Below are 54037 nucleotides of genomic sequence, written 5' to 3' on the forward strand. Positions count from 1 at the left end.
GCGCGACAGCGACTGACCGAGTCCGTCGAGACCGCGCTCGGGCTCGCCGGAGGCGTCGTCTGCGTCGACTTCGTGGATCTGGACGCCTCCGACCCGCAACGTGAGGTGCGGTTCTCGGAGCGGATGGCCTGCCCGCGGGCGCACGACATCGCCCTCGAGGCGCTGGAACCGCGGCTGTTCTCCTTCAACGCGCCGTGGGGTGCCTGCCCCGAGTGCACCGGCCTGGGCTCACGGATGGAGGTCGACCCCGAACTCGTCGTACCGGACGAGGAGAAGTCGCTGTCCGAGGGCGCCGTCGCGCCGTGGACGAACACCAGCGGCGCCGAGTACTTCACCCGGCTGCTCGAAGCGGTGGCCGCGGCGGCCGGGTTCAGCACCACCGCCCCCTGGCGCCAACTGCCCGCCGCCGCGAAGAAGGTGGTACTGCACGGGTTCCGGGAGCAGGTCCACATCACCTATCGGAACCGGTTCGGGCGCGAGCGTTCCCACCTGACCCGGTTCGAGGGCGTCCTCCCCCATGTCGCCCGCCGCTACGCGCAGGAGGACGCCTCCCGGGAGCGGTTCGCGGGCTATATGCGCGAGGTGCCCTGCCCGGCCTGCGGCGGCGCCCGGCTGAAACCGGCCGTGCTCGCCGTCACCGTGGCCGGACGCACCATCGCCGAGCTGACGGCACTGCCCATCGGTCAACTCGCCCGATGTGTGGAGAGCCTGGAGCTGGAGGGCTGGGAGCGGCGAGTCGCCGACGCCGTCGTCGCGGAGACCGGTGAGCGATTGCGGTTCCTTCTCGACGTCGGCCTGGACTATCTGTCGCTGGACCGGCCCGCCGCCAGTCTGTCCGGCGGCGAGGCGCAGCGGATCCGGCTGGCCACCCAGATCGGCGCCGGTCTGGTCGGTGTGCTGTACGTGCTGGACGAACCGAGCATCGGGCTGCACCAGCGCGACAACCGACGGCTCATCGAGACACTGCTGCGGCTGCGGGACCGCGGCAACACCGTGATCGTCGTCGAGCACGACGAGGAGACCGTGAAGGCCGCCGACTGGGTGGTGGACATCGGGCCGGGCGCGGGCGCGCACGGCGGACACGTGGTGCACTCGGGTACCGCGCGTGAACTCCTCGACCATCCGGCCTCCCTCACCGGCGCCTATCTGTCCGGCCGACGGCGGATACCGCTGCCCGCGGCACGCAGGCCCCGCACGGAGGGGCGCGCGATCACGGTGCACGACGCCGGCGCGCACAACCTGCGCGAGGTGTCGGTCTCCTTCCCGCTCGGGCAGTTCGTCGCCGTCACGGGTGTGTCCGGCTCGGGCAAGTCGACTCTGGTCAACGACATCCTCTACACGGCACTGGCCAAACGCCTGTACCACGCCCACAAGGTGCCCGGCCGCCATCGTGCGATCACCGGCGTGGAGGAGATCGACAAGGTGGTCCAGGTCGACCAGTCCCCGATCGGCCGCAGCCCCCGGTCGAACCCGGCGACGTACACAGGAGTCTTCGACCGGTTGCGGCAGTTGTTCGCACAGACCCCGGAGGCGAAGGTGCACGGCTACCAGCCGGGCCGGTTCTCCTTCAACCTCAAGGGCGGCCGCTGTGAGCACTGCTACGGCGACGGCACCCTCAGGGTCGAGATGAACTTCCTTCCTGACGTCTACGTGCCGTGTGAGGTGTGTCACGGAGCGCAGTACAACCGGGAGACCCTGGACGTACACTTCAAAGGCAGGTCCATAGCCGACGTACTGGGCATGACGATCGAGGACGGCCTGGATTTCTTCGCGGAACACGCGATCATCTCCCGGCACCTCAGGACGCTCCATGACGTGGGTCTGGGCCATGTGAAACTCGGCCAGCCCGCCACGACGCTCTCCGGCGGCGAGGCACAGCGCGTCAAGCTCGCCGCCGAACTGCAGAAACGCACCAAGGGAAGAACGCTCTACGTCCTCGACGAGCCGACCACCGGCCTGCATGCCGACGACGTCCGCCAACTGCTGGCCGTGCTCCACCGACTCGTCGACCAAGGCAACACGGTCGTCGTCATCGAGCACGACCTCGACGTGATCAAGACCGCCGACTGGATCATCGACATGGGTCCCGAAGGCGGCCACCGCGGCGGCACAGTGATCGCCGAGGGCACCCCCGAACAGGTGGCGGCCCAGCCTCGGTCCCACACCGGGCAGTTCCTCCGACCGCTTCTGGAGAGGAGTTGAGCGCCATGGAAACGGACACTCAGGCATGGGAACTGGAGTCGCCCCATCCCACCGCGTATGCGGACGAGGAAGACGACGCGCCCAGCCCCCGGCTCACCTCCGGCGGCGCCACGATCGATCAGGTGCGCGACTACCTCAAGCAGATCGCCCGGGTCTCCCTCCTCGACGCCGAGAAGGAGGTGGAGCTGGCGAAGCGGATCGAGGCGGGTCTGTTCGCCGAGCGAAGGCTGACGGAGGAGCCGCACCTCAGCCCGGAATTCCAACGCGAACTGGAGATTCTCGCCGCGGACGGACATGTGGCGAAGTCCCATCTCGTCGAGGCGAACCTGCGTCTGGTCGTCTCCATCGCCAAGCGGTACAGCAGACGGGGAATGCTGTTCCTGGATCTCATCCAGGAGGGAAACACGGGACTGATCCGCGCGGTGGAGAAATTCGACTACACCAAAGGGTTCAAGTTCTCGACCTATGCGACCTGGTGGATCCGGCAGGCGATTTCACGCGCCCTGGCCGACCAGAGCCGGACGATCCGCATTCCCGTCCACATGGTCGAGGTCATCAACCGCATGGCCAAGGTCCGCCGGGAAATACTCCAGGACACCGGGGCCGAACCCACACCGGAACAACTCGCCGACAAGCTGGACGTCCCTGTCGAGAAGATCACCGAGATAGAGGGCTACAGCAAGCAGCCCGTCTCACTCCACACCCCGCTCGGCGAGGACGGCGGCACGGAGCTCGGTGACATCCTGGAGGACAGCGAGACCATCTCCCCCGCGGACATGGTCACCTTCCTCCTCCTCAAGGACGCCATCCAGGCCGTCCTCGCGAACATGACCGCACGCGAGGCCGGGATCATCTCCCTGCGCTACGGCCTCATCGACGGGCAGGCCCGGACCCTGGAGGAGATTGGGCAGGTGTACGGGGTGACACGTGAGCGCATCCGTCAGATCGAGTCCAAGACGATGTCCAAACTGCGCCACCCCTCCCGCTCCCAGGCCCTACGGGACTACCTCGACGTCAGCTGATCCCCCCGCTCCTGCAGCGGGTGCGCAGGTTCGAATCCTGCCGGGGGCAGAGAGACGGTCGGCTCAGGAGGGGTTTCCTCCCGGGCCGACCCTTCGGCGGGTGTGTCAGGAGGGCGGGCATCCGAACCAGTTCACCTTGCCGTTGCCGGAGGTGTAGCCCATGCAGCTGATGGTTCTGTTGTGCAGGGTCTCGGTCCGGTCGACCCCTCCGTCCAGGGTGTCCCTCTTGTAGTGGGTCCGTACGAGGGTGTCGATCTCGATGGTGTACCAGCGTCTCTTGTTGTTCGGGATGTTGCAGTGGTGGCCGGTCAGGTTGCGGCTGGGCCCGGCGCTGCTCCACATGTCCTGTTCGGCGCGGTCGCAGTGCGCGCGACCGTAGGCGCCGGCGGTGCCGGCGCCGGTGCCGAGCAGGGCCGTCGCGCCCGTGATCACCGCCGCGGTAACGCCGAGCAGGCGCTTCAGAGTGGGGTTCATCGATTGGTCCTCCTGCCAGATGTGGTGACGGCTCGGAGTCGCCATGTCACCGCGGTGTGATGGTCGCATTTATCCGGTATGTCCGGCCTGTCGGCCGGGGGTGCAATCCCTCGACCCGGTGACGCGGGTGACGCCAATGCAGCAGGCGACGAGCCCTCGCGGCATGGAGACGGTGGCGGCCGGGGCCAGGACTTCGACACCCATGGACAGCCGAGTCTCGTAATGAGAGTTCACTTGCATGAAGAGAACAAACCCTCTAACTTCATGAGAGTCAACTCTCACCACGCGATGACAAGGACCTCCCCATGACCACCCCTGCCTCCACCCCCGCCTCCCGCACCATCGAGCTGACCGGCGGACTGTCCGTCCATGTCGAGGAGTACGGCGAGAACACCGAGGGCACCGGCGTGCTGATGCTGCACGGCGGTGCCGGCCCACGCACGGTGGCCGGCATCTCGTCCGCGCTGTCCGAGCACGTGTACGTCGTCACGCCGACCCACCCCGGCTTCGACGGCACTCCTCGCCCGGAGCGGTTCGACACCGTCGCCGACCTGGCCGTCGCGTATCTGGATCTGCTCGACGCCCTGGACCTGAAGGGCGTCATGGTGGTCGGCAACTCCATCGGCGGCTGGATCGCCGCCGAGATGGCCCTGCGTGACAATCACGGCCGGATCGGCGCGCTGACCCTGCTGAACGCCGTGGGCATCCACGCCCACATGAAGGAGAACCGGGTCGTCGACCCGCGCACCCTGGCCCCGGCCGAGGTGAGCCAGTTGTCCTTCGCCAACGCGCGGTTCCGCCCCGACTTCGCCTCGTTCAGCGAGGCGCAGCGGGCCGCGGCGGTCGCCAATCAGCAGACCCTCGCCGTGTACGGGGGCGAGGGGTTCACGTACGACCCGAAGCTGCGGGGCCGACTGCACCGGGTGACCGTGCCGGTGCTGGTCGTCTGGGGCGAGGAGGACGGCATAGCGCCCCTGAAGTACGGGCGCGGCTACGCCGACTCGTTCCCCGACGGGCACTTCGCCCCGATCCCCGACGCCGGGCACTTCCCGCAGATCGAGCAGCTGGGACGCACCCTCGGAGCGATCGGCGACTTCGTCAGCACGATCGTCAAGCCCGACACTTCGGCCTGACCGTCTCGTACCCCGGCCCGTCCCGCCCCCATGCTTTCCTGCCTGCCGCACGCCAAAGCTCCAGGCCCGGCGCGCGGCAGGCGCGGCTTCGCAGCCGAAACGGCGTTCGTCCTGTCCCTATGCCGCACCACTGATGTCGGCGGCGATGAAACGCCGGTGGAGCGGACTGAAACCTGTCTCGGGTGTACCGGCGATGCCGGCCTTCTGGATCGCGGGTGCGAGCCGTTCGGCGAAGAAGATCTCGAATGCCTGCTGGGATTCCCACACATCGGTCACGTGGAACCCCTGGTCATCGAACCAGGCCACGTGCACCTGGCCACCAGCCGCCGGGATCTCCTCCCAACCGACCACATCCCGCACCATGTCGTACTGCTCCGGCGTGACCCCTGCCCAATGCATCGACATCACCACAGCCATGCCCAGCCCCCTTGCTGCTCGTAGTGCCAAACGCGGTCCGCGGCCCGACATCCACTCGCTGCCGGTACCAGCACTGAAATCGTTCCACCCCGCGGGCCTTGCCGGACAGAGCGCGCGGAGGCGTACCGGCGCCTGCGGAAAGCCTCGTACGCTCGTCGGGCAGGAGGTCGTGGAACGTGCATCGTGTAACTGTCGGCGGGGCCAGAGGTGTTGCTTCCGAGCGCGTCTGTGAGCTTGTCGGCGCCGAAGGCGCTCCGCCGCGATGAGTTCTGGCCGGTGCGCGAGTCTCTTCTGGTGAGCGTTGCAGGACGTCTTACGACACTGCCCGGCACGAGACACCACGGAGGACACCATGACGACCACGCCGAGTGACCCGACCACCGCGCTGCCCGGCCGCCCGCCCGTCGTCGACCTGGCCACCTGGCAGGCCGCCCGTGACGAGCTGCTGGTCCGCGAGAAGGCCCATACCCGCGAGGGCGACGCCATCGCCGCGGCCCGCCGTCGGCTGCCGATGGTGGAGTTCGACGGGAAGGTCGAGGTCGTCGGACCCGACGGCGCGGTCCCGTTCCTGGACCTGTTCCAGGGCCGCGACGAGCTCGTCGTCTACAAGCACATGTGGCACGACGGCGCACCGTACCAGGGACAGTGCGAGGGCTGCACCACCACTGCCTGGCACCTGAAGGACGCCGTCTACCTCAACGCCCGCGGCGTCTCGTTCGCCGTCCTGACCACGGGCCGGTGGGACGAGGTGGCCTCCTACGTCGAGTTCATGGGCTACACCCAGCCCTGGTACTCGGTGCGTGACGTGGACGGGCCGGTCGGCGCCCCCATGGGCTACCTCACCTGCTTCCTGCGCGACGGCGACCGCGTGTTCCTCACCTACTCCACGACGGGCCGTGGCAACGAGCCGGTCAACGGATCCCTCGCCCTGTTCGACATGACGCCCTACGGCCGCGGCGAGGCGTGGGAGGACCACCCCGAGGGCCGGCCCGTGATCGGCGATGTCCGCGAGGGGCACCCGTCCGGGGCCCGCCAGGCCTGCTGGTACTGGCGCTCGGACGCGGACGGAAACGCCACCTGGGGCCCGACCAGCCGGCCCGTGCCGCAGTGGACCCGCCCCGGCGCGACCGCTGTGGAGACCCTCGGCCGGCACGGTCACCACCACTGACGCGACCTCCTCGGCGAGCAGGGCGTTGTCGAGGACCTCACGGAACCGGTCATGAGTGGGCTTCCGCACCCTGGTGACCGGGTCCGGCCGGTGCGCGATCAGGGTGATGGCGAGGAATTTCATGACGCCGCACGCTCGTGGCGCACGGTGTCCGGGTGGGCGAGGCCGAGGTGGTCGCGCAGGGTCGTGCCCTCGTACTCGGTGCGGTACACCCCGCGCTCCTGGAGCAGCGGGACCACGGTGTCGGCGAAGGTGTCGAGGCCGCCGGGCGTGATGTGCGGGACGAGGATGAAGCCGTCACTGGCGTCGGCCTGCACGAAGGAGTCGATGGTCTCGGCGACGGTGGCCGGGGAGCCGACGAAGGCCTGCCGGTTGCCGGTCTCGATGACCAGATCGCGGATGGACCACTTGTTGGCGGCCGCGAGCTCCCGCCACTCGCGGGCGGTGGCGAGCGGATCGCGGTACATCCGGACCTGGGCGCGGCCCCGTGCGATGGTGTGTTCGCCGAGGTCCGGGTCGATGTCGGGCAGGGGTCCTTCCGGGTCGTACGCGGACAGGTCGCGGTTCCAGACGAACTCCAGGTGCTTGATCGCGGTGGCGCCACTGACCTGCTGGCGGCGCACCTCGCGGGAGATCTCCTCCGCCTCGGCGTCCGTGTCGCCGAGGACGAAGGTCGCGGCGGGCAGGATGAGCAGCTCGTCGCGCTCACGGCCGTAGCGGGCGAGGCGTCCCTTGACGTCCGTGTAGAACGCCTGGCCATCCTTGAGGGTGGCGTACCGGCTGAAGATCGCGTCGGCGCTGGAGGCGGCGAACTCGCGCCCCTCGTCGGAGTCTCCCGCCTGGAAGATCACCGGGCGTCCCTGCGGGCTGCGCGGGACGTTGAACTGTCCCTGGATGTCGAAGTGTTGGCCCTGGTGCACAAAGGCTCCGGCCTTCGCGTCGCGCAGGAAGGTGCCGGTCTGCCGGTCGGCGACGATCTCGTCCCCGTGCCAGGAGTCGAAGAGCTCGTTCGCCGTGGTCAGGAACTCCTCGGCCCGGGAGTAGCGCTCCTCCTGCGGGAGGAAGCCGCCGCGGCGGAAGTTCTCGCCGGTGAAGGCGTCCCAGGAGGTCACCACGTTCCAGGCCGCGCGGCCGTCGGAGAGGTGGTCGAGGCTGGCGAACTGGCGGGCCACCTCGTAGGGCTCGTTGAAGGTGGAGTTGATGGTGCCGGTCAGGCCGAGGTGTTCGGTGACGGCGGCGAGCGCGGCGAGGATCGTGAAGGTGTCGGGGCGACCGACGACGTCCAAGTCGTAGACCTTGCCGCCCTGTTCGCGCAGTCGCAGCCCTTCGGCGAGGAACAGGAAGTCGAACTTGGCGCGCTCGGCGGTGCGCGCGAAGTGGGCGAAGGAGCTGAACTCGATGTGGCTGCCGGCCTCGGGGTCGCTCCACACGGTGGTGTTGTTGACGCCGGGGAAGTGCGCGGCGAGGTGGATCTGCTTGCGGGGCTTGTCCTGTGACGTGCTGCTCATGAGTGGGTCCCTCCGGCTCAGGCGGTGGCGGCGTAGCGGTTGGCGGGGCGGGAGAGGCCGAGCAGCCCGCGCAGGGTGTCGGACTCGTACGACTGCCGGAAGACGCCCCGGCGCTGGAGTTCGGGCACGAGGCCCCGGGTGACGGCGGGCAGGTCGTGGCCGAGTACGGCGGGCCGCAGCCGGAAGCCGGACAGCCCCGCCTCCGCCAGCTCCTGGAGCAGATCGGCCAGTTGGGCGGGCGTGCCGGTGAAGATCCGGGCATCGCTGGTGTACGGGTATCCGGCCAGGGCGTCGAGACGCTCGCGGCGGGCCGCAGCGACGCCCGGGTCGTCGTCCAGGAACACCACGAGGTCGCCGAAGAGGTGCAGGGGTTCGTCGGCGAGGCCGGCCGCCGTCCGCTCGGCGCGGATCTCGTCGACGATGGCACGGGCCTGGACGGCGTCGTGCGGGGTGACGTAACCGATGTCGGCGGCCCGGGCCACCAGCCGGTAGGGGACGGTCGCGTGGGCCAGGGCGCTGACGATCGGCTGGCCCTGCGGCGGGCGGGGGGTGATCGAGGGGCCCTTGACGCTGAAGTGCTTGCCCTCGAAGTCGATGTAGTGCAGTTTGTCGCGGTCGACGAAGCGTCCGGTGGCGACGTCCCGGATCTCCGCGTCGTCCTCCCAGCTGTCCCAGAGCCGGCGCACCGCTTCCACGTACTCCGCGGCCTCGTCGAAGAGGTCGGTCGTCAGCTCTCGCAGGGCCGGGCTGTCGAGGTCCTCGATGCGCAGCGGCGGGAGCGTACGGCGGCCGAAGTGCGCGGCTTCGTGCGCGCGGGCCGACACCTGCACCCGTAGGCCCGCACGGCCCGTGCTGACGTAGTCGAGGGTGGCGATCGCCTTGGAGATGTGGAAGGGCTCGGTGTGGGTGACGACGGCGGTCGGGACCAGTCCTATGTGGCTGGTCAGCGGGGCGACGCGGGCGGCGATCAGGACGGCGTCCAGGCGCCCGCGGACCTGGTCGGTGCGGCTGTCGGGCTCGGTGAGGTGCGAGGACTGGAGTCCGAGGGCGTCCTCGATGGTCACGAAGTCGAGGAGACCGCGCTCGGCCTCGGTGACCAGGTCCGTCCAGTACCCGGCGGTGAGCAGCTCACGGGGGCGGGCCACGGGCTCGCGCCAGGAGGCCGGGTGCCAGCCGGCGCCGTCGAGTGCGACGGCGAGGTGCAGATGGGGGGACGAGGGGGAGGAAACGGGCAGCGAAGATGATGCGGACACGGAGGGGGTGCCTTCCTGGTCGACCGTACGAGAGCGCGGCCCTCTACGCGCAGGGCGCGGCGGCGGGGTGACAGGTCAGGGACGACAGAGCGCGCCGGCCACGCGCTGGAGATCGATGTGCGGCCGGGAGTGCAGGTGCACACGGCGGCGCGGGACGAGCGCCATGACGCGGTGAGCGGACCCGACTCGCACGTCCCTCACCTCCGCCTCTGTGTTCCGGCGGGCCCGTGGCCGCGCCGGCATCGTGAATCCCTTCAACACAACGGTCCGCCTACGCCGTCTGTTCCTGCTGGGCGCCCGGAGGGCGTCGGGCCTCCGGGAAGCGGTCAGGAGTTGTCGAGCGGCAGGCCGGGCGGGTTGATCCGCGAGGTGCTGACGGCCTCGTTGGAGAGGTTCCAGGCGGCGAGCCACTTGGCGTACTGACCGTCCTTGATGAGGTGGTTGATCGCGTCGGCGACCGGCTTGGCCAGTCCGCTGTCCTTCTTCGCGGTGGCCGCGATCAGGCCCTGGAGGGTCGCGCCCGCGCCGGAGAACGTGCCCGCGTTGCGGGTCGGGCTGGGCGTCTTCGCTGTCTGGGTGACGTGGTACGAGATACCGGGGTTGGGTCCGAAGTAGGCGTCGATCTTCCCGCTGGACAGCGCCAGATAGACGCTGTTGTTGTCCTGGAAGTACTTGACGGTGAGCTTCTTGCCCTCCTTCGCGAGCTTCGCCCGCCACTCCAGCAGGAGCTTCTCCTGGTTGGTTCCGGCGCCCACGGAGACGGCCTTGCCGGCCAGGTTCTCGTAGTCGCCGGCAAAGTTCCAGGTGCTCTTCTTCAGCACCTCGAAGGCGAGGTTGTCCTGCCGGTAGGAGGCGAACTCGTACTTCTTCTTGCGTTCCTCGGTGTCCGTGACGTTCGTGAAGGCGACGTCGACCTTGCCGCTGTCGATGCCGACGAACAGGTTCTCCCAGGTCGAGTTCTTCACCTCCGCCTTCAGTCCGAGGACCGCGGCGACCAGTCGGCCGAGGTCGGGTTCGGCACCGGTGAGGGTCTTCTGGTCCTGGCCGACGTACGCCAGCGGCGGGAACCCGGCGGGCAGCGCGCCGACGCCGATGACCAGCTTGCCGCTCTTGGCGACGGACTTGGGCAGCTCGGCGCTGATGGACTTGACCTCGGACACCTTGAGGTCGGTCTGCCGCGCGGCGCCGTTGGACAGCGCGCCCACGGTGACGGTGCCGGCGGCCGCCCTGTCGGAGGTGGTGGCCGCGTCGCTCTCGCCTCCGCAGGCGGCGAGTCCGGCGGCGAGGGCGGTGACGGCGGTGGAGGCGGTGAGGCCGCGGAGGAGTCTGCTGCGGAGGGTGAGGGTGCGCATGGCTGTCCTTGTCCGATGCTCTTGAGTGAACCGTGAGGTGGGGAAGGCGCGGTGGGGGAAGGCGTGATGGGTGAAGGGGTGGTGCTGGTGGGTGAAGGGCTGGTGAGGGCGGGAAGTTCAGAGGACCTTGCTCAGGAAGTCCCTGGTCCGCGCGTGCGTCGGGTGGTCCAACACCGCGGTGGGTGAGCCCTGTTCGACGACGCGGCCCTCGTCGAGGAAGACGATCCGGTCGGCCACCTCGCGGGCGAAGCCGATCTCGTGGGTCACGATGACGAGCGTGGTGCCGCTGGTGGCCAGGTCCTTGATGACGGCGAGTACCTCGCCGACCAGCTCGGGGTCGAGGGCGGAGGTCGGCTCGTCGAAGAGGATGACTCCGGGCCGCAGCGCGAGAGCACGGGCGATGGCGACCCGCTGCTGCTGGCCGCCCGACAACTGGCGTGGATAGGCGTCGGCCTTGTCGCCCAGGCCGACACGGTCGAGGAGGGTGCGCGCGAGCTCCCTGGCCCCGGGCCGCTTCAGCCGTCGGGTCGCTACGGGCGCGGCCGCCACGTTGTCCAGCACCGTCAGATGCGGGAACAGATTGAAGTTCTGGAAGACGAACCCGATCCGGCCACGCTGGGCCAGGATCGCCCGCTCGGTCAGCTCCTTGAGCCGCTCGCCGTGCCGGCGTACGCCGATGAGCTCGCCGTTCAGGCTGACATGGCCGATCTCGGGCTTCTCCAGGTGGTTGATCACCCTGAGGAGGGTGGACTTGCCGGAGCCGGACGGGCCGAGGATCACGGTGACCTCTCCGGGCCGTACCGTCAACTCCACTCCGTTCAGCACGCGTTGGGTTCCGTACCACTTGTGCACATCGCGTACCTCGACGGCGGCCGGTCGGACCTCGAGCGTCTCGCCGGTCATATCGCCGCCTCCTTGCGGACCCGGGCCCGCAGATCACGCAGACCGGTGCGGACCTTCTGCAACGGGGTCGGCGGGAGGGAGCGCAGCGCGCCCCGCGAGTAGTACCGCTCGACGTAGAACTGGACGACGGACACGACGCTCGTGAGGATCAGGTACCAGGCGGTGGCGACCAGCAGCAGCGGCACGATGTCGCCGGGGTAGGTGGAGCCCATGCTCTGCACCGAGCCGAAGAGGTCGAGCAGCGAGACATAGAAGACCAGCGAGGTGCCCTTGATCAGGCCGATCAGCTGGTTGACGTAGTTCGGGGTGATGGAGCGCAGCGCCTGCGGGAACACGATCCTCGTGAACTGGTAGCCCTTGGGCAGACCGAGTGCGGAGGCCGCCTCGTGCTGGCCCTGGTCGACGGAGAGGATGCCGCCGCGGACCACTTCCGCCGCGTACGCCGCCTCGTTGAGGCTCAGTCCGACGACCGCGACGACCATGTCGGTGGCGAGCCGGGACTCGTCGAAGGTGAGGAGGGCGGGGCCGAAGGGGACGCCGAGGCTCAGCGTCTTGTAGAGCGCGCTGAAGTTGTAGAGGAAGAGCAGGACGACGATGAGCGGCACCGAGCGGAACAGCCAGATGTAGACCCAGCTCACCGCGCGCAGCACGGGGCTCCTGGAGAGTCGGGCCAGGGCCAGCAGAATGCCGCCGATCAGGCCCAGCACAGCGCTGTAGAGCGTCACTTCGAGGGTGATGAGCAGGCCGTCGAGGATCGTGGGACGCAGGAACCAGTACCCGAACCGGTCCCACTGGAAGAAGGGGTTGGTCGCCAGCCCGTGGACGATCTGGGCGACCACGACGAGCACGATCGCCGAGGCGATCCAGCGGCCGGGGTGGCGCAGGGGCAGCACGCGCTGTGCCGCGGCCGGGCGGGGCTCCGTCGTGCTCAACGGCACGGCGGAGCCCAGGGATTCACTCATGGAGGGCTCCAACGAACGCGGACACACCGCCGCCGGCCCGTACGACGGCGGTGCGCGCGGGGACAGACGGATGTCAGGGGGTACGGAGGGAGGAGAGGCTCACCGACAGCGCGCCGGCAGGGCGGCGGGCGAGGGAGGTCGAGCCGTGCGGACGTTCAACGCCGCGGAAGGCGGAAGCGGTCAGCCCTGACAGAGACAGCGGGCGCCGCGGGAGCTACAACACAGTGCGGTGGCGGGGCAGCCGTGGCGCCGCGAAGCGGTCGTCCCGTCAGCTGCGTACATCGCGTTCACCGTCACCATTCCGCCCCGCTGGGCCTCGAACGCACCGGAATCGATCCGGTCCGATGCGGCGTAAGTTAGGCACGGCCCCCAACGAATGTCAACGCGCCCTGGCCGGAACGACCACGTGGTGAGACCGCGCATATGCCTTCTTGACGGCTCCGCGGACCGCACCGAGACTGGCGGGGACGGTCACGATTGTCAGCGCCCGTCGTGCGGGTTTCTCCCGTTCGACGCGGTTATCGGCCCCGGCCCGCTGACAGGCAACCCTTCCACCGCGACGGGGTGCCCCGGGTGACGACCGGGTCCCGCCGGTGCGGCGGGGCAAGCGTGGTCTCGCCTCTCGCGAGCCCCGGACACGGGAGCGATGGGAATGGCCAGGAGGAACACGAACGGTCTGACCAGGCGCCTGCACATCGACCTGCAACGGGTCTCCAGCGCGTACTAGTCCAGGCGGTCCGTCCAGCGCGTACTGGTCCACGCGGTCCGTCCAGCGCGTACTGGTCCACGCGGTCCGTCCGGTCAGGCACGTCCCGCGAACCGGACCGGCCCGTACGTCAGCGCAGTCACTCCGTTCCGCCACCGCCGCCCAACGGGTCGCGGGGGCTTCGACGTTGCCTGGAGAGTCATGCCCAAGACAGTCTCGCTCGCCGCCCCTCGCCCCCACCGCATCCGCAGCCGCATCGGCGTCGGCCTGGCCGGCGGTTTCTACCCGGCGCCGCACCGCTATCAGCTGTACCTGGCCGAGGGCTGTCCGCGCTCGCTGCGCATCTCGATCACCTTGGAGCTGCTCGGTCTGCACGACTCGGTCGCCGCCACGCTGCTGACGCTTCCCGCCGAGACACCGGAGGCGTTCGCCGCACTGCGCGGCGCGTACGAGGCCACCTGGCACCACTACGACGGTCCGCTCACCGCGCCCGCGCTGTGCGACCGTTGGAGCGGACGGATCGTGAGCAACCACACGCCGGACATCCTGCGTGACCTCGCCGGACTGCCGGTCTGTCAGGGCGACGCCCGCCTCCCCCGGCTGAACCCACCGGCCCTCGTCGCGGACATCGACGCCTTGCGCGAACTCCTCGACCGGGACGTCACCCCCGCCGCGCCGCCGCTTGCGCGCACGACGGCACTCCAGTCGCTGGACCGTCAACTCGCCTCGCACGTATGCGCGTTGGGCGACGAGCTGACGGCCGCGGACGTCGACCTCTGGGTGGCCCTGACCCAACTCCGCCCGACGGAGTCCCTCTCCCCCTATGGACGGCTCCGGGACTACGTACGTCGGCTCGACGCCCACCCGGCCTTCCACGGCAAGGTGCGCTGAGCGCGTACGCCGGGGTCGTTGGGGCCGCAGGGCCCGGGCCCCGGCGCCGCGTCGGCTCAGCCCTTGGCGCGGGTGAAGACGAGCGTGCCGGTGACGGTCGTCAGGCCGCGGATCATGCCCATCTGGTTCCAGCCCATGTCGAACTGGTCGCGGTCCACGGTGAACTCCGCGGTGAGCGTGACGGTGTCGGCGCTCGCCCCGGTCACCCGTCCGGTGACGGGCTGCGGCCGGCTGATGCCGCGCACGGTCAGCTGCCCGTTGATCTCCACGGTGTCGTCCTGACCGAGGACGGCGTCGCGGACGGCGAAGGTGATCGTGGGGTGGCGGTCGGCGTCGAAGAGGTCGGCGGAGCGGAGGTGCGTGTCCCGCTTGGCGTTCTTCGTGTCCAGGGACGCGACATCCAGGGTGATGGTGCCGCGGGCGGTCCCGTCGGGCTGGACCTCGCCCTCTCCGGCGACTCCGGTGAAGGTGCCCTTCACGGTGACCATGCCCCACATCGTCTTGTGCTTGATGGCGACGGTGGTACGGGCGGGGTCGAGCTGCCACAGGCCGGTTTCGACAGCGACGGTCATGAGAGTTCTCCAGACGGTTACGGGCAGTGCACAGGGGTGCGCGACGCACGGGGCGCGCGGCACACGGGGACTGTGGGGACCATGCAGTCATCCAAATTTGGATGACTCCACGCTAGCCCGTTCTTCAAATTTGGACAACCGGTAGACTGTGACACTATGGCCGACCCTTCCGCCCCCGCTGACCTGCCCGAACGCGAGCCGTCGGGCGACGGTGAGCTGTTGCCCGCCCCGCTGCGGGCCTGGATGCGTCTCCTGGCGGCGGCCGGGGCGATCGAGCAGCAGCTGCGCACCCGTGTCAAAGACGCCCTCGACGTCTCGCACGACGAGTTCCTGGTGCTGTGCCTGCTGGCCGACCAGCCCGGATCCAGCCTGCGGATGACCCGGATCGCGGAACTGCTGGGCCGCCCCAAGACGCGGCTGACCTATCAGGTGGCGTGTCTGCAGCACGCGGGACTGATCACACGGCGCTCGGCGTGCGGCGACCGGCGCGGTATCGAGGTGGCCCTCACGGACAAGGCGCGTCGGCTGCTGCGCGAGTCCACGGGCCCGCTGGCCGACGCCGTCTCGCAGGCCATCGCACAGACGGCCTGCGCACAGCGCTACGAGGCCCTGCACGACTTGCTGCCACCCTCGCCGTGTCCCGGTACGGACTCCGGGCGGGTCGAGGGTGGTGATGCGGCCCCCGAGGGGCCGGGGAAGTAGCCCCTCAGGGGATGAACCGGCGGATCAGAACCCGGGGAAGACGCGTCGCAGGTCGTCCAGGGTGAGGGTGTCGCCCTTGAGGGTCACCTCGGCCGGGGTGTGGGTGGCGGCGTGGCGGCCGGTGACGAGCCGCAGCCACCACTCGGCCGGTGCGCTCAGGACGGCGTCGGGCTCGGCCGGCTCGTCGGTGAGCGCGATCGTCTCGACCAGGTCGAGCCCGAACGCGCGCCGGGGAGCGGTGGTGTGGACCGCGAGCCGAACCTGCCGCCCGTCGAGAGCCTCGACCTTGCCGAGGAAGCCGATGAGCAGTCCGGCCTGGTCGAGGAGAGGCTCGACCGCGGCGGGCGCCAAAACCGCCGTACGGTCGAAGGCCACCTCGACGTCCCAGGTGTGGTGGGTGAACTCGCTGAGCCGCAGGCCCGCCACCGTCGCGACGTCCACGGGCGCGGGCAGGAAGCCGAGGTCGACCCGGAGTTCGGCACGGGCCCGCGGGTCGAGAGCCTCGTACCCGCGCACCAGCGCCTCGTTGGCGGTCACGAAGCTCTCGGCGCGCTCGACCGGGGACATCGCGTCCCAGCGCGCCCACACCGACTTGTTGAAGTCGCCGTCCCTGGGCCCGGTGCCGTTCAGCGCGCCCTCCAGGGAGGCAAGGCCGATCTCCGCGCCGCTGCCCAGGTGGCTGAGGACCTGGGACACGTCCCACTCCGACGCCCCGGACGGCCGGGTGAGGTCGGCGGTGGCGAGCCCGTGCACCACGGCGGTCAGGTAGTCGTGTCCGCCGCGCAGGGCGTCGATGGTCCGGTCGGCACGGTCGTTCATGTCTCAACTCCGTCGAAGTGGCAGCGGTTTGTGTCGGTACGGAGGGTTCAAGGGTTCACACCGCGGTCTGGAAGGACCGCTTGGAGAAGCCCATCATGAAACCCTCGACAGTGGTGCGCACCGCCCGGTCGGCACTCGGGGCGGCGCCCAGCGTGACGAACAGCGGAATGTAGTGGTCGACCGTCGGATGGGCGTACGGCATTCCGGGCGCCCTGGTCCGGAAGGCCGCGAGTTCGTCTACGTCGCCGCGGGCGAGCGCGTCGGCGACCCAGGTGTCGAAGTCCGAGGACCAGCCCGGCACTTCGCCCTTCGTCAGCATCTCGCGGGTGAGGAAGGGCAGCCCGTGCGTCATGAAGCCCGAGCCGATCACGAGGACGCCCTCTTCCCGCAACGGGCCGAGCCGGGCGCCGAGTTCCAGAAGCCGGCCGGGGTCGTGGGTGGGCAGGCTGAGCTGGAGCACCGGGATGTCGCCCAAGGGGTACATGGCCATCAGCGGCACCCAGGCTCCGTGATCGAGGCCGCGGGAGGGGTGCTGGTGCAGCGACTCGCCGTCCGGCATGGTCCCGGCCACGCGGTGCGCGAGGGCGGTCGCGTCGGGGGTGTCGTACGTCATCGTGTAGTACCGCGGATGGAAGCCACCGAAGTCGTAGACGAGCGGGGTGTGCGCCGCCGGGGCGGACAGGCACAGCGGTGCCGCCTCCCAGTGTGCGGAGACGATCAGGACGCTCTTCGGCTTCGGCAGGGACTGGGCCCACTCGAACAGTTCCCGCAGCCATGGTCCGTCGTCGAACAGCGGGGGCGCGCCGTGACTCAGGTACAGAGCGGGAAGCGGTCCGTCGGCGGGCGTCCACGCGCGCTGGGACCGGGCTCGCGGCAGCGCGTCGACCAGGAACCGGTCGTACGCTCCGGCGGGCACCTCGGGATCAAGGAGGGAGTTCATGCCGGTCCTTACGTGAGTGAGGGCGCCCCGGCCTGCGGGTTCAGGTTATTAACTTGAACATTCAAGTTTGACTGTAGGTCACCCCCTCGGAGACGTCAACCAAACGGCCGCGGACACAGGCGCCGGAGGTCCGAAGAAGAACGCCGTACGCGATCGGAACTAGTCCGATCTCCGTATGCGGGATCGGACGCTGGTCGGACGCGATGGCCGACGGGCTTCACTAGATTCGGCCGGAGTCCACGGTCAGGTGCAGCTCAGCGGTGGACCGTCCGGAGTTCGGGCTGCCCGCCGAAGGAGTCCACCGCGTGTCGCACCATCCCTCCGTTCCCTCGCCGCACGACCGGATCACCGGCCCCCACCCCGCCCTGCTCCTGCTGCGCGGGTACACCGACGGCGACGCGCGGACGATCGCCTCGGCCCTGGACACCCTGGACGATTCCGCCCTCCACGATACGTACACCTATCTCTGTGCCGTCATGGACGTCACCCTGCGCCTCACCCTGACCGCCCGGCCCGCGGCCCGTGATGTGGGCCGGGCCGCCGAACAGGCGGCCACGGCAGCTCCCCCGCACTACGAGTTCGCCTTCGGGCAGGCGGTCCGGGCCTGGACGGCGGGCGACACGCAGGCCCTGACCCGCGCCGCCGACGCGGACCTCCCGGGGGCCGTACATCTGCTGGCCGTGATGACCGTGGCCCTGGGCATCTCCGTCCTCGACCACGACGGCCTGAACGCCCTGCTCAACTGCCTCCCGGAAGACCCGCGCTGATCGCGACCACCGCCTGACCGGCGCCCCCGGTCGGCGCCACCCGAACCACACGGTCCGCCCCACGGCGACCGTCCGCTCAACGGTGACCACCCCCGTGGCGCCGCGCCGACTCGTTCTCCTGGGCCATGCGCCGCAGCGCCATCAGCGCGGGTTCGAGCAGGACCGTGAGCAGCAGCGCACGCTCGGCCACTTCCAGCGGGTCGTCGATTCCGTCCAGTTGGTCGAGATCGAGCGTCGCGGTGCGTTCCGCCAGCCGGGCGTACGGCACGAGCGTGCCCCGGTCGAGCGGGACGCCCAGGCCGCGCAGCGAGCCCAGGGTCTCGGCCAGAGCCGCCCGCGCGGGCGCCGACTTGTGGATGTCCCAGCCCAACTCCTCTACGAGCGCGTCGACTTCGACCCGCGCAGTGGAGTCCTCCGCGGAATCCTCGGCGGGCCCGATCGAACCGAGGGTGAGACCGAGCAGGCGATGGGTGTCGCCGGTGTGCTCCGCCAGAGCCCCCAGAACCTCCCGGGCGGTGCCGACGGACAGCCCCCGGACACCGGTCAGCGCGCGGATCAGGCGCAGCCTGCGCAGATGGTTCCCGTCGTACTCGGCCTGGGTCGCCGACAGTTGCCGGCCGGCCGGGAGCAGCCCCTCGCGGAGGTAGTACTTGATCGTCGTGACGGAGACGCCACTGAGGCGGCTCAGGTCGGACATGCGCATCGGGACGGCTCCGCTCTGGTCATTGGATACCTCTACTGTCTAACATGGATAGCGGAGGTATCCAATGAGCGCTCCCCGGGTCTCCGTCCGTTGAGCGCGCCCCTGGGCCTCCGTCCGCCGTCCTGCCTCTGTGGAAGAAGGCGCCACCGTGCCCACGCTCCCCTGGACCACCGTCGACGTGCCCGCACCGGACTCCCGGGCGTTCGTCATGGCCTCGCGCTTCGAGGTCCGTTCCTTCCGTGACGTACCGCGTTTCTTCCTGCGGTCCCTGGCGGCGTGGAAGCAGGTGAAGGGCGCGCCCGGCGCGTACGGCGCCACGCTCGTCGCCCAGCCGCTCAAGCGCACCTTCTGGACGCTGTCGGCCTGGGAGGACAAGCGGGCCCTCTACACCTACGCGAAGACCGAACCGCACCGCTCGATCATGACCGGCCTGCGGTCCACGACGAGCGGCTCGGTCTTCACGTTCTGGGAGCTTCCGGCCTCGGAACTGCCCCTCGACTGGGCGGACGCCCGGCGACGGCTCGCCGAGCAGGAGCGCGCCGATGCCACCGGCGCGCACGGACCCTCCGGCGCCGGACCCGGCACCGGACCCGGTACCGCCTGACACTCCCCGCCCCTCCCCGCAGCTCCCCGCCCCTCCATTCCCGCCCCCTCCCCCGGACCAACTCCTCATCGCCCAAGGAGACATACCGTCATGACGCTGTCCGAGCAGAGCCCGGCCCTGGACGACCGTTCGGTCGCCCCGGCGCGCGAGCGACGAAGGGTGCCGCTGTGGCTCGCGATCGTCGCGTGCAGCGTGCCCATGTTCATGGTCGCGCTGGACAACCTCGTCGTCTCCACGGCGCTGCGCACCCTGGCCGTGGACCTGGAGGCGTCCACCCAGCAGCTCCAGTGGTTCGTCAACGCGTACGTGCTCAGCTTCGCCTGTCTGCTGATGACGGGCGCCGCCCTGGGCGACCGGTTCGGGCGCCGACGGGTCTTCGTGGTCGGCATCGTCGTCTTCACCGTGGCCTCCGCCGGCTGCGGACTGGCCGACAGCAGCGCCCAGTTGATCGGCTGTCGCGCCGTCCAGGGCTTCGGCGCCGCGGCCGTGATGCCGCTGTCGCTGACCCTGCTCTCCCAGGCCGTGCCGGAGCGGCTGCGCGGCCTCGCCCTCGGTCTGTGGTCGGGCATCAGCGGGCTGGCGGTGGCGATGGGCCCGGTGGTCGGCGGCGCGGTGGTCGACGGACTGGACTGGCGATGGATCTTCTGGATCAACGTGCCGGTGGGTGTCGTGGCCGTACCCCTCATCCTGCTCACCCTGCGCGAGAGCTCGCTTCCGGGCGTCCGCCTCGACCTGGTCGGGATGGTGCTGGCCGCCGCCGGACTGTGCGCCGTGGTGTGGGGCATCGTGCACGGCGACACGGACGGCTGGACGTCGGCGAAGGTGCTGGGGGCGTTCCTGGGGGGCGCGGTGCTGCTCGCCGTCTTCGTGGCCTGGGAGGCGCGGGCTCCCGAGCCGATGCTGCCGCTCTCGTTCTACCGGGTACGGGCCTTCACCCTGACCAACGTCGTCTCCGCGGCGATGTACTTCGGCGTCTTCGGTTCGCTGTTCCTGCTCGCCCAGTACCTCCAGCTCGTGCCGCAGCGCACGCCGTTCGAGGCCGGAGTGCGCACCCTGGCCTGGACCCTGATGCCCATGTTCGTCGCCCCCGTCGCCGGACTGCTCTCCGACCGGGTGGGCGGCGGCAGGCTGATGGCCCTCGGGCTCTTCCTCCAGGGCGTGGGTCTCGGCTGGATCAACGTGGTCGCGGACATCGACACCCCGTACTCCTCCCTCGTCACCCCGATGATCGTCGCCGGTGTCGGTATGGGCCTCGTGTTCGCCCCGACGGCCGCGGTCGTCCTCGGCTCGGTCAGCAAGGAGCACGCGGGCAAGGCCTCCGGCGCCAACACCACCGTCCGCGAGATCGGCGGCGCCCTCGGTATCGCGGTCCTCAGCTCGGTGTTCGTCGCCCGCGGCGGCATGGGCACGCCCCAGCGGTTCATCGACGGTCTGCACCCGGCGGTGTGGGTCGGCGTCGCGGTCGTCCTCGTGGGCGCGGTGTGCGCGCTGGGCATCCCGCGCGGGCCGCGAGCAAAGGGGGCCGGGGAGTAGACGCCGGTCCGCGGCGCTGAGCAAGAGGCGCGGTGCTCCGTGGCGTTCCGTGCGCGGCGCGTCGCTGACCGCCGCGCCGCCGCAGCCTCCATCCTGGCCTGGTGCGGGCGCCCGTACCCGCCCACGCAGGTCCCGCGCCGCACCCACCCACGGAGAGCCATGGCCGCCGACAGCACGCCCCCCGCCGACGACACCCGCGTCCGGGCAAGCGCCGCCGTGCTTCTGCGCCGGCCGAAGCTGTGGCTGGTGCCGACCGTGCTGTGCGGGCTGCTGGCGTTCCTGCTGTCCCTGCTCTACATGGGCGGCATCCTGAACCCGAACGGGGAACTGCACCACCTGCCCATCGGTATCGTCAACGCCGACCAGGGCAGACCGCTGACCGGGCAGACCACGAACCTCGGCACACAGGTCACCCGCTCCATCACCGCCGACACCTCCGGCAAGGCCGACTGGCAACCCCTCACCCGCGCCGAGGCCCGGGACAAGCTGGCCTCCGGCAGGATCTACGGCGCCCTGGTCGTCCCCGCCGACTTCACGACCACCACCGTCGCACTCACCACCGCGAACGCCACCACCCGGCCCACCCTGACGGTGCTCACCAACCCCGGCATGGGCAGTCTCGGCTCCTCCCTCGCGAGCCGGATCACCCAACAGGCGGCGCGGCAGGCCTCCCTGGCCGTCGGCATGCAGCTGATGGACTCCCCCGCCACCGCGAGGGCCGACGCCACCACCCGCCTCGTGCTCGCCGACCCCGTCGCCGTCACCACCCAGGTCGGCCACCCGATCGGCGACCACAGCGGTCTGGGACTGAGCGCGTTCTACTACACCCTGCTCCTCGTCCTCGCCGGGTTCCTCGGCGGCAACGTCATCAGCAACGGCGTCGACACCGCCCTCGGCTACGCCGACAACGAGATCGGCCCCTGGCACGCCCGCCGTCCCACCGTGCCCATCAGCCGCACCCAGACCCTGCTGCTGAAGATGGTCATGACCGCGGGGATCACCGTTCTGACCACCACACTGGTCCTGATCGCCACCGTCGGGATCCTCGGCATGGACGCCTCGCACCTGCCGCTGCTGTGGATCTACTCCTACTGCGCGTCACTGGCCGTCGGTCTGGGCGTGCAGGCCATCAACGCGGCCTTCGGGGGCATCGGCCAGCTCGTCTCCATGTTCGTGTTCATCGTTCTGGGCCTGCCCTCCTCCGGTTCCACCGTCCCCCTCGAAGCCGTCCCGGGCTTCTACCGTTTCCTGAGCCTCTTCGAACCCATGCGGCAACTCAGCGTCGGCGTCCGCGCCATCCTCTTCTTCGACGCCCGCGCCGACGCCGGTCTCACCCGCTCCTGGATCATGATCGCCGTCGGCGCCGCCGTCGCCCTCCTCTTCGGCCTCGCCATGACCCGCTACTACGACCGCAAGGGCCTGCACCGCCTCACGCCCCAGCCCTCCGGCTGATCGCGCGGGAGACGTCACGCGAGAGGGGAGTCCGCGCCCTGGGGGGCTGGTCCTCGTCAAGGCCCGGTCGTGGCGCTGGAGTCCCGCAGTCGCCGGACGGTTCCGCCCACCTTCGCGCGCAGCGGTTCGAGGACCTTCGGCTCCGCGCTGATCGCCCAGCGCGGGCCGACGAGACAGGTGCCGCCGTAGATCGCGGCGCTGTCCAGCCAGGTCACCTTGTAGCGCTCTTCGGGGAACGTCGTGATGAGGTAGTCGCCGGTCCCGGTGTGGCAGGCACCCTCGCGGAGTTCCGCCGCCTCGATGCGGATCGTGACCTAGCATCCGGTGAGGTTCGCGATCACCTCGACGTCCGCGGGCGCCGCCACCTCGACGGCGGCGGTCCTCTTCGACGCCTTGCGCTCGGCCGCCGCCTCCTCACCTCCGGCGTCGCAGCCCACGGCCAGGGGCAGCAGGGCCATGCTCCCGGCGACCGCGGCCCGGTGCGCGAGACGGGTGGGGGAAGGCGTTCGGCCGAGGCGTCCTTGCCGTCGCTGCTGAGGCACGTCGTCTCTTTCCTTCTCCGGTGCGGTTCACGCGTACTCGACCAGGGATACGAAGGGGCGCCGGGCCCTGTTCACGACGGGTCGCCAGAACGTGTGCGCCGGCGGCGCCTCCTTCACCGAGCCTCGCGCTGCTTCGGGATCAGTCGCGGCAGATCTCACCCCGCTGCCGGCGCGGGCAGGGCGTGATCGGTGCCAGCCACAGCGCGACGACGGCATCGGTCAGGCCGAGTGCGGTGTCGTGCCAACTGGACCGTGGTGTGGGGGTGTTGTCGGCGAGGGCGCGCTCACGCTCGGCGCACATGTGCACCATCAGCTCCCGCGCCATGTCACTGCGCTCGGCGTGCACCTCGACCGGCAGGCCGGAAAGGCACCGGTGCAGCCGTTCGAGGACCATCCGCATCGACGGGGAGCTGAGGGTCTCGTCGATCACGATCCGGCGCAGCGCCGGGTCGGTCATCACCTGCGCGGTGAAGCGGGCGTACCAGGAGGGCCGGCCGAGCTCGGCCAGATGTTCGGTGAGGGGGCGCACCAGGCAGGCCACCCAGTCGCGGATGTCGGCGCTCTCCTCGTCGATCTCGGCGAGCAGCCGCAGGCGCACCTGCTCGATCCGTACGAAGTGCTTGCGTACGATCGCCCGCACCAGATCGGCCTTGGTGCCGAAGTGATAGCCGACCGCGGCGTTGTTGCCCTGCCCCGCGGCCTCGCTGACCTGGCGGTTGGAGACCGCGTACACCCCTTGCTCGGCGTACAGCCGCTCCGCCGCGGTCAGGATCGACTCCCGCGTCGCACTGACCTGTTCGGCCCGTACAGTTCTGGCCGCCATGGCCGGTCACCACCTCACCGGGACTTCGCGCAGCCCTCCGACGACCAGTCCCTCGAGCCGTCGCAGTTCCTCGACCGGAACGGCCAGGTCGAGCGAGGGAAGCCTACGCAGCAGCACGTCGAGGACGGTCCCCAGCTCGGTTCGGGCGAGCGCCTGTCCCAGGCAGGAGTGCGGGCCGACGCCGAACGCCAGATGGGTGTTCGGGGTGCGGTCGAGGATCATCTCCCCGGCGTCCTCGAAGGCGGTCTCGTCCCGGTTCGCGGCGGCCATGCTGCACAGCACGGTGGTGCCCTTGGGCAGGACCGTTTCGCCGACCTCGGTTTCCTCGCCGATGTAACGCGGCATGCCGAGTCCCGGGTTGGCGTCCATGCGCAGCGCCTCCTCGACCGCGGGCCGCACCAACGAGGGGTCCGCGAGCAGCCGCTCCCAGTGCCGCCGGTCGGCCAGCAGCATGGCGACCATCTTCCCGATCATGTTCGCCGTGGTCTCGTGTCCGGCGACCAGCAGGCCCTGCCCGGTGTACACCAACTCGTGCTCGGTGAGCCGGTATCCGGTCGGGTCGGTGGCGGTGAGGAGGTCGCTGAGCAGGTCGTCGCCCGGGTGCGCCCGCTTGGCGGTGACATGGGCGGTCATGCAGGCGACGAACTCGGCCTGTGCCGCGTCGATCTCCGTCTGCCCGTACCTGGTGAGGTTGAGCAGGGTGTCCGACCAGTAGGAGAACCGGTCCCGGTCCTCGTCGGGGACGCCGAGCAGGTCGCAGATCACCCATACCGGCAGCGGAAAGGCCAAGTGGGCCTTCAGGTCGGCGGGTTGGCCGTGCTCCACCATGGTGTCGAGGAGCCGGTCGGCCATCGCCTCCATCCTCGGGCGCAGCGCGGCCATCCGCTTGGCGGTGAACCACTTGCTCACCATCCGCCGCCAGCGCCGGTGGGCATCGCCGGTCTGCGGCATGGCGTTGGACATCTCGTCGTTGAAGGCCCCGCCCGATTCGGTGGCGGAGATCCGGGCGGCGTCGTCGGCGTTCAGCAGGCGGCTGAAGCGGGGATCGGACAGCACCTGTCTGACGTCCGCGTAGCGGGTCAGCAGGGATGCCTCGTCGCCGCTGGGCAGGGTCACGCGCGCCACCGGGCACCGCTGTCTCAGTCCCGCCCATTCCTCGGGGGGTCCCAGCGGTGTCGCGCCGGGGATCGGGTAGGTCAACGCCGGCTCGTCGTCATGTACGTCCATCGCGGTCTCCTCCGTCTCCTCCGTGTCCTCAGTTTCAGCGGTCCCCTCCGATTCGGCCGTCTCCACACGATCAGGCAACCCGCTCAGTAATCTAAGTCAAGCAGCTGCCTTAAAATCTGGCCATCGCAGCACCCCGACGGAGGCTCCGCCATGCCCGAGGCCCTTGCTCACCCCTCCGACTCCGGGACGAGCGGTCCGCCACGGCCGGACACCGTCGTGGCGGTACTGGCCTTCGCCGGGATCGTCGTCTCGCTGATGCAGACCCTGGTGATCCCCCTGGTCCCGGAACTTCCCGGGTACCTGGGCGCCTCGGCCTCGGACACCACGTGGGCGATCACGGCCACCCTGCTCGCGGGCGCCGTCGCGACCCCGGTGGTGGGGCGTCTCGGTGACATGTACGGCAAGCGGCGGATGCTCCTGGCGAGCCTCGCCATGCTGGTGGCCGGATCCGCCGTGTGCGCGCTCAGCGACAGCCTGGCCCCGATGGTGGTCGGACGGACCCTGCAGGGCCTGTCGGCCGGTGTGATCGCGCTCGGGATCAGCATCATGCGCGACGAACTGCCGCCCGAGCGGCTCGGCGGGGCGACCGCGATGATGAGCGCCTCGCTGGGCATCGGTGCCGCGCTCGGTCTGCCCGCGGCCGCGTTCCTCGCCGACCACGCGGACTGGCACCTGCTGTTCTGGACCGCGGCGGGCTTCGGCGTGGTGGCGGCCGTACTCGTCGTGACGCTCGTACCGGAGTCCTCCCTGCGCACCGGCGGGCGCTTCGACCTGGTGGGCGCGGCCGGGCTGTCGGCCGCGCTGCTGTGCCTGCTGCTGGCGATCTCCAAGGGAGCCGACTGGGGCTGGGCGAGCGCCACGACCCTCGTCCTGTTCACGGTGGCCGTCGCCGTGCTGCTGGTGTGGGGCCGCTGGGAACTGCGTGCGGCACAGCCGCTGGTGGACCTGCGGACCACCGCGCGGCGTCAGGTGCTGTTCACCAATCTCGCCTCCGCCGTGTTCGGCTTCTCGATGTTCGCGATGGCCCTGGTGCTGCCGCAGCTCCTGCAACTGCCGAAGGCCACCGGCTACGGCCTCGGGCGGTCGATGATGGTCGTCGGCCTCGTCATGGCGCCCAACGGCCTGGTGATGATGGCCACGGCACCGCTGTCGGCGCGGATCTCCAGGACCAAGGGGCCCAAGGTCACGCTGATGCTCGGCGCCCTCGTGGTCGCCGCCGGCTACGGCGTCGGCGTCACGATGATGTCCGCCCTCTGGCAGCTCGTCCTCGTCTCCAGCATCATCGGGGCCGGCGTCGGGCTCGCCTACGGCGCGATGCCCTCGCTCGTCATGGGGGCCGTACCCGTCTCCGAGACCGCCGCGGCCAACAGCCTCAACACACTCATGCGGTCCATCGGCACGTCGGTCTCCAGCGCGGTCGCGGGTGTCACCCTGGCACAGATGACCACCACGTTCGGCTCCGTGGCCCTGCCTTCCGAGAACGCCTTCCGGGTGGTCATGGCCATCGGTTCCGGCGCCGCCCTGGTCGCGTTCGGATTCGCCGCCTGCCTGCCCCGCCGAAGCCCGCTCGCCGGCACCCCCTCGACGCCGGTGACGGGGGAGCCCTCCACGGCCACGGACGCCTCGGCGGGTACGGCGGGTACGGCGGCGGAGACGAGGCCGTAGGACACCGGGCGGTGCTCAGAACGACGGTTCGCCGTGGACGATCTCCTTGGCATCGGCGTCCGTCGCCCAGGCCCACGCCCGTATCGCCTCGTGCCAGCTGGTGCCGGTGGCGATGGCCTGCCGCCAGGGACGCATGACCTTCGGCGGCATCCCGACCGCGAGGGCTCCGGCCAGCCGGTCACCGGTGCGGTAGATGGCCAGGAACCGACGCTCACTCATCTCGCCCTCCACCACGACGATCTCGTCGTGCCCGCGCAGATGGCCGAACGCCTGCACCTTCATGTCGTACTGGTCCGACCAGAAGTACGGCACCGGGGCGAAGGGCCTGGGGGCGTCGGGGTGGAGCAGGTTGTAGGCGGCGGTGACGCCCTGCTCGGCGGCATTGGTCCGATGCTCGATCCGCATCGACGTACCGAACAGCGGGTTGTACCAACGGGCGACGTCTCCCGCCCCGTACACCCCCGGCCCGGCCGCGCAGAACTGGTCGCACACCAGGCCATCAGCCACTTTCAGGCCGCTGCCCTCGAGCCACCCGGTGTTCGGCACACACCCGATCGTGACCAACACCTCGTCGGCGTCCAGGAGTTCGCCGCCCGCGAGCCGCACCCCGCCCTCCGTCACGTCGGTGACGGTCACACCGGTCCGCAGATCGACGCCGCGCTCCAGGTGGACCGCCGAGAACACCCGCCCGACCTCCGCGCCCACCGCGTGCGCCAGCGGAACCGGAGCCGGTTCGAGGAGCGTGACCTCCGTGCCCATGCCGCGCGCCACGGCGGCGGCCTCCGCACCGAGGAACCCGGCACCGACGACCACGAGTCGGCGCCCGTGCCCCAGCCGTTCCCGCAGGGTGAGCGCGTCGTCCACCGTGCGCAGTACGTGCGCGCCCTCGCCGGGGAGCCTGCGCGGGCGCACCCCGGTGGCCACGATCAGACCGTCGTACGAAAGTCGTGTGCCGTCGGCCAGCAGGACCGTACGAGCGGCCGCGTCGAGAGCCGTCGCGGCGACGCCCAGCCGCAGATCGAGACCGAGCCCGTCCAACTCCGCCTGCCCGCGCAGCGCCAGCCGCTCAGGCTCCCACCGCGCGCCGAGGACCTGCTTCGACAGCGGCGGCCGGTCGTACGGCGCGTGCGCCTCCTCACCGACCAGGGTGAGCGTGCCGTCGTACCCTTCCCCGCGCAGGGTCTCCACCGCCGCGAGCCCGGCGGCCGAGGCGCCGACGACCAGAATCCGCCTCGCCCGTCCATCAGCCGGATCACCACGTCCTTGTGTGTCGGCCATGTCACTCCTCGGTCGTGCGGTCCGACCTCAACCGCGGTTCGGAACAACGTGGTTGAAGACCTGGTTGTGGACCTGGTTGTGGACCTGGTTGTGGACCTGGTTGTGGACCTGGTCGAGCCCAGGCAACCGAACCGGGCTGACGCCCTCCGGCCTTTTCTCTGACTTCAAGCTGACGTGATCGAGGTCACACGGTCGTGGTCCCTCACAGGGTGGCGCGGCCCAACCAGTAGCCGAAGCCCCGGCGGGTGTGGATGAGGGCCGGTTCCTCCTGGTTCACCTTGCGTCGAAGGCGGGACACGAGCTTCTCGATCGCGTTCTCGGCACGGACCTCACCCCAGACGTGCCGGCTGATCTGGTTCTTCGAGAACACCTGTTCCGCGTTGACCAGCAGATGCCGCAACAGCCGGTACTCGGCGGGCGTCAGATCGAGCGCCCGCTGTCCGCGCCGCGCCTGACAGGCCGCGTCGTCGAGAACCAGGTCGCCGTAGCGCGGCGAGCCGTCCCCGCGACCCGCGCCCCTGCCGCGCAGCAGTACCTGCGCCCGGGCCAGCACCTCGGCGATCCGGAAGGGCTTGGTGACGTAGTCCACCTCGCCCAGGCCCAGATCGGGGATGAGACTGCCCAGGGAGTCGCACTCGGTCAGGAACAGCACGGGCGGTCGCCCGGCGGGCGTGAGCCGGTGTCTGCGCCGGACACCGCCCAGGTCCGTCATCATCGCGTCGAGGACCACCAGGTCGAAGCGGTGCTCGGTGAGTTGGGCCGTCAGCTCGGCGCCGTCGGCCGCGATGGTGACGTGATAGCCCGCCAACTCCAGGGTGGTCGAGAGCAGTTCGGTGATTTCGGGGCTGTCGGCGACTACGAGGACATGCTGACCCTGCCCACGCACCGGCGACCGCCGCTCACTCACGTATCCGTACATGGAAAGACCATTCGTGTAGGGCCGGACTTCACGCGGGAGCGGCACCGCGCGACGAGAGGGGTGCGGTCGGAGGTCTCCGCCGGGTCCGCCGGGTCCGCCGTGCGGCGGGGGCTGTAATTCGAACGCGTGCAGGTGAGGGGAACGGTGCACTCACGGGACTCCTCCGCGGGTCTCCGAAGGGACGTCCACCACCGTGGAGTGCGCTGCGGCGCTTCCGAGCGGGCTCCAGGGGCGGCACTTCTGCGTGGTCGGGCCGGGGGTGGTGCGGGTTGCCGCGGGCGGTTCGGCGGGGTGCGTGGGTCGCTGCTGAACGGTGCGGCGGGCTGTGCGGGTTGGTACTGAGCGGGTTGGCCGTGCGTGGTGCCGAGCGGTCGAACCGGGCGGGGTGTGCGGGGGCGGTCGTCGGGGGCGGGGTGCTGCCAGGCGGTGGTCGCGGACGGGGTGTCGTGCGGCTGGGCTGCTGGTCGCGTCGGGGGCGATGCGGTCGAGCCGTCGAGCTGGCGTCGCGTCGGTGGCGGTACGGTCAAACGGTCGAGCTGGCATCGCATCGAAGGCAGTGCGGTCAAACGGTCAAGCCGGCATCGCATCGAAAGCAGTGCGGTCAAACGGTCAAGCCGGCATCGCATCGAAGGCAGTGCGGTCAAACGGTCAAGCCGGCATCGCATCGGGGGCGGTGCGGTCGAGCTGGGGTGCATCAGGGGCAGTGCGGCGAGCGATCGAGCTGGGGAACGGTCGGCCCGGGGGTGTCCCTGGGCGCTGCCCTTCGGTACGTTCGGCCGGACCTGTCGCGTCCCTCCCCGCCTCCGGCCCGGCGGCCTTCGGCCCGGCCGAGCCGAGCGGGCCGTCGGATCAGGCCGGGCGGGCTGCCCCGGCCGGCTCCCGGGAGGTCTCCTCGTCCTCGATGGCGTAGGAGAGGAAGTCGTCCACCATCCGGTGGAACAGGGTGGCGAGCTGCTGCAACTCCCGCGGCGACCAGTCCGCCAGAGCCATCTGCATACCCCGCGTACTCACCTCGCGGATGCGGTGGACCGCCTCCTCGCCCGCCGGGGTGATCTGAATGCGCTGCGCACGGCGGTCGTCGGGGTCCGCAACCCGGGTCACGAGACCGGCCTTCTGCAACTGCTGCACCTGCCGGGTGATGTGGGACGCCTCCACGGCCAGCCGGGCCGCCAGCTCGCCGGGGCGCATGGGCTCGGAGTCGGCGATCTGCCGCAGCAGCGCCGTCGCGGCACGGTCCAGCGCCACTCCGGCCAGCGCCATCAGCCGGTCGTGCTGGCGGATCCCTCTGGCCAGGTAGGTGATGCGGCTCAGGGCGCGCTCGATCTCCTGCATGGCGGTCGAGACGGGAGCGTCTGCGGGCGGCGGTGTGGGCATGGGGCCAGTCTAGCGCCTGATTGCCTGAGTCAAGTAATTTAGTGGACCATTTGCTTGACTCAAGTACTTTACATATGCTTGCCTGACTCAAGTAAGCCGGTGACCGACCCACAGGCCGAGGCCGCCTCCGGCGGAGGCGGCCTCGCCGCGCCGAACCCGTGGGGACGGGGAACGGCGCAGTCCCGGGCCCGGCGGCCGGTTCACTCCACCCGTCCGCCGCCGGGCCCGAGGGCACCGACCCGCGTCGCCGCTCCTGCCCGTCGACCACGGCTGGTGCGCCGTCCGACGACGGCCCCCGATCCGATCGGGTCGCGAACGGCGCGCACCGGTCACGGGTCGTCCGAGCCAGCAGCAAGCAACCGCCGCAGCGTCTTCAGAAAGCGAATCCCTCCATGGCCACCATGAAGTCCGTACAGACCGGCCCCGTCGACGCCATCGACATCGTCGAGGTCGAGCGCCCGGTACCCGGCCCCAAGGACGTCCTCATGCGCATCCGCGCCTGTGGCATCTGTGGAACCGACACCTTCTTCCTGCACATCGGCGGCGCGCCCTTCGGCCCCGACGGCTCCATGGTCTCCATCCCCCTCGGTCACGAGCCCGCGGGTGAGATCGTCGAGGTCGGCGCCGAGGTCGAGGACCTGAAGGTGGGCGACCGTGTGGTGGTCAACCCCCAGGCCGCCCCCTCCGGCATCATCGGCTGCGGCGGCAGGTACGGCGCCCTCGCCGAGTACCTCCTCATCGAGAACGCCGAGATCGGCAAGAGCGTCGCCGTCTTCCCCGGGAGCGTTCCCTTCGACGTCGCGGCCCTCAACGAGCCCATGGCCGTCGCACGCCACTGCGTCAACCGGTCCGGGGCCGAGCCGGCCGACAAGGTCGTGATCTTCGGTGCCGGGCCGATCGGTCTCGGCGCGGCGATCTGGCTGAAGCTGCGGGGCGTCCGGCACGTCACGGTCGCCGACGTCATCCCCGAGCGCCTGGAGACCGCGCTCGCCGTGGGTGCCGACGCCGTCATCAACTCCGCCGAGGAGAACGTGACCGAGCGGCTGACCGAACTGCACGGCCAGGCCGCGAACGCACTCGGGCAGCCCCGTCCCGACACCGACATCTACATCGACGCGGCCGGTGTCGCCGCCGTCATCAACACCACGGTCGAATCGGCGAAGTGGGGCGCCAGGCTGGTCATGGTGGCCGTGCAGAAGAAGTCCGACGCGGTCGATCTCGGCGGGATGCTCCGCAGTGAGCTGACGCTCATCGCCTCGCAGGGCTACCCCACCGAGATCTTCGAGGTCACCCCCGAACTCGTCGAGCACCACGAACGCTTCGCCAGGCTCATCAGCCACCGCGTTCCCTTCGGCGACGCCAAGCACGCGTTCGAGCTCGCGCTGACGCCGGGTGCGGCGGAGAAGGTCGTCGTGACCTTCGACGACGAGCGGTAGTCCCGGGGAGCTTGTCGGGTGGGACGAACTACTTCCGGATCCTTCCGATCGACGCGGGGCCCAGCAGGAGGTTGGGGTCGGTGGCCGTGGTGTAGGCGGCGCTGAGCACGTAGAGCGTGCCGTTCCGCAGCGCGACGGAGGTCGGGTTCTGCAGGCCGTCGGCGGCGGTGAGTACGGTCGACGAGGCGCCGTCGCGGCGTATGCGTACGACCGTGTTGGGGCCGTTGAGCGCGGCCAGGATCTCGTCGCCGCGGCCGGTGAAGGCGAAGTCGTCGATGCCGGTGAGATCCGTCGCCCGGATCCGGACGGGGCCGGGGCCGCCGCCCGGGCCGAACGGGATGCGCAGCACGGTGCCCCGGTCGAGGTTGGTCGCCCACAGCGCGTTGTCGTGGATCTTCAGACCGTTGACGCCGAGGAAGCCGGCCGCGGCGAGTTCGGGGGCGGCGGACCAGGTGGCCGGTTCGCTGCCGGTCGAGCCCTTCGTGGGGACGGTGTAGATCTTCCCCAGTACGGAGTCGGCGACGTAGAGCCTGCCACGGTGTTCGTCCAGCACCAGTCCGTTGGGCAGGCCGTCCGCGGGGAGGGCGGCGATGCGCTGCGGGGTGCCGCCCGGACGCAGTCGCCACAGGCCGGTCAGGTCCGAAGTGCCGGTGGCGTAGAGGAAGTACAGCGTGCCGTCGTGGGCCCGGGCGATGCCGGTGGTCAGGGCGAAGCCGAGGACCGGGGTGTGCACTCCGCCGTCGGCCGGGGCCGGCAGGGTGGCCAGGACGCGGGTCGCGCCCGCCGTGCTGACGGCGGCCACCTGCCGGGCGGCCGCGAAGGTGACGTCGGCCGTACCGTCGGGCTCCAGCGCGATGTTCTCGGGCATCTGCCCCCGTGCCAGGTCGAAGTGCGCGGCGATACGGGGTTTCGCGAGCGACCCGGTGGAGGCCGCCGCGGGGGACGAGGTGAGGGCGGTCACGGCGGCCATTCCGGCGGCAGTGACCGTGTAGGCGAGTGCGGTCAGTTTCCGTGCGGTCAGTTTGTTTCTCATGCTTCTTTCGCTGATTCCTTCGCGATGGTTTTCGGGCGCACGGCGGACGGACCGGCCGCCGCCGTGCTGTGGATGAGGAGGGTCATGGCGGCCCGGGACGGCGAGTCGGGCTCGGTGGTCGCGACGACGACGTACTGTCCCTGTTCGGTGTGCAGCGTCTGCTGGGTGACGTCCATGGCGCCGACCAGCGGATGCCGCATCGCGTAGACCGCGACATCGCTGGTCTTGATCCGGTGGTCGGCCCACATCGCCGCGAACTCGGCGCTGTTGAGGGTCAGTTCACCGACAAGCGCGGCGAGTGCCGGGTCGTCGGGGTACTGCCCCGACGCCAGGCGCAACGTGCCCACGACGGCTCTGGCCTTGGCCGGCCAGTCCGCGTACAGATCGCGGGTGTGGGCGTCGAGGAACACCAGCCGGGCCATGTTGGGACGGTCACCCGGCCGGTTCGGGCCGTCCGGGTCGAGGTGTCCGGCGTACAGCGCGTGCCCGGCGCGGTTCCACGCCAGTACGTCGCTGTACCGGCCCGTCACCACCGCGGGCACCTCCGAGAGCACGCCCAGGAGTTGGGCGACCGCGGGTGAGACCCGTTCCGGCGCCGGGCGGCGCGTCCGGGGCCGGCGCCGGGCGGCGGCCGACAGCTCCCGCAGGTGCCGTCGTTCGGCCTCGCTCAGCCGCAGTGCCCGGGCGATCGCGTCCAGGACGTCCGGGGAGGCCTGGGACTGCCCCTGCTCCAGCCGCGCGTAGTACGACTCGCTCACCCCGGCGAGCCGGGCCAGTTCCTCGCGTCGCAGCCCCGGCACGCGACGGCGTTCGCCGTACGCCACCACACCGAGGTCCTCGGGCCGCAGCTGCGAGCGGCGCGCCCGCAGGAACTCACCCAGCTGTCGTTTTCCGTCCATGCGCCGAGTATTGGGCTCGCCCACGAGGGCCAACCACACCCTGATCGGGATACCCGAGGGCTCAGCGCCCCGTGAAGGTGACCTCGGCCGTGGCGTGCGCGGGGTCCCGGTGGGTGGCGACGGACAGGTCGGCGCGGTCGTCGCGGGGCGTCCCGCGGGCCAGCAGGTGTTCGCCCGCGAAGACGGGGCTGCGCAGCCGGTAGGACAGGGAGAGGACCTGTCGGGAGGGGGCGTCGCGGCGGACCAGTTCCAGCATCAGGAGGGCCAGGAGCGGGCCGTGCACGACGAGCCCGGGATAGCCCTCGACGTCCCGGGTGTACGGCGTGTCGTAGTGGATGCGGTGGGCGTTGGCGGTGAGCGCGCTGAACCGGAACAGCAGGGGCGGGTCGGGGTGCAGGGGAAGGTGCCAGTGGCCGTCCGGCCGGGGAGTCGCCGAGGGGTCGAGCGCCGCCCGGGTGTGGGGGGTCGAGGTGCGGCCGGAACGGTAGACGATGTCCTGTTCCTCGACGAGACAGGTACGGCCGCGCTGGCGGAGTTCGTGGCGCTGGGTCACGAAGAGGAGTTCTCCGCTCCTGCCCCGCTTGGTGGTCACGGCCCCCAGGCTGCTGACACGCTCGGCTCGCTCGCCGAGGCGCAGCGGCTCGTCGACCGTGCACCGCCCTCCGGCGACCATCCGCTGCCGGTCGGGGACCGGCGGGAGGAAGTGCCCGTGCCGGGGGTGGCCGTCGGCTCCGAGGTCTCGCTGGGCCGGCCAGCGCAGGAAGTAGAGCCAGTGCCACAGGGGCGGCAGGGGGTCGCCGGCGGCGACGACGGGTGCGGGCTCGTCCAGGAGGGCCGACAGCGCGGCGACGGGGGCGGCGTGCAGGTCGTCCACGTCGGTCACCGCCTCGGGGGCCCACGACTCCACGGAGGACCAGAGCGGGCCCGAGGTGCGCTGCATCTCTCCATCATGTGCGCTGATGAGCGAAGTTGGACAATAGAAGGTTCTGATGCCTCTATAGCCCGGCGGTATGAGAGCCCGTTCGGCCCTGTCGGCCCGCTCGGCGCAGGCGGTTCCCCCGGCTCACTCGCCTCACTCGCCTCACTCCCCCTCGGTCGCCGCGCCCTGCCCGTGCAGCTTCGCGGCGGGCCGGCTGCCCTCGGGCGACGCCGAGTTCCTCCTCCGGCGTGCGGATCTGCCGGGTGACCACGGGCTCGACCAGGTGCAGCAGTTCCGCCGCCCGCGTGACGCTGCCGGCCTCGGCGACGGTCACGAGCGCCTTGAGCTGCTTCACGTCCACCGCTGCCTCCCGTGCGTCCGTGTCCGCATTCGTATCCGCTATGGGGCCATCAGGGTTTGCTATTTCACCGAGGCCTCCATGAGCGACCATGATGGCATCACGGCCGCGTCGCCGCGGACTCCCGGCCAGCCTCTGGAGGTCGCCCCATGACCGAGCTCTCCGAAGCGCTTCCGCTCTCCGGCATCACCGTCGTCAGCGTCGAGCAGGCCGTGGCGGCGCCCTACGCCACCCGTCAGCTGGCGGATCTCGGCGCCCGGGTGATCAAGGTGGAACGCCCGGGAGGCGGCGACTTCGCCCGTCGCTACGACACCACCGTGCACGGCGAGTCCAGCTACTTCGTATGGCTCAACCGCTCCAAGGAGTCCCTGACCCTGGACCTGAAGTCGGCCCGGGGCCGGGACGTCCTGGAGCGGCTGCTCGCCGGTGCCGACGTCTTCGTGCAGAACCTGGCGCCGGGCGCGGCCACCCGGCTCGGGCTGGACGGCCCGGCGTTGCGGGAGCGGTATCCGTCCTTGATCCCGTGCACCATCTCCGGATACGGGACCAGCGGGCCCTGGGCCGATCGCAAGGCGTACGACCTGCTCGTGCAGTGCCAGACCGGGCTGGTCTCCCTGACGGGGAACGAGCACGGGTCCGCCAGGACCGGGGTGTCGATCGCCGACATCGCGGCCGGGATGTACGCCTACTCGGGCGTCCTCACCGCCCTGTTCACGCGCGCCACCACGGGAGTCGCCCGCGCGGTGGAGGTCTCGCTGTTCGAGGCGCTGGCGGAGTGGATGGGGCAGCCGGCGTACTACACGCGCCACGGCGGCACCCAGCCGCCACGGCTCGGCACCCAGCACGCCACCATCGCCCCGTACGGCGCCTACCCCGCGGCCGACGGCAAGGACGTGCTCTTCTCGATCCAGAACGAGCGCGAATGGGCCGCGCTGTGCGAGCGGTTCCTCAGGCGTCCGGACCTCGTCGACGACCCGCGTTTCGTCACCGGCTCGGACCGTGTGTCCCACCGTGAGGAGCTGAACGCGATCGTGGCCGCGCGGTTCCGCGCGCTGGACAGTCAGGAGGCGATGAAGCTGCTGGACGCGGCGGGGATCGCCAACTCCGGTGTGAACACGGTCGAGGAGTTCCTCACCCACCCCGTACTCGAGGAGCGCCACCGCTGGCAGGGCGTCCGACTGCCCGGGGGCGCGGGGCCCGTGCCCGCGCTGCTGCCGCCCGTCGACCTGGCCGGGGTCACTCCCCGTATGGACGCCGTTCCCGCCGTCGGCGAGCACACCGACACGATCCTGGCCGCGTTGGGACACAGCGCGGCCGACATCGCCGCCCTCCGGGCCGACGGCGTCGTCTGAATCCCCGGCCCTGCGCTTCTCCCCTTTCCTCTTCCGCGCCCGTCCCCCAAGGAGCCGCACAGCATGAGCACTCTCGACGTCCTGTCGGAGGACGAGCGGCTCGTCGTCGCCACCGTGCGCGAGTTCGTCGACAAGGACGTCAAGCCGGTCGTCCGGGAACTCGAACACGCCAACACCTATCCCGAAGCCCTGATCGAGCGGATGAAGAAGCTCGGGATCTTCGGGCTCGCCGTCCCCGAGGAGTACGGCGGCACCCCTGTCTCCACCTCCTGTTATGTGCTCGTCACGGAGGAACTCGCCCGCGGCTGGATGAGCCTGGCGGGCGCGATGGGCGGCCACACCGTGGTGGCCAAGCTGCTGCTGCGCTTCGGCACCGAGGAGCAGAAGCGCCGCTGGCTGCCTCGGCTGGCCACCGGCGAGGTCCGGGCGACGATGGCGCTGACCGAACCCGGCGGCGGGTCCGACCTCCAGGCGATACGCACACTCGCCCGCAGGACCGCGGACGGCTATGTGGTCAACGGCTCGAAGACATGGATCACCAACTCGCGGCGGTCCGGGCTGATCGCCCTGCTGTGCAAGACCGATCCGGACGCCACCCCCGCCCACCGGGGCATCTCCGTCCTCCTGGTCGAGCACGGTCCCGGTCTCACCGTCTCCCGCGATCTTCCGAAGCTCGGCTACAAGGGCGTGGAGAGCTGCGAGTTGACCTTCGAGGACCACCGCGCGCCGGCCGACGCCGTCCTGGGCGGAGTCGAGGGCCGGGGGTTCGCCCAGATGATGAAGGGGCTGGAGACCGGGCGGCTCCAGGTCGCCGCCCGCGCCCTCGGCGTCGGCCGGGCGGCCCTGGAGGACTCGCTCGCGTACGCACAGGAACGGGAGTCCTTCGGCAAGCCCATCTGGCAGCACCAGTCGATCGGCAACTACCTCGCGGACATGGCCACGTCCCTCTCCGCCGCGCGCCACCTCACCCTGCATGCCGCACGCGAGGCCGACGCCGGCCGGCGCGTGGACATGGAGGCGGGCATGGCCAAGCTGTTCGCCTCCGAGACCGCCATGCAGATCGCCCTCAACGCCGTGCGCATCCATGGGGGTTACGGCTACTCGACCGAGTTCGACGTGGAGCGCTACTTCCGGGACGCCCCGCTGATGATCGTCGGCGAGGGCACCAACGAGATCCAGCGGAACGTGATCGTGCGCCAGCTCGTCGAGCGGGGTCGGCTGGACGCGTGAGCCCGTCCCGCCCCGCCCCCTCCCGATCCTGACCCGGCTCGGGTCGCAGTCGACGAACGTCGTCGGGCCCCTACTCGATGCCGTCGAGGAGGGCGAGCACGCGCCGGGTGAGCAGGGTGGCGGCGTGCTCGTCGTACGACGGCAGGCTGTTGTCGGCGAACAGGTGCTGCTTGCCGGGGTAGAGGAACAACTCGGCGGCGTCGGGGGCCGATTCGACGAGGGCGCGGGCCGCGTCGAGGTCGCCCTCGTCGACGAAGTACTCGTCCGCCTCCATGCCGTGGATCTGGACCGGGACCTGCCGCGGCCAGTCGCCGCCGAACTCCGAGGCCGGGACGCAGGAGTGGAACAGCAGCGCGCCCTTCGCACCGGTCCGGGTCTGGGCGAGGTACTGCGCCGGCAGGACGCCCAGCGAGAAACCGGCGTACACCAGCTCGGCGGGCAGCTCGGCCGCGGCGGCCCTGCCGCGCTCGACAAGGGTGCCGAACCCGATGGCCTGGGCGTGCGCGACGCCCTCCTCCAGGTTCTCGAAGACCAGCCCTTCGTACAGATCCGGCACGTGGACGGCGTGTCCGGCTCCCCTGAGCGATTCGGCGAACGCGTGCACGCCGGACGTCAGTCCGTGCGCGTGGTGGAACAGCAGTACTTCAGCCATGTCGGCCCCCTCCTTCGGCGCGCAGCCCGGGTGACTCCGCGGGACCGAGTATGGACCGGGGCACTGACATCGCCCGGCGGTCGCCGGGCGCCCGGAGTCAGGCGTTCCGTATTCCGTCCATCGGATGCGCGGCACGACGGCGGAGTGCTTCTTTGCCGAAGTGCGCGCCCCCTGAGCGCGCTTGTCCCTGTTGATCCACAACGGGTCAGGTGAGCACCATGCTGCTGACCGGCAGCTGACGGGGGGAAGGGCGGTCGTGATGTCAGCTGCTGTGATCTGTGGGATCGGCACGTGCCTGCCGGAGCGTGTCGTCAGCAATGACGACCTGGCGGCCCGGCGAGCGCAGCCTGCTCACCGCCTTCGGCGGGGGCCTGACCTGGGGTTCCATCGCCCTGTCATGGCCGGCCGCGGTGCCGGTCCACCGGCACCTGCCGGTCCCCGCCGAGCGCCGGCCGGCCATGGTCCCGGCTCCGGCGCCGGTGCTCTGTCGGAACGGACCGCAGCCGTGACACCCGTATGCCCCCCGCGCAGGCTCCGCCAGCCGTTCCCCGGCACGGCGCCCAGCGCCTGAAGGTCCCGCCTACTTCACCCCGCCCGCATCCAGCAGCACCGTCACCGTCGTCGTGGTCAGCCCTGCCAGCGTCTCGATCCCGGCACCGGCACGGGCGCTCGCGCCGTCGAACACCAGCATCAACTGACGGGCGAGAAGCTCGGGATCACGCGCACCACCCTGCTCGGCCTGCGCACGGAACACCTCTTTCATGCGCCCCTTCGCACCGCCCGCGACCACCGACGCCGGGTGCTCGGGGTCCTTGAGTTCGACGAGCGCGGCGAGGAACGGGCAGCCGCGGTACTCGGGCCGCGCCGAGGCCGCCTCCGCCCGCTCGAAGATGCCCAGGATGCGCTCGCGCGGCGTCCCGGCAGCCTCCGGATCCGGCGCGAGCTGCTTCTCGTACAGCGGAATCCGCCGTTCCAGGCTCGCCGCGAGGACGTCGTCCTTGCTGTCGAAGAGCTGGTACATCGACCGCTTCGAGACGCCGGCCGACCGGCACAGCGCCTCGATGCCGACGGATACGCCCTCGCGGTAGACGAGGTCGGCCGCCGCGTCCAGCAACCGGTCCCTTGTGGATGCCTTGTCTGTAGTGGCCATAAAGGCAGGTTACCGCGCGGGACGAGACAAGGAAACCGATCGGTCTCCCCAGGCCGCGTGGGCGCAATCACACGTGACACGGCGACTGAACAAGCGCTTGGATAGTGACGTTCGGACCGTGTGTCCCACCCCGCCGTGCCGCGCTGGAGGCCCCGTTGCTGTTCACATCCGTCGACGATGTCTCCACGCGTCTCGCCGAGACCGGCTATCTGGCCTCGCCCGCGGTCGCGACCACGGTCTTCCTGGCCGACCGCCTGGGCAAGCCGCTCCTGGTGGAGGGCCCCGCCGGGGTCGGCAAGACCGAACTCGCCAAGGCCGTCGCCCAGGTGGCCGGGGCGCGACTGGTCCGGCTTCAGTGCTACGAGGGCGTCGACGAGTCCCGGGCGCTGTACGAGTGGAACCACGCCAAGCAGCTGCTGCGCATCAGCGCGGGCCGCGACGAGACGTGGGACGAGGCGCGCACGGACATCTTCAGCGAGGAGTTCCTGCTGGCGCGCCCCCTGTTGACCGCCATCCGCGGCGACGATCCCAAGGTGCTGCTGATCGACGAGACCGACAAGGCCGACGTCGAGGTGGAGGGGCTGTTGCTGGAAGTGCTCAGCGACTTCCAGGTCACCGTCCCGGAGCTCGGCACGATCAGCGCGACCAGCCGGCCCTTCGTGGTCCTCACCTCGAACGCGAGCCGCGAGCTGTCGGAGGCGCTGCGCCGCCGTTGCCTCTTCCTCCACATCGGCTTCCCGGAGGAGGAGCTGGAGCGTCGCATCGTACGGCTGAAGGTGCCGGGTCTGGACGCGGCGCTGACGGAGTCGGTGGTGCGGGTGGTCGGCGCACTGCGCGAGATGGACCTGCGGAAGGTTCCCTCGGTCGCCGAGACGATCGACTGGGCGCGCACCCTGCTCGCGCTGGGCGCCGACACCCTCGACGGGACCGTCGTACGTGACAGTCTCGGCGTGCTCCTCAAGCACCAGGACGACATCCTCAAGGCGGCCGCCAAGCTCGACCTGGACGCCATGTGAACGCGCCGACGGGCGTCGCCGAGCGGCTGACGGGACTGGTCGGCGCGTTGCGCGCGCACGGCGTGCGGATCGGTACCGGCGAGACGGTGGACGCCGCGCAGGCGGTGGCGGCGCTCGGCCTGACCGACCGGGAACTGCTGCGTGAGGGCCTCGCCGCCACCCTGTTGCACAGCACCGGGCAGCGCCGGGTGTTCGACCCCGTCTTCGACCTGTACTTCCCGCGTCTCGTCGGGGCGCCGACCTCCGAGGGGCGGGAGAGCGACGCTCCCGCCGCCGACCGGGAGGAGCTGCGCGAGCGGCTCGCGGCGGCGTTCGCCGCGGGCGACCGGGAGCTGCTGGAGCGGCTCGCGATCGAGGCGGTGGACGGCTTCGGTGGCTACGGTTCCTCGCCGGGGTCGGACGGCTGGTCGTCGCACCAGACGCTCGACCGGCTCCGCCCGCAGACGCTGATGGCGCGCGTCCGTGACAGCGTCCGGGCACGGCAGGAGGGAGCGGCGGGGTTCGCCGACCGGCTGCTGGAGGACGAGATCCGGCGGCGTATCGAGGTGTTCCGCGCGCTGGTCGCCACGGAGGCGCGGCGCCGGGTCGCCGAGCGGCGCGGCCGGGACGAGTTGGCGCGGCGGGCGGTGGCCCCGACCGCCGACCGGGTCGACTTCCTGTTCGCGGGGCGGGACCGGCTCGCCGAGCTGCGCAGAACGGTGCAGCCGCTGGCGCGCAAGCTGGCCACCCGGCTCGCCGCACGCCGCCGCCGGGCCGCGCGCGGCACCATCGACCTGCGGCGGACCCTGCGCGGTTCCCTGTCCACCGGCGGGGTGCCCATGAAGCCGGTGCTGCGCAGGCGCCGCCCCGTCCGGCCCGAACTGGTGCTGCTGTGCGATGTGTCGGGCTCGGTGGCGGGCTTCTCGGACTTCACGATGCTGTTGGTGCAGGCGCTGCACGACCAGTTCAGCAAGGTGCGGGTGTTCGCCTTCGTCAACCGGATCGACGAGGTGACCGGCCTGCTCGTGCACGGCAGGGCCGATCCGGAGGGGCTGGGTGCCCGCATCCGCTCCGAGGCGACGCTGACGGGCTGGCACGGCAGCAGCGACTACGGCGTCGCGTTCGGCGAGTTCGCCGAACGGTACGTCGACGCGGTGGGACCGCGCACGACCGTGTTCGTCCTCGGCGACGCCCGGACGAACATGGGCGACCCGAATCTGCCGGCCGTCCGGCGGTTCTCCGAACGGGCCCGCCGTGTCTACTGGTTGAACCCCGAGCCGCTCTCCCAGTGGGGTACGGGCGACTCGGCGGCGCCCGAGTACGCCGAGCTCGTCGAGATGCACGAGTGCCGCAACGTAGGGCAGCTCAGCGGGCTGATCGGCCGACTGCTGCCGGTCTGACCGCCGGGGGGCGGAACGGGACCGGCCTCCCTGCCCCTGTGCCTCCGCGCCTCCGTTACGCGACCAGCTGCGGGTACATCACGCCCAGATCCTCGGACAGCTGGGCCTTGACCTGCCGGGTGAGGTCGTCCGCCAGCACCTCGAAGGCACCGGACTCGATGCCGTCGAGGGCCTGGGCCGCGACGCTCTCGGGCGAGGACTTCGGCGCGTCCACCTTCGCGGCCATGTCGGTGTCGACGTAACCGACATGCAGTCCCGTGACGTCGATGCCGCGCGGCTTCAGGTCGAGGCGCAGGGAGTTGGTCTGCGACCAGAAGGCCGCCTTGGAGGCGCTGTAGGAGCCCAGGAGCCCTACCCACGACAGCACCGAGTGGACGTTGAGGAGGTGGCCGCCGCCGTTGCGCTCGATGATCGGCACGAAGGCGCGCGTGACGAGGAGGGGGCCGAAGAAGTTCGTCTCGAACTCGCGGCGGACGTCCTCGACGGGCGAGTCCAGGAAGTTCGCGTTCACGGACGCGCCCGCGTTGTTGATCAGGACGGTGACGTCCTGCGCGCGCTCGGCGGCCGCGGCGACGGACGCGGGGTCGCTCACTTCCAGCGCCAGCGGCACCGCGTCGGGGTGCGTGACGGTCCGCGGGTCGCGTGCGGTGGCGTACACCTTCGACGCGCCGCGCTCGTAGAGGGCCTGCACGAGCGCGCGGCCGATGCCGCGGCTGCCGCCGGTGACCAGGACGACCGAACCTTCGATGGATGTCATGAGAACTCCCGGAGCCATGAGGAAACCGATCGGTTTCCGTTCACCGGAAGAGTAAACCGATCGGTTTCCAAGGGCAAGGCGCGGACACGAAAACGGCTCGCCCCGATGGACGGGGCGAGCCGTTGACCGTGTACGGGTCAGGACGTGACGCCCGCCGTCTCCACGACAGCCTCGTCCGCCCCGGCGTCGTCGGTGGCGGCTGCCTTCTTCTCGACCGTGTACTCCTGGGCCGCGCCCCTGGTCAGACCGACCAGCGCCACGGCCACGATCAGCACGAACGCGACCCCTGCGATCGCGAAGCTCAGCGTGAACTGGCTCTCGGCGGGCAGCGCGGGCACACCGGCCGGCAGATGCTGGATGGTCTTGGACGCCAGCAGCGAGGTGATCACGGCGCTGGCGATCGCGCTGCCGACGGAACGGGAGATGGAGTTGAGGCCGTTGGCGATGCCGGTCTGGTGGTGCGGCACGCTCGCCACGATGAGCGCGGGCATGGCCGCGTAGCCGAAGCTGATCGCGACACCGATCAGCAGGCCCGCCAGGATGACCGACGCGGAGGTGTCGTGCGCCAGGGTGAGCCACGCGAAGCCGGCGACTCCGAACACCGCGCCCACGGCGAGGGTGAACCGCGCCCCGATCCGCCCGACGAGGATCCCGCCGAACTGTGCGGCGAGCAGCGAGATCAGCGTGGTCGGCAGCAGGTACTCGACCGAGGCGCGCAGCACCGAGGCGCCGAATCCGTACCCGGTGAGTTCCTTCGGCATCTGCGCCAGGTACGCGACGCCGATGAACTGGGAGAACATCGCGAAGCCGAGGAAGAGGCCGGCGAGGTTCGTGAAGAGCACCGGGCGGTGGGCGAACATCCTCATGTCCACCATCGGCTCGCGGACCTTGCGCTCGACCAGGACCCAGACGCCCGCCATGACGACCGCGGCGACGAACAGGCCGATGGTGCGGGCGGAGGACCAGCCCCACTCGTGTCCCTGCGAGATCGGCAGCAGGAGCAGGACGAGCAGCGCGGCGAGCGTTCCCGCGCCGAGCCAGTCGGTACGGCCGCCGGTCGTCGAGCGTGCGGAGGGCACGCGCAGGACGACACCGACCAGGGCGAGGGCCGCGAGCCCCACGGCGAGCCAGAACACCCGGTGATAGTCGGGGTCCGAGCCCCGCGTGAGCAGGCCTGCCGCGACCAGGGCGAGTCCGCTGCCGACCGCGAGCGTGCCGCTCACCAGCGCCATCGCGCCATGCAGCTTCGCCGGGGGTATCTCCTCGCGCAGGACCGAGAGGGCGAGCGGGAAGATCGCGGTGGCCGCACCCTGGAGCACTCGGCCGACGATCAGCCACAGCAGCGAGGTGGTGGTCGCCGCCAGCACCGAACCGGCGATCATCAGCAGCAGAACCCCGATCAGCGTGGGCTTCTTGCCGTGCATGTCGCCGAACCGGCCGAGCAGCGGGGTGAAGACCGCGGCGGACAGCAGGGTCGCGGTGGTGACCCAGCTGACGTTGGCGGTGGTGGTACCGAGGTCGCTCTGGATGATGCTCAGGATCGGTACGACGAGGGTCTGCATCATCGAGACGATCATGGCCGCGAGGCCGAGGACCAGGACGAGTGAGAGGTCGCCGGTGGGGCGCCCGGGCGCCACGCGATCTGTGGGTGTCACGATGTTCTTCCGTTTGGTCAGGACGTCAAGCAATCACGGAGAGTGATGCCGCGAAGCTTGAAGACCGCAAAGCTGTAGAGCCTATAAGTTTGAGGTCCTCAAGTAACTTGATAGAGGTAAGCATCGAAGGTTGAGGTAGTCAAGTTTCGGGTTACGCTGGATCCATGTCCGCGACATCTGGAACGAACCGCTCCACCGAGGCGTCCGACAGCGGACCCCTCACCGTCTCCAACGTCCAGCTTCTCGACACCCTGTGGGCATCGATGGTCAGCCTCTACGCGGATCTCACCAGTGCCGCCGCCGCGCACGGCCTCACCTACAGCCAGGCCAAGGCGCTCAACGTCCTGCGCCAGGGCCCGGCTCCGATGCGGGCCCTGGCGGGCACACTGCGCTGCGACGCCTCGAACATGACCGGGATCATCGACCGGCTGGAGGCCCGCGGCCTCGTCTACCGCGAGCCCAGCCCCACCGACCGGCGGGTCAAGAACGTCGTCCTCTCGGAGGACGGGGCGGCCGCCGTGTCGAGCATCCGGGACGGTATGCACGGCACCCACCAGGCCCTCGACTCACTCAGCGACGCCGAGCGGTCCACCCTCGAAGGCCTGCTCTCGCGCCTGTTCGTCGGCGAGGACGACCGCGCTTCCTGACCCCCGAACGGGACGCCCTGACCGAGCAGTTCCTCCGCGTGCCCAGTTCCTCCCAGGGAGGGACCCAGGGATTTCCCGGAAGAGCCGGGGGCGCCTCCGTCCTGACCTCACTGGTGATCGGCCGGGGTCGTGTACGAACCCCCGGGCAGACACAGGGGGGTGGCCGCGGTGGGCAGTGCCGATGTGATCGCCGATGTGTCCGACATCCTGGCGCACGTCCTGACCACGGCGGTACGCGAATCCGACGCCCACGCCCGGGTGCGGCTCGTCGAACGCGTCGGGCAGCAGCGCGGCGGCGGCCATGGAGCGCTCGGCCTCGAACTCTTCCTGTACGAGGGGGCCGCGGCGCCCGAGAGATACACCGCCCGGACGGTGTCGTCGAGGGTGAGGATCCTGCGGAGCAGGGTGGTCCGTCCCAGGCCCGGTTCCCCTACGACGAACAGCGCGGCGCTGCGGGAATCAGACGCGTGGCCCCGCGTCGCCGGTGCCGCTCCCCCCAGGCATTCACCCTTCCGCTTCGGTCGAGCGAGGGCGGCGCCCCCTCTCGGCCGCGGCGCGGATTGTACGTGTCGCGCGTCCCCGGACCAGGAAATTTCTGGCCTGTTTTTTACCATCCGATTGGTGTGACAAGGGCCGCCCGGCCCGCGACCTCTGCGTCTTCATCCGACTGATCAACCGAACAGTACGCCGTAACCAATCGTGTCCGAATTTGAAACGACGAGTTCACGGGCTCGCAAGTTTCTCCTGTGTCCATAGCGGAGAACCCGCAGATCACAGGGGTTGAAAAGGTTTCCTCCCTTTCTGCGAGACGGGCCAAGAGGTGCGCGTGATGGACGAACTGCGTGTGCTGTCGATCTATGAAGGATTCTTCTCGGGCGGGGCCCGGATCGTGCACAGTGATGTGGTGCTGGGGCTCCATGAGGGTGGCCAGCGGCATGCGGTGCTGAGCGTGAATGGCGAAATGTATCGGGAGGAGACCCGGCAGCGGATGGAGGACGACGTCTGCTACCGGTCACTGACCGCGGCGGGCGTGCCGGTCACCTCGCTGGGCCGCACCCCCGCGGCACCCGGCGGCCCCGAGACCTTCACCGGGCCGGAGCTGGCCGCCACCACGCGGGCGGTGGCCGCCGCGGACGTCATCCTGTCCCTCAAGGAGCAGCCGCTCGGCCTGCTCAACCAGGCAGGCCTGCCCCGGCGGCCCGTCGTGGTCTGTCTGCACCGCTCCGACCCCGAGAACCAGGGGGCGGCCCTGGACGAACTGCGGACGGCGGTCGCCGACGGCCGGATCGCCGCCGGGATCTGCTGTGCCGAGTCGACGCGCGCCGCGTACGCCGCGGCCGGGATCCCGGCCGGACTGCTCCACGTCATCCCGAACGGCGTGGATCTGCTGCGATTCCGCCCCGACCCGTTCAGACGCGCGCTGCTGCGGACGTCCCTGGGCATCCCGGAGCGTGCGCCCGTGATCGTCTTCGCGGCGCGCTACGCCACGATGAAGAACGTTCCGCTGTTCCTCCGGGCGGCCCGCGCCTGGCTGCGCCGACAGCCCGACGGCCACGTCCTGATGTGCGGCGCGGGCATGACGCGGGACAACGGCTGGCTGCGTGAGGACATCGCCACCGCCTTCGGCGAGGACGCCCCGCTCGCCGAACGCCTCTCCCTGCTCGGCGTACGGCACGACATGGAGACCGTCTACGCGGCCGCCGACGTGGTGTCGCTGACCTCCTCCAGCGGCGAGGCGGCACCGCTGTGCCTGATCGAGGGCATGATGTGCGGGGCCGTACCGGTCGCCACCGATGTCGGTGACAGCGCCTCGATCGTGACCGGGCACGGCTTCCTCACCCCGCCCGACCCCGAGGCGATCGCCCTGGCCTGGTCCGAGGCGGTGGCGCGGGGCGCCGAGTTCGCACCGGCCCTGGCCCTCAGCCGCGAACGCTTCAGCCGCACCCGGATGATCGCCGCGTACGCCGCGCTCATCGAACAGGTGCGCAGCAGGTCGGGCCGGGTGCCTCTCCCGGAACCCTTCTGAGAGAGCCCGCCGGGAAGGGGCGCCCCCGGGGCGCCCTGGGGGCTGCGCACGCCGCACGGGGTCAGGCCTCCTTCTCGCCCAGTTTCTCGACGTACTCCTGCGCCTTGTCCACACCGGTCTCGATCTTGTCGGTGTACTTGCCGTCCGTCTTGTCGTCGACGATGTCGCCGGCCTTCTCCAGACCGTCGGAGATCGTGTCGCCGTGGGCCTCGGCAAGTTCCTCGGCCTTGTCCTTGAGGTTCTTCAGGTTGTCGAACACGCGTGACTCCTTCTCCGGCGGCACCGCCTGATCAGGGTCACGATCCCACCCGGCCCTCGGCGGCCGACAGGCCCAGGGCGCGGCGCCCTTGGGCAAAGGGAGCGAACGGCGCGGACCGACCCGGCCCGCCGGAGCCCGACGCGCGCCCGCGCGCCGGTGCCCGGCTGCGCGCCGCCTCGTTGCACAACACCCCGTTCATGGCAGGTTCTGGACAAGAATTGGGCAAGCCCCGGGACTCCCGCCCGTCCCTCGTGGTCCTGTCTGCCCCAAGGCTGTGTCAACGCCGTTAGGGAGGACCACGTGTCAGGAACCACCCGCAAGAGACGATGGCTCACGATCTGTGCCGTCACCGCGTCGGCCGCGCTCGTCGCGCTGCCCGCCGGCGCCGCGCCCGGCCCGGACGGGGGCCACCCCTTCGGGGCCCGCACGCTCGCCCGACTCGCCGCAGGCCGCACGCAGTCGACGGGCGGCATCACCCCGAAGGTGACGGCGCAGGACTCCGACGGCGGCAACGAGTCCGGCGAGATAGCCGAGGGGGCCGACCAGTACGCCGAGGCCCGCACCTCACCGGGCGTCGTCGCGCCGGGAGCCTACGGCGCCGCCTGGAGCACTCTGAACAACTTGCCTTCCACCGGTGGGAGTTGGCGGAACGTCACCGATCTGCCGTACAACTCCGACGACCCGCGCTACCGCGACTTCGACTCCAACTCCAGCGGCGGTTCGGGCAACGTCACCGGCCGCCTCGCGGCGATGGCCGCCGACGACGACGGGTACGTCTACGCGGGCAGCGCGGGCGGCGGCGCCTGGCGCTCCCGGTCCGGCGGCGGACACTGGGAGCCCATCAGCGACCGGCTGTCCTCGCAGTCCACCGGCGCGCTGGCCCTGGACGGGTCCGGGCGGCTGTGGCTGGGCACCGGTGAGGCGAACACCAACGCGGACGCCTACCTCGGCAGCGGGGTGTACGTGCTGACCGACGCACACCACGGCACGTTCTCCGCGCGCAGCCGGGTCGGCGGCGACGAGCTGGAGAGCACCACCATCCACCAGCTGCGCTTCGGCGGCGGGAAGGTGTGGGCGGCGACCAGCGAGGGCGTGTGGAGCCACTCCACCAAGACACTCGTCGGCGCCTGGAAGCTGGAGTTCGCCCCCAACCCCGACTACCTCCCCGGTGGTTCACTGGCGAGCGACCCCTCCGCCCCGTACAAGAACCTCGCGGGTGACATCGCGATCGACCCGAAAGACCCCTCCAAGGTGGTCCTCGCGGTCGGCTGGCGCAGCGGTGACGACTACAACGGCTTCTACACCAAGGTGCGGGGCACCTGGACGCGGATCACCAGTGGTCTGGGCGATCTGCCGTCCGACGCGGACAACGTCGGCAACGTCACCTTCGCCCGGTCCGCCGACGGCTCGCGGTACTACGCCATCGACCAGTCGCCGGAACAGCTGAACACCAACCCGGACAGCGGCCTCGAAGGTATCTACGTCGCCAAGTCAGGCTCTCCCTTCGGTCCGTGGACGAAGATCGCCGACTACAAGCAGCTCGCCGCCGACGGCTCGGCCCTCACCTCCAGCGGCTACATGCCCGGCGTACAGGCCTGGTACAACCAGTTCCTGACCGTCGACCCGGCCGACGCGCAGCACGTGTACGCGGGTCTGGAGGAGGTCTACGAGACCAAGGACGGCGGCGGCACCTGGTCCACCGTCGGCCCGTACTGGAACTTCGGCTTCCCCTGCTGGAGCATCGACCCCGCCGAGCAGACCGGCGACTGCAACGCGACGACCCACTCCGACCAGCACGGGGTCGCCATCGGCCGCTTCCACGGCAGGAGTTACGTGTACGTCGGCAACGACGGCGGAGCCTACCGGCGGCCGCTCGACGGCGCCCAGGACTCCTCCGGCCACGCCACCGACTGGACGTCCCTGAACGACGGCACGATCGACACGCTCCAGTACTACTCGGTGGGTATCGGCAAGGACCTCGCCCACGGCGGCGTCTCGGTCACCGGTGGCCTCCAGGACAACGGCCAGTCCATCCTGCGCAGCGACGACAAGGTGATGGGCTCCGACTTCGGCGGTGACGGCGGCGACACGCTCACCGACCCGGCCAACGGCTGCGACATCGCGGAGGAGTACGTCTACCTCGCCGTCCAGATCACGCAGAACTGCGCCGCCAACGACGGTTCCTGGGTCAGCGACGCGAGCAAGGTCACCTCGTACAACGTCGCACCGGCCGACAACGCCACCAGCGAGGCCCGCTTCATCGCCCCGCTCGCCGCCGACATGAAGAACAGCTCGACCTGGATCGCGGGCGGCCGGCACGTGTGGGTGCAGACCCACGGCTACGCCATCCGCAGCGGCTCCGAGTGGACCAGCCTGTACGACCTCGGCGCGGGCCGCACCGCGACCGCCGTCGCCGCGTCGGGCGGCAAGGTGTACGCGGCCTGGTGCGGCCCCTGCAACAACCAGGGCTTCGCGCGCGGCATCTCCGTCGGCAACGAGGACGGCACGGGCTGGCACGACGTGACCCTGCCGGTGGACGCGACCGTGCCCAACCGCTACCTCAGCGGCTTCGCCGTCGACCCGAAGAACGCCGACCATGTGTACCTGGAGGTCAACGGTTTCTCCCGGCACTGGACCGAGGGCCCCGGCGCGGGCGTGGGCCATGTCTTCGAGTCGAAGGACGGCGGCACCACCTGGACCGACATCTCCGCGGATCTCCCCGACGTGCCGACCAACTCCGCGGTCGTCACGGCCGACGGGGGCCTCGCCGTCGCCACCGACCTCGGCGTGGTCTACCGCGCCCCGGGCCGTACGGCATGGCAGCGCGTCGGCCGGCTCCCGGCGGTCGCCGTGCTCCAGCTGAAGCTGAGCCCGGACGGCGGCACTCTGTACGCGGCCACCCACGGCCGCGGCATCTACACGATCAAGGTGCGCGACTGCGGCTGACCCGCACGCACGAAGGAGGGGTGAACCCGCCGCACACGGCGGGTTCACCCCTCCTTCGCGTACGGGACCACACTCACCCGGAGCGTGAACGCGGTGCGCGCCGCGCCCGCCACGTCCGGAGCCTTCGCCGTCACCGTGATCCCGGCCGCCCCGCCCCGTACGCTCGCGCACCGCAAGTCGGCACGGCCGGTCCCGTCGGCGTCGACACGCCATCCGGAGACCAGCACCACTGCGGGCGCCGCACTCCGGACGGCCGTCCATCGCCGGTCGTCGACACGCGGCCGCAGGGTGAGCGCGACCACCGCCCCGGCCCGCACGCACAACCGCCGTTCGACCGCGTCCCCCGGCCTGACGGTGACCTCCACCCGCCCGGCGAAGCAACTGGCCACCGGGGCGGCGGATCCGGGGCCGGACGCGGACGGTGCCCCTCGCCCCGGCTCCGCCGTCCCACTCGTAGACGCACTCGCGGAGGCGGTCGTGGAGGCGCTCGCAGAGGCACTCGTGGGTCCGGACGACGGTCCCCGTCCTGCGCCTCCCGGTCCACCGCACGCCGCGAGCAACACCACTCCGACGACCACCGACCAACCGGCCCACCACCGCATCGCGCGCCTCCGCCCGTCCGGCCCGTTCCCCGACGAGCACCAGCATGCCCGCCTCCCGGGAACCGTGCGGCACGAGCGCCGACGTCGACGGGCCGAAAGCCCCGCCCAGGGCGGCGGTCCCGAGTCGCCGGCCTTCCGTCAGGGGTGTCCGACCAGCGTGGTGACGACGTGGTCGACGGCGTCGGCGTACAGGTCCGGGCGCAGGACGCCCAGGACGGCCGCCGCCGCGGCCGCCGTCAGGAACCAGGGCTCCCAGCGGCCGCTCGACGGGCCCCTCATCGGACGCGCTCCGCGATCCTGGTGGCCCGGCCGAGCAGCCACTCCAGCGGGCCGCGCGCGAAGTGGCGGGACCAGAGGGTCGCGAACACGGTCACGGCCACGAGGAAGCCGAGCAGCACGTGCAGCGGGAAACCCGGCAGTTCCTCTATGCCCAGGGCGCGGATGGCGACGATGTGGAAGACGTACGCGGTCAGGGACATCGTGCCCACCGCGATGACCGGAGCGGCCAGTCGGCGAAAGCGCGGGAGAGTGTCGGTGGCGGCTAGGCAGGCGGCCAGAACCGCGATGGCCACGCCGGTGTTGGCCACGACCGAGAGGGTCGTCTCGCTGTGCGGCGAGGCCGCCAGCAGCCAGGCCGGGGTGGTGCCGGTCGGGTAGCCCGCGGCGTCGGACCACCAGGCCGACATGACCGAACCTCCCTCGCCCCCGCCGGAGGCGCGGAGCGCGGAGGCGGCGCCGGGGACGAGACGCAGGGCCAGGAAGGAGCCGCCGTAGCCGAGGACGGCCAGCGAGACACCGGTGATCGCGAGGCGTGCGCGGACGACGGTGGAGGCCAGGTCCAGCCGGGCCACGGCCATGCCGGCGACGACGAACGGGATCCAGGCCAGGGCCGGGTAACCGCCGGTGAAGAGCAACGAGACGATGCCGTCCGCGTCGGCGGGCCAGGCCCAGATCCCGCCCGGGCGGCCGCCGTCGCCGCCACCGGGGTTGAGGGCCTGCTGCACCACGTAGAGGACCTGAGGCAGGATCAGCGCACCGCTCACGGCGATGACCGCCAGCGGTCGGGCGCCGAGCCGGTACAGCGGCAGGACCAGCAGGAAGTACACGCCGTAGAAGGCGAGGATCACCTCGACCGGGGTGCCGGTCAGGGTGAGCGCGGTGCCCAGGACCAGCAGGATGAGGGCTCGGATCACCACCTTGGCGACCGCCTGGCGGCCCGCGCGGCCGGTCTTGGGGGTACGGCGGCCGGTGATCAGCACGATCGAGAAGCCGGCCAGGAAGGCGAAGAGCGCGGAGGCCCGGCCGTGAGCCAGTTCCATGAAGAAGCCGGTCGCTCCGCCCTCGGAGGGATCGGGGCCGACGTGGGCCGCGTACATCCCGAAGACCGCGAGCCCCCGGGCGAGGTCCACTCCGATCAGGCGCCCCACCGAGGGCCGGATGCCGGGGAGTTGCGTGGATGCGGGCGCCTCCGGTCGGGGCGGTGCCAGGAGCGCCGTGTCGTGCGCGTTCTGCGTCATGGGTCACAGGCTTCTGAGCATCACCGCTCGCGCAGTATCCGGCAGGCGTCCGGTCCACACCCCCCGGACGACTGGAACCGACCCGCCGGGTGGCCGGGCCGTTCCGCCGGAGCGCCGCACCGGGCTTTTCCCGTTCTACGGTCACAGTGACGACAATCGACATCGAGAACATCGATGGCATCGAGGACGAGGCGGAACGTACGTGATCCGGGTAGTGGTGGTGGACGACGAGGCCCTGGTGCGGTCCGGCTTCGAGCTCATCCTCGGCGCGGCCGACGACATCGAGGTCGTCGCGACCACGACGGGCGCGGAGGCCGTGGAGGCGGTACGGCGGGAGGGACCGGACGTCGTACTGCTGGACATCCGGATGCCGGACGTCGACGGTCTGACCGTGCTGCGGCACCTGCGGGCTCTGCCGGACGCGCCCGTGGTGGCGATGCTGACGACGTTCGACGCCGACGAGTACATCCTCACCGCGCTGCGCTCGGGGGCGGCCGGTTTTCTGCTCAAGGACACCGAGCCGGACCAACTCGCGCAACTGGTGCGGACCTTGTGCGCGGGCGGTGTCGTGATGTCACCGAAGGCGTCCCGTGCCGTGTGGCAGAGCCACCCGGGCGCGACCGCCGCGGACGACGAGGAGGCCGCCCGCGTCGGACGGCTCACCGATCGGGAGCGCGAAGTGCTGGTGCTCATCGCGGAGGGGCTGTCCAACGCCGACATCGGCAGCCGCGTCCACCTCAGCGCCGGCACCGTCAAGGACCATGTCAGTGCGATCCTGACCAAGCTGCGCGTGAACAGCCGGGTGCGGGCCGCGCTGCTCGCCCAGCGGGCGGGCCTGCTGGACGGGCGGAACGAGTCGGAGGACCCGCGATGAACGGAGGCAGGCCGTGGTGGACGCGGATCCCGGATCCGGGCGTCGATGCCCTGGTCGTCGCCGTGGCCGCCGTGGACGTCCTGATCAACCTCGAAGACTCGAGCCGCCTCGCGACGGCGGCGACAGCCGTCGCCTGTGCCGCGCTCACCCTGCGTCGCCGTTTTCCGCTCACGGTGTTCCTGCTGACGCTGCCGGCCAGCCTGATGGTGGACATCGTCTTCGCCCCGTTCGCCGCGCTGTTCACCCTCGCAGAGCGCTCCCGCGACCGTCGGCTGCTGGTCGCGGCCGCCTTTCTGTTCGCCGGCGCCTCCGCCGTGCCCTGGCCCCTGGGCAACGTCGGCTCACACGAACGCGCCTGGACGCTGATCTACTTCTTCTACACCCTGGCCACGGCCGCCGCCCCCGTGCTGCTCGGCCAACTCGTCCAGGCCCGGCGGGACCTGGCCGACCGGCTCGCGGAGATCGAGAAGGCCCGCGAACACGAGCGGCTGCTGCACTCCCAGGCCGTCCTGGCCCGGGAACGTGCCCAGCTCGCCCGCGAGATGCACGACGTCGTCTCCCACCAGGTGAGCCTGATCGCCGTACAGGCGGGTGCCCTTCAGGTCGCCACCAAGGATCCGCACTTCAAGGAGGGCGCCCGCACCATCCGTTCGCTCAGCGTCGACACGCTCGACGAACTGCGCCACATGGTCGCGTTGTTGCGGGCCTCCGGGGGCCGCGTCGGCGAACTCACCCCGCAGCCCACACTCGCCGACCTGCACAAGCTCGTGTCGACCAGCGGCATCGAGACGACCCTGACGGGTGAACTCCCCTCCGCCATCGCCACCCCCGCGCAACGCGCCCTCTACCGCACCGTGCAGGAGTCCCTGACCAACGTACGCAAACACGCGCCCGGCGCCGCCGCCACCGTCCGCCTGTGGCACTCCGACGACCGCTTCGGCGTCACGGTGACCAACAACGCCCCCACCCGCCCCTCCCTGCCCCTGCCCGGCTCACAGCAGGGCCTCGTCGGTCTCCGGGAGCGCGCCGAACTCCTGGGCGGGGCGTTCGAGTCCGGCCCCACCCTCGACGGCGGCTACCGCGTGACGCTCCGCATCCCGACGGACACGGACTGAGCCGCGACGCCGTGGCCCGTACACCTCGGGCAAAGGCTCACTCCCGTACCGCACGCCGGCTTTGGGCATGCGGTACGGGCGTGGTGTGCGACGCTCGTTCCCCCCGGGGCGACGTCAGCCCTGGCGGGCCTTGAAACGCGGGTTCTTCTTGTTGACGACGAAGACCACGCCCCGTCGACGGACCACCTGAGCCCCCGGCTTGGACTTCATCGAACGCAAGGACTTGCGCACCTTCATGGATCTGTCCTCCTCGTGCTGTGAACTGTCGAACCCGCCGTCAGTGCCGCGGCGACGCCGTACGGCC

General features: G+C 70.7%; 55 protein-coding genes, 2 pseudogenes and 1 riboswitch (2 of these 58 only partly in view). Of the genes and pseudogenes, 23 read left to right on the forward strand and 34 right to left on the reverse strand.

Translation table 11 applies throughout. The features are described 5' to 3' along the window. Together uvrA and ACZ69M_RS08905 are read left to right on the forward strand one after the other, a co-directional pair. On the forward strand, positions 1 to 2202 hold the 3' portion of the coding sequence (uvrA, locus tag ACZ69M_RS08900) for an excinuclease ABC subunit UvrA (RefSeq protein WP_470047983.1). The gene continues 639 nt to the left of window position 1, outside the view; 2202 of the gene's 2841 nt are visible here — the last part of the coding sequence; its start codon lies beyond the left edge, outside the window; it ends in the stop codon at positions 2200 to 2202. Beyond that, positions 2187 to 3224 (forward strand): annotated as a pseudogene (locus ACZ69M_RS08905) (RNA polymerase sigma factor); the annotation flags it as partial. The gene uvrA and the pseudogene ACZ69M_RS08905, both read left to right, overlap by 16 nt. Before the next feature lie 105 nt (positions 3225 to 3329). Here ACZ69M_RS08905 and ACZ69M_RS08910 read toward each other — a convergent pair. Continuing rightward, a complete protein-coding gene (locus ACZ69M_RS08910) occupies positions 3330 to 3698 on the reverse strand; it encodes a hypothetical protein (RefSeq protein WP_470047985.1) in 369 nt (122 codons plus the stop codon). A 305-nt stretch (positions 3699 to 4003) separates the two neighbouring features. On the opposite strand from ACZ69M_RS08910, the gene ACZ69M_RS08915 reads away from it, so the two are divergent. After that, positions 4004 to 4831, forward strand: a complete 828-nt coding sequence (locus tag ACZ69M_RS08915) for an alpha/beta fold hydrolase (protein WP_470047987.1) — start codon at positions 4004 to 4006, stop codon at positions 4829 to 4831. Positions 4832 to 4948: 117 nt separating this feature from the next. On the opposite strand, the gene ACZ69M_RS08920 is transcribed toward ACZ69M_RS08915, so the two are convergent. Continuing rightward, on the reverse strand, positions 4949 to 5248 hold the full coding sequence (locus tag ACZ69M_RS08920; RefSeq protein ID WP_470047989.1) for a hypothetical protein: 300 nt from the start codon (positions 5246 to 5248) through the stop codon (positions 4949 to 4951). A 352-nt stretch (positions 5249 to 5600) separates the two neighbouring features. Between ACZ69M_RS08920 and ACZ69M_RS08925 the strand changes: the two genes are divergently transcribed. Further along, positions 5601 to 6416, forward strand: a complete 816-nt coding sequence (locus ACZ69M_RS08925) for a DUF899 domain-containing protein (protein WP_470047991.1) — start codon at positions 5601 to 5603, stop codon at positions 6414 to 6416. A 3-nt stretch (positions 6417 to 6419) separates the two neighbouring features. On the opposite strand, the pseudogene ACZ69M_RS08930 reads toward ACZ69M_RS08925, so the two are convergent. The 7 genes and pseudogenes from ACZ69M_RS08930 to ACZ69M_RS08960 all read right to left on the reverse strand — a co-directional run. Beyond that, a pseudogene (locus ACZ69M_RS08930) lies at positions 6420 to 6539 on the reverse strand (LLM class flavin-dependent oxidoreductase); the annotation flags it as partial. Further along, positions 6536 to 7924, reverse strand: coding sequence for an NtaA/DmoA family FMN-dependent monooxygenase (locus ACZ69M_RS08935; protein WP_470047993.1), 1389 nt, complete (start codon positions 7922 to 7924; stop codon positions 6536 to 6538). The pseudogene ACZ69M_RS08930 and the gene ACZ69M_RS08935, both read right to left, overlap by 4 nt. A gap of 17 nt (positions 7925 to 7941) precedes the next feature. Then, positions 7942 to 9177 (reverse strand): LLM class flavin-dependent oxidoreductase, encoded by a 1236-nt coding sequence (locus ACZ69M_RS08940; protein ID WP_470047995.1) that lies wholly within the window; start codon positions 9175 to 9177, stop codon positions 7942 to 7944. Between the two features lie 75 nt (positions 9178 to 9252). Then, positions 9253 to 9420: a putative leader peptide gene (locus tag ACZ69M_RS08945; RefSeq protein WP_470047997.1), complete on the reverse strand. Its 168-nt coding sequence runs from the start codon at positions 9418 to 9420 to the stop codon at positions 9253 to 9255. Between the two features lie 83 nt (positions 9421 to 9503). Further along, positions 9504 to 10529, reverse strand: coding sequence for an ABC transporter substrate-binding protein (locus tag ACZ69M_RS08950; RefSeq protein ID WP_470047999.1), 1026 nt, complete (start codon positions 10527 to 10529; stop codon positions 9504 to 9506). Between the two features lie 117 nt (positions 10530 to 10646). Next, on the reverse strand, positions 10647 to 11432 hold the full coding sequence (locus ACZ69M_RS08955; RefSeq protein WP_470048001.1) for an amino acid ABC transporter ATP-binding protein: 786 nt from the start codon (positions 11430 to 11432) through the stop codon (positions 10647 to 10649). Continuing rightward, positions 11429 to 12394 (reverse strand): amino acid ABC transporter permease, encoded by a 966-nt coding sequence (locus tag ACZ69M_RS08960; protein ID WP_470048003.1) that lies wholly within the window; start codon positions 12392 to 12394, stop codon positions 11429 to 11431. The genes ACZ69M_RS08955 and ACZ69M_RS08960 overlap by 4 nt, the downstream gene beginning before the upstream one ends. 469 nt (positions 12395 to 12863) lie before the next feature. After that, positions 12864 to 13010: riboswitch (SAM riboswitch) on the forward strand. Positions 13011 to 13046: 36 nt separating this feature from the next. Here ACZ69M_RS08960 and ACZ69M_RS08965 point away from each other — a divergent pair. After that, positions 13047 to 13121, forward strand: a complete 75-nt coding sequence (locus ACZ69M_RS08965; RefSeq protein ID WP_470048384.1) for a putative leader peptide — start codon at positions 13047 to 13049, stop codon at positions 13119 to 13121. Between the two features lie 180 nt (positions 13122 to 13301). Continuing rightward, complete coding sequence (locus ACZ69M_RS08970) at positions 13302 to 13991, forward strand: glutathione S-transferase C-terminal domain-containing protein (protein ID WP_470048005.1); 690 nt, start codon at positions 13302 to 13304, stop codon at positions 13989 to 13991. 56 nt (positions 13992 to 14047) lie between these two features. Here ACZ69M_RS08970 and ACZ69M_RS08975 read toward each other — a convergent pair whose 3' ends face one another. Next, the gene (locus ACZ69M_RS08975; protein WP_352044838.1) at positions 14048 to 14563 is read right to left on the reverse strand and encodes a YceI family protein; all 516 of its coding nucleotides are present in this window, start codon (positions 14561 to 14563) and stop codon (positions 14048 to 14050) included. Positions 14564 to 14719: 156 nt separating this feature from the next. Here ACZ69M_RS08975 and ACZ69M_RS08980 point away from each other — a divergent pair, with 156 nt between their 5' ends. Next, complete coding sequence (locus tag ACZ69M_RS08980; RefSeq protein WP_470048007.1) at positions 14720 to 15265, forward strand: MarR family winged helix-turn-helix transcriptional regulator; 546 nt, start codon at positions 14720 to 14722, stop codon at positions 15263 to 15265. Positions 15266 to 15289: 24 nt separating this feature from the next. Here ACZ69M_RS08980 and ACZ69M_RS08985 read toward each other — a convergent pair whose 3' ends face one another. Together ACZ69M_RS08985 and ACZ69M_RS08990 are read right to left on the reverse strand one after the other, a co-directional pair. Next, on the reverse strand, positions 15290 to 16084 hold the full coding sequence (locus ACZ69M_RS08985) for a maleylpyruvate isomerase family mycothiol-dependent enzyme (protein WP_470048009.1): 795 nt from the start codon (positions 16082 to 16084) through the stop codon (positions 15290 to 15292). Between the two features lie 55 nt (positions 16085 to 16139). Next, the gene (locus ACZ69M_RS08990) at positions 16140 to 17024 is read right to left on the reverse strand and encodes a dioxygenase family protein (RefSeq protein ID WP_470048011.1); all 885 of its coding nucleotides are present in this window, start codon (positions 17022 to 17024) and stop codon (positions 16140 to 16142) included. Between the two features lie 305 nt (positions 17025 to 17329). On the opposite strand from ACZ69M_RS08990, the gene ACZ69M_RS08995 reads away from it, so the two are divergent. Beyond that, the gene (locus tag ACZ69M_RS08995) at positions 17330 to 17791 is read left to right on the forward strand and encodes a hypothetical protein (protein WP_470048013.1); all 462 of its coding nucleotides are present in this window, start codon (positions 17330 to 17332) and stop codon (positions 17789 to 17791) included. 76 nt (positions 17792 to 17867) lie between these two features. Here the strand turns inward: ACZ69M_RS08995 and ACZ69M_RS09000 are convergent, their stop codons facing one another. Further along, positions 17868 to 18494, reverse strand: coding sequence for a MerR family transcriptional regulator (locus tag ACZ69M_RS09000; RefSeq protein ID WP_470048015.1), 627 nt, complete (start codon positions 18492 to 18494; stop codon positions 17868 to 17870). Positions 18495 to 18642: 148 nt separating this feature from the next. On the opposite strand from ACZ69M_RS09000, the gene ACZ69M_RS09005 reads away from it, so the two are divergent. From ACZ69M_RS09005 to ACZ69M_RS09015, 3 genes are all read left to right on the forward strand, one after another. Then, entirely contained in the window at positions 18643 to 19098 is a 456-nt protein-coding gene (locus ACZ69M_RS09005; RefSeq protein WP_470048017.1) for a DUF3291 domain-containing protein, read from the forward strand. Positions 19099 to 19188: 90 nt separating this feature from the next. Then, positions 19189 to 20631, forward strand: a complete 1443-nt coding sequence (locus tag ACZ69M_RS09010; RefSeq protein WP_470048019.1) for an MFS transporter — start codon at positions 19189 to 19191, stop codon at positions 20629 to 20631. Between the two features lie 159 nt (positions 20632 to 20790). Then, positions 20791 to 22083 (forward strand): YhgE/Pip domain-containing protein, encoded by a 1293-nt coding sequence (locus ACZ69M_RS09015; protein WP_470048021.1) that lies wholly within the window; start codon positions 20791 to 20793, stop codon positions 22081 to 22083. 56 nt (positions 22084 to 22139) lie between these two features. Here the strand turns inward: ACZ69M_RS09015 and ACZ69M_RS09020 are convergent, their stop codons facing one another. The 4 genes from ACZ69M_RS09020 to ACZ69M_RS09035 all read right to left on the reverse strand — a co-directional run bounded on the left by ACZ69M_RS09020 (position 22140) and on the right by ACZ69M_RS09035 (position 24675). After that, positions 22140 to 22298: a hypothetical protein gene (locus ACZ69M_RS09020; RefSeq protein WP_470048023.1), complete on the reverse strand. Its 159-nt coding sequence runs from the start codon at positions 22296 to 22298 to the stop codon at positions 22140 to 22142. Positions 22299 to 22397: 99 nt separating this feature from the next. Beyond that, on the reverse strand, positions 22398 to 22625 hold the full coding sequence (locus ACZ69M_RS09025; RefSeq protein ID WP_470048025.1) for a hypothetical protein: 228 nt from the start codon (positions 22623 to 22625) through the stop codon (positions 22398 to 22400). Positions 22626 to 22764: 139 nt separating this feature from the next. After that, positions 22765 to 23448, reverse strand: a complete 684-nt coding sequence (locus tag ACZ69M_RS09030) for a TetR/AcrR family transcriptional regulator (RefSeq protein ID WP_470048027.1) — start codon at positions 23446 to 23448, stop codon at positions 22765 to 22767. A 6-nt stretch (positions 23449 to 23454) separates the two neighbouring features. Beyond that, positions 23455 to 24675 (reverse strand): cytochrome P450, encoded by a 1221-nt coding sequence (locus ACZ69M_RS09035; protein WP_470048029.1) that lies wholly within the window; start codon positions 24673 to 24675, stop codon positions 23455 to 23457. A 150-nt stretch (positions 24676 to 24825) separates the two neighbouring features. On the opposite strand from ACZ69M_RS09035, the gene ACZ69M_RS09040 reads away from it, so the two are divergent. Next, a complete protein-coding gene (locus ACZ69M_RS09040; RefSeq protein WP_470048031.1) occupies positions 24826 to 26340 on the forward strand; it encodes an MFS transporter in 1515 nt (504 codons plus the stop codon). 15 nt (positions 26341 to 26355) lie between these two features. Here the strand turns inward: ACZ69M_RS09040 and ACZ69M_RS09045 are convergent, their stop codons facing one another. From ACZ69M_RS09045 to ACZ69M_RS09055, 3 genes are all read right to left on the reverse strand, one after another. Next, the gene (locus ACZ69M_RS09045; protein WP_470048033.1) at positions 26356 to 27618 is read right to left on the reverse strand and encodes an NAD(P)/FAD-dependent oxidoreductase; all 1263 of its coding nucleotides are present in this window, start codon (positions 27616 to 27618) and stop codon (positions 26356 to 26358) included. 202 nt (positions 27619 to 27820) lie between these two features. After that, positions 27821 to 28537, reverse strand: coding sequence for a response regulator transcription factor (locus ACZ69M_RS09050; RefSeq protein WP_470048035.1), 717 nt, complete (start codon positions 28535 to 28537; stop codon positions 27821 to 27823). Between the two features lie 849 nt (positions 28538 to 29386). After that, positions 29387 to 29911: a MarR family winged helix-turn-helix transcriptional regulator gene (locus ACZ69M_RS09055; protein WP_470048036.1), complete on the reverse strand. Its 525-nt coding sequence runs from the start codon at positions 29909 to 29911 to the stop codon at positions 29387 to 29389. A 392-nt stretch (positions 29912 to 30303) separates the two neighbouring features. On the opposite strand from ACZ69M_RS09055, the gene ACZ69M_RS09060 reads away from it, so the two are divergent. Continuing rightward, positions 30304 to 31347, forward strand: coding sequence for a zinc-dependent alcohol dehydrogenase (locus ACZ69M_RS09060; protein ID WP_470048038.1), 1044 nt, complete (start codon positions 30304 to 30306; stop codon positions 31345 to 31347). A gap of 28 nt (positions 31348 to 31375) precedes the next feature. Here the strand turns inward: ACZ69M_RS09060 and ACZ69M_RS09065 are convergent, their stop codons facing one another. From ACZ69M_RS09065 to ACZ69M_RS09080, 4 genes are all read right to left on the reverse strand, one after another. After that, positions 31376 to 32380, reverse strand: coding sequence for a hypothetical protein (locus ACZ69M_RS09065; protein WP_470048040.1), 1005 nt, complete (start codon positions 32378 to 32380; stop codon positions 31376 to 31378). After that, complete coding sequence (locus tag ACZ69M_RS09070; protein WP_470048042.1) at positions 32377 to 33279, reverse strand: helix-turn-helix domain-containing protein; 903 nt, start codon at positions 33277 to 33279, stop codon at positions 32377 to 32379. The genes ACZ69M_RS09065 and ACZ69M_RS09070 overlap by 4 nt, the downstream gene beginning before the upstream one ends. 61 nt (positions 33280 to 33340) lie before the next feature. Further along, positions 33341 to 34219: an HTD2 family dehydratase gene (locus tag ACZ69M_RS09075; protein ID WP_470048044.1), complete on the reverse strand. Its 879-nt coding sequence runs from the start codon at positions 34217 to 34219 to the stop codon at positions 33341 to 33343. Between the two features lie 55 nt (positions 34220 to 34274). Beyond that, positions 34275 to 34649, reverse strand: coding sequence for a helix-turn-helix domain-containing protein (locus tag ACZ69M_RS09080; protein ID WP_470048046.1), 375 nt, complete (start codon positions 34647 to 34649; stop codon positions 34275 to 34277). A 56-nt stretch (positions 34650 to 34705) separates the two neighbouring features. Between ACZ69M_RS09080 and ACZ69M_RS09085 the strand changes: the two genes are divergently transcribed. Beyond that, on the forward strand, positions 34706 to 35908 hold the full coding sequence (locus ACZ69M_RS09085; protein ID WP_470048048.1) for a CaiB/BaiF CoA transferase family protein: 1203 nt from the start codon (positions 34706 to 34708) through the stop codon (positions 35906 to 35908). A 63-nt stretch (positions 35909 to 35971) separates the two neighbouring features. Beyond that, entirely contained in the window at positions 35972 to 37138 is a 1167-nt protein-coding gene (locus tag ACZ69M_RS09090) for an acyl-CoA dehydrogenase family protein (RefSeq protein ID WP_470048050.1), read from the forward strand. Between the two features lie 70 nt (positions 37139 to 37208). On the opposite strand, the gene ACZ69M_RS09095 is transcribed toward ACZ69M_RS09090, so the two are convergent. Continuing rightward, entirely contained in the window at positions 37209 to 37790 is a 582-nt protein-coding gene (locus tag ACZ69M_RS09095) for a dienelactone hydrolase family protein (protein ID WP_470048051.1), read from the reverse strand. A 317-nt stretch (positions 37791 to 38107) separates the two neighbouring features. Here ACZ69M_RS09095 and ACZ69M_RS09100 point away from each other — a divergent pair, with 317 nt between their 5' ends. Then, on the forward strand, positions 38108 to 38299 hold the full coding sequence (locus tag ACZ69M_RS09100; protein ID WP_470048407.1) for a hypothetical protein: 192 nt from the start codon (positions 38108 to 38110) through the stop codon (positions 38297 to 38299). A 71-nt stretch (positions 38300 to 38370) separates the two neighbouring features. On the opposite strand, the gene ACZ69M_RS09105 is transcribed toward ACZ69M_RS09100, so the two are convergent. Further along, the gene (locus ACZ69M_RS09105) at positions 38371 to 38940 is read right to left on the reverse strand and encodes a TetR/AcrR family transcriptional regulator (RefSeq protein ID WP_470048052.1); all 570 of its coding nucleotides are present in this window, start codon (positions 38938 to 38940) and stop codon (positions 38371 to 38373) included. A gap of 158 nt (positions 38941 to 39098) precedes the next feature. Here ACZ69M_RS09105 and ACZ69M_RS09110 point away from each other — a divergent pair, with 158 nt between their 5' ends. After that, positions 39099 to 39956: an AAA family ATPase gene (locus ACZ69M_RS09110; protein ID WP_470048385.1), complete on the forward strand. Its 858-nt coding sequence runs from the start codon at positions 39099 to 39101 to the stop codon at positions 39954 to 39956. Next, entirely contained in the window at positions 39953 to 41335 is a 1383-nt protein-coding gene (locus tag ACZ69M_RS09115; protein ID WP_470048054.1) for a vWA domain-containing protein, read from the forward strand. The genes ACZ69M_RS09110 and ACZ69M_RS09115 overlap by 4 nt, the downstream gene beginning before the upstream one ends. Positions 41336 to 41390: 55 nt before the next feature. Here ACZ69M_RS09115 and ACZ69M_RS09120 read toward each other — a convergent pair whose 3' ends face one another. Continuing rightward, positions 41391 to 42092 (reverse strand): SDR family oxidoreductase, encoded by a 702-nt coding sequence (locus ACZ69M_RS09120; protein WP_470048055.1) that lies wholly within the window; start codon positions 42090 to 42092, stop codon positions 41391 to 41393. A gap of 137 nt (positions 42093 to 42229) precedes the next feature. Then, entirely contained in the window at positions 42230 to 43747 is a 1518-nt protein-coding gene (locus ACZ69M_RS09125; RefSeq protein ID WP_470048056.1) for an MFS transporter, read from the reverse strand. Between the two features lie 164 nt (positions 43748 to 43911). Here ACZ69M_RS09125 and ACZ69M_RS09130 point away from each other — a divergent pair, with 164 nt between their 5' ends. After that, complete coding sequence (locus ACZ69M_RS09130) at positions 43912 to 44394, forward strand: MarR family winged helix-turn-helix transcriptional regulator (protein WP_470048058.1); 483 nt, start codon at positions 43912 to 43914, stop codon at positions 44392 to 44394. 844 nt (positions 44395 to 45238) lie between these two features. Continuing rightward, positions 45239 to 46420 carry a glycosyltransferase gene (locus tag ACZ69M_RS09135; protein ID WP_470048387.1) on the forward strand — a complete coding sequence of 394 codons (1182 nt, stop codon included), beginning with the start codon at positions 45239 to 45241 and terminating at the stop codon, positions 46418 to 46420. 61 nt (positions 46421 to 46481) lie between these two features. Here ACZ69M_RS09135 and ACZ69M_RS09140 read toward each other — a convergent pair whose 3' ends face one another. Next, the gene (locus ACZ69M_RS09140) at positions 46482 to 46679 is read right to left on the reverse strand and encodes an antitoxin (RefSeq protein WP_095851535.1); all 198 of its coding nucleotides are present in this window, start codon (positions 46677 to 46679) and stop codon (positions 46482 to 46484) included. 300 nt (positions 46680 to 46979) lie between these two features. Between ACZ69M_RS09140 and ACZ69M_RS09145 the strand changes: the two genes are divergently transcribed. Continuing rightward, the gene (locus ACZ69M_RS09145; RefSeq protein ID WP_470048060.1) at positions 46980 to 49625 is read left to right on the forward strand and encodes a beta propeller repeat protein; all 2646 of its coding nucleotides are present in this window, start codon (positions 46980 to 46982) and stop codon (positions 49623 to 49625) included. A gap of 44 nt (positions 49626 to 49669) precedes the next feature. Here the strand turns inward: ACZ69M_RS09145 and ACZ69M_RS09150 are convergent, their stop codons facing one another. The 3 genes from ACZ69M_RS09150 to ACZ69M_RS09160 form a co-directional block, all read right to left on the reverse strand. Further along, complete coding sequence (locus ACZ69M_RS09150; protein ID WP_470048062.1) at positions 49670 to 50014, reverse strand: acetyl-CoA synthetase; 345 nt, start codon at positions 50012 to 50014, stop codon at positions 49670 to 49672. A 351-nt stretch (positions 50015 to 50365) separates the two neighbouring features. Then, on the reverse strand, positions 50366 to 50506 hold the full coding sequence (locus ACZ69M_RS09155; RefSeq protein WP_164404939.1) for a hypothetical protein: 141 nt from the start codon (positions 50504 to 50506) through the stop codon (positions 50366 to 50368). Next, the gene (locus ACZ69M_RS09160) at positions 50503 to 51744 is read right to left on the reverse strand and encodes a DUF418 domain-containing protein (protein ID WP_470048065.1); all 1242 of its coding nucleotides are present in this window, start codon (positions 51742 to 51744) and stop codon (positions 50503 to 50505) included. Before ACZ69M_RS09160 ends, ACZ69M_RS09155 begins: the two co-directional genes overlap by 4 nt. Before the next feature lie 202 nt (positions 51745 to 51946). Between ACZ69M_RS09160 and ACZ69M_RS09165 the strand changes: the two genes are divergently transcribed. Both ACZ69M_RS09165 and ACZ69M_RS09170 read left to right on the forward strand, forming a co-directional pair. Continuing rightward, positions 51947 to 52618, forward strand: coding sequence for a response regulator (locus ACZ69M_RS09165; protein ID WP_470048067.1), 672 nt, complete (start codon positions 51947 to 51949; stop codon positions 52616 to 52618). After that, the gene (locus ACZ69M_RS09170) at positions 52615 to 53733 is read left to right on the forward strand and encodes a sensor histidine kinase (protein WP_470048069.1); all 1119 of its coding nucleotides are present in this window, start codon (positions 52615 to 52617) and stop codon (positions 53731 to 53733) included. The genes ACZ69M_RS09165 and ACZ69M_RS09170 overlap by 4 nt, the downstream gene beginning before the upstream one ends. Positions 53734 to 53847: 114 nt before the next feature. On the opposite strand, the gene ykgO is transcribed toward ACZ69M_RS09170, so the two are convergent. Both ykgO and ACZ69M_RS09180 read right to left on the reverse strand, forming a co-directional pair. Beyond that, positions 53848 to 53970, reverse strand: a complete 123-nt coding sequence (ykgO, locus tag ACZ69M_RS09175; protein WP_054230145.1) for a type B 50S ribosomal protein L36 — start codon at positions 53968 to 53970, stop codon at positions 53848 to 53850. A gap of 40 nt (positions 53971 to 54010) precedes the next feature. After that, positions 54011 to 54037 carry the 3' portion of a type B 50S ribosomal protein L31 gene (locus tag ACZ69M_RS09180; protein ID WP_470048071.1) on the reverse strand. The gene runs 234 nt beyond the window's last position, so the window shows 27 of its 261 coding nt (coding positions 235-261); the start codon falls outside the window, past its right edge; its stop codon occupies positions 54011 to 54013.

The sequence above is a fragment of the Streptomyces sp. NPDC107454 genome, from assembly GCF_055582885.1.

What these genes read in the sequence shown, in the direction of transcription:
- ACZ69M_RS09100 (WP_470048407.1), top strand. Translation starts at nt 38,108, where the DNA reads ATGACGACCTGGCGGCCCGGCGAGCGCAGCCTGCTCACCGCCTTCGGC.
- ykgO (WP_054230145.1), bottom strand. Translation starts at nt 53,970, where the DNA reads ATGAAGGTGCGCAAGTCCTTGCGTTCGATGAAGTCCAAGCCGGGGGCT.
- ACZ69M_RS08990 (WP_470048011.1), bottom strand. Translation starts at nt 17,024, where the DNA reads ATGAACTCCCTCCTTGATCCCGAGGTGCCCGCCGGAGCGTACGACCGG.
- ACZ69M_RS09035 (WP_470048029.1), bottom strand. Translation starts at nt 24,675, where the DNA reads ATGGACGTACATGACGACGAGCCGGCGTTGACCTACCCGATCCCCGGC.
- ACZ69M_RS09040 (WP_470048031.1), top strand. Translation starts at nt 24,826, where the DNA reads ATGCCCGAGGCCCTTGCTCACCCCTCCGACTCCGGGACGAGCGGTCCG.
- ACZ69M_RS09090 (WP_470048050.1), top strand. Translation starts at nt 35,972, where the DNA reads ATGAGCACTCTCGACGTCCTGTCGGAGGACGAGCGGCTCGTCGTCGCC.
- ACZ69M_RS09015 (WP_470048021.1), top strand. Translation starts at nt 20,791, where the DNA reads ATGGCCGCCGACAGCACGCCCCCCGCCGACGACACCCGCGTCCGGGCA.
- ACZ69M_RS08945 (WP_470047997.1), bottom strand. Translation starts at nt 9,420, where the DNA reads ATGCCGGCGCGGCCACGGGCCCGCCGGAACACAGAGGCGGAGGTGAGG.
- ACZ69M_RS09000 (WP_470048015.1), bottom strand. Translation starts at nt 18,494, where the DNA reads ATGCGCATGTCCGACCTGAGCCGCCTCAGTGGCGTCTCCGTCACGACG.
- ACZ69M_RS08970 (WP_470048005.1), top strand. Translation starts at nt 13,302, where the DNA reads ATGCCCAAGACAGTCTCGCTCGCCGCCCCTCGCCCCCACCGCATCCGC.
- ACZ69M_RS09080 (WP_470048046.1), bottom strand. Translation starts at nt 34,649, where the DNA reads ATGGTCGCTCATGGAGGCCTCGGTGAAATAGCAAACCCTGATGGCCCC.
- ACZ69M_RS08910 (WP_470047985.1), bottom strand. Translation starts at nt 3,698, where the DNA reads ATGAACCCCACTCTGAAGCGCCTGCTCGGCGTTACCGCGGCGGTGATC.
- ACZ69M_RS09120 (WP_470048055.1), bottom strand. Translation starts at nt 42,092, where the DNA reads ATGACATCCATCGAAGGTTCGGTCGTCCTGGTCACCGGCGGCAGCCGC.
- ACZ69M_RS09085 (WP_470048048.1), top strand. Translation starts at nt 34,706, where the DNA reads ATGACCGAGCTCTCCGAAGCGCTTCCGCTCTCCGGCATCACCGTCGTC.
- ACZ69M_RS09055 (WP_470048036.1), bottom strand. Translation starts at nt 29,911, where the DNA reads ATGCCCACACCGCCGCCCGCAGACGCTCCCGTCTCGACCGCCATGCAG.
- ACZ69M_RS09160 (WP_470048065.1), bottom strand. Translation starts at nt 51,744, where the DNA reads ATGACGCAGAACGCGCACGACACGGCGCTCCTGGCACCGCCCCGACCG.
- ACZ69M_RS09130 (WP_470048058.1), top strand. Translation starts at nt 43,912, where the DNA reads ATGTCCGCGACATCTGGAACGAACCGCTCCACCGAGGCGTCCGACAGC.
- ACZ69M_RS09075 (WP_470048044.1), bottom strand. Translation starts at nt 34,219, where the DNA reads ATGCAGCGCACCTCGGGCCCGCTCTGGTCCTCCGTGGAGTCGTGGGCC.
- ACZ69M_RS09170 (WP_470048069.1), top strand. Translation starts at nt 52,615, where the DNA reads ATGAACGGAGGCAGGCCGTGGTGGACGCGGATCCCGGATCCGGGCGTC.
- ACZ69M_RS08985 (WP_470048009.1), bottom strand. Translation starts at nt 16,084, where the DNA reads ATGAACGACCGTGCCGACCGGACCATCGACGCCCTGCGCGGCGGACAC.
- ACZ69M_RS09155 (WP_164404939.1), bottom strand. Translation starts at nt 50,506, where the DNA reads ATGAGGGGCCCGTCGAGCGGCCGCTGGGAGCCCTGGTTCCTGACGGCG.
- ACZ69M_RS08960 (WP_470048003.1), bottom strand. Translation starts at nt 12,394, where the DNA reads ATGAGTGAATCCCTGGGCTCCGCCGTGCCGTTGAGCACGACGGAGCCC.
- ACZ69M_RS09070 (WP_470048042.1), bottom strand. Translation starts at nt 33,279, where the DNA reads ATGGACGGAAAACGACAGCTGGGTGAGTTCCTGCGGGCGCGCCGCTCG.
- ACZ69M_RS08920 (WP_470047989.1), bottom strand. Translation starts at nt 5,248, where the DNA reads ATGGCTGTGGTGATGTCGATGCATTGGGCAGGGGTCACGCCGGAGCAG.
- ACZ69M_RS08925 (WP_470047991.1), top strand. Translation starts at nt 5,601, where the DNA reads ATGACGACCACGCCGAGTGACCCGACCACCGCGCTGCCCGGCCGCCCG.
- ACZ69M_RS08915 (WP_470047987.1), top strand. Translation starts at nt 4,004, where the DNA reads ATGACCACCCCTGCCTCCACCCCCGCCTCCCGCACCATCGAGCTGACC.
- ACZ69M_RS09060 (WP_470048038.1), top strand. Translation starts at nt 30,304, where the DNA reads ATGGCCACCATGAAGTCCGTACAGACCGGCCCCGTCGACGCCATCGAC.
- ACZ69M_RS08950 (WP_470047999.1), bottom strand. Translation starts at nt 10,529, where the DNA reads ATGCGCACCCTCACCCTCCGCAGCAGACTCCTCCGCGGCCTCACCGCC.
- ACZ69M_RS08955 (WP_470048001.1), bottom strand. Translation starts at nt 11,432, where the DNA reads ATGACCGGCGAGACGCTCGAGGTCCGACCGGCCGCCGTCGAGGTACGC.
- ACZ69M_RS08975 (WP_352044838.1), bottom strand. Translation starts at nt 14,563, where the DNA reads ATGACCGTCGCTGTCGAAACCGGCCTGTGGCAGCTCGACCCCGCCCGT.
- ACZ69M_RS09105 (WP_470048052.1), bottom strand. Translation starts at nt 38,940, where the DNA reads ATGGCCACTACAGACAAGGCATCCACAAGGGACCGGTTGCTGGACGCG.
- ACZ69M_RS08935 (WP_470047993.1), bottom strand. Translation starts at nt 7,924, where the DNA reads ATGAGCAGCACGTCACAGGACAAGCCCCGCAAGCAGATCCACCTCGCC.
- ACZ69M_RS09030 (WP_470048027.1), bottom strand. Translation starts at nt 23,448, where the DNA reads ATGGCGGCCAGAACTGTACGGGCCGAACAGGTCAGTGCGACGCGGGAG.
- ACZ69M_RS08980 (WP_470048007.1), top strand. Translation starts at nt 14,720, where the DNA reads ATGGCCGACCCTTCCGCCCCCGCTGACCTGCCCGAACGCGAGCCGTCG.
- ACZ69M_RS09045 (WP_470048033.1), bottom strand. Translation starts at nt 27,618, where the DNA reads ATGGCCGACACACAAGGACGTGGTGATCCGGCTGATGGACGGGCGAGG.
- ACZ69M_RS09010 (WP_470048019.1), top strand. Translation starts at nt 19,189, where the DNA reads ATGACGCTGTCCGAGCAGAGCCCGGCCCTGGACGACCGTTCGGTCGCC.
- ACZ69M_RS09050 (WP_470048035.1), bottom strand. Translation starts at nt 28,537, where the DNA reads ATGTACGGATACGTGAGTGAGCGGCGGTCGCCGGTGCGTGGGCAGGGT.
- ACZ69M_RS09095 (WP_470048051.1), bottom strand. Translation starts at nt 37,790, where the DNA reads ATGGCTGAAGTACTGCTGTTCCACCACGCGCACGGACTGACGTCCGGC.
- ACZ69M_RS09065 (WP_470048040.1), bottom strand. Translation starts at nt 32,380, where the DNA reads ATGAGAAACAAACTGACCGCACGGAAACTGACCGCACTCGCCTACACG.